General features: G+C 61.0%; 42 protein-coding genes, 1 tRNA gene and 1 riboswitch (1 of these 44 cut by a window edge). Of the genes, 30 read left to right on the top strand and 13 right to left on the bottom strand.

Annotated elements, in window-relative coordinates; genetic code table 11:
• Positions 1-89: 89 nt before the first annotated feature.
• From aroC to ACIOMR_RS06905, 4 genes are all read left to right on the top strand, one after another.
• On the top strand, positions 90-1,181 hold the full coding sequence (gene aroC / locus ACIOMR_RS06920; protein ID WP_401193058.1) for a chorismate synthase: 1,092 nt from the start codon (positions 90-92) through the stop codon (positions 1,179-1,181).
• Positions 1,182-1,329: 148 nt separating this feature from the next.
• Positions 1,330-2,481 carry an MFS transporter gene (locus tag ACIOMR_RS06915; RefSeq protein WP_401193100.1) on the top strand — a complete coding sequence of 384 codons (1,152 nt, stop codon included), beginning with the start codon at positions 1,330-1,332 and terminating at the stop codon, positions 2,479-2,481.
• Between the two features lie 28 nt (positions 2,482-2,509).
• Entirely contained in the window at positions 2,510-3,055 is a 546-nt protein-coding gene (locus ACIOMR_RS06910; protein WP_008433207.1) for an acireductone dioxygenase, read from the top strand.
• 235 nt (positions 3,056-3,290) lie between these two features.
• On the top strand, positions 3,291-3,575 hold the full coding sequence (locus ACIOMR_RS06905; RefSeq protein WP_003216779.1) for a response regulator transcription factor: 285 nt from the start codon (positions 3,291-3,293) through the stop codon (positions 3,573-3,575).
• Between the two features lie 54 nt (positions 3,576-3,629).
• On the opposite strand, the gene ACIOMR_RS06900 is transcribed toward ACIOMR_RS06905, so the two are convergent.
• Positions 3,630-3,908, bottom strand: a complete 279-nt coding sequence (locus tag ACIOMR_RS06900) for a DUF3509 domain-containing protein (RefSeq protein ID WP_003216777.1) — start codon at positions 3,906-3,908, stop codon at positions 3,630-3,632.
• Between the two features lie 398 nt (positions 3,909-4,306).
• Between ACIOMR_RS06900 and ACIOMR_RS06895 the strand changes: the two genes are divergently transcribed.
• The 5 genes from ACIOMR_RS06895 (at position 4,307) to ACIOMR_RS06875 (ending at position 10,061) form a co-directional block, all read left to right on the top strand.
• Entirely contained in the window at positions 4,307-6,133 is a 1,827-nt protein-coding gene (locus ACIOMR_RS06895) for a long-chain-acyl-CoA synthetase (protein WP_401193053.1), read from the top strand.
• 96 nt (positions 6,134-6,229) lie between these two features.
• The gene (locus ACIOMR_RS06890; protein WP_003216773.1) at positions 6,230-6,745 is read left to right on the top strand and encodes an ankyrin repeat domain-containing protein; all 516 of its coding nucleotides are present in this window, start codon (positions 6,230-6,232) and stop codon (positions 6,743-6,745) included.
• Positions 6,746-6,786: 41 nt separating this feature from the next.
• Positions 6,787-7,317: a hypothetical protein gene (locus tag ACIOMR_RS06885; protein ID WP_401193050.1), complete on the top strand. Its 531-nt coding sequence runs from the start codon at positions 6,787-6,789 to the stop codon at positions 7,315-7,317.
• A gap of 68 nt (positions 7,318-7,385) precedes the next feature.
• Positions 7,386-7,577, top strand: coding sequence for a PLDc N-terminal domain-containing protein (locus tag ACIOMR_RS06880; protein WP_003172956.1), 192 nt, complete (start codon positions 7,386-7,388; stop codon positions 7,575-7,577).
• Between the two features lie 396 nt (positions 7,578-7,973).
• Positions 7,974-10,061: an LTA synthase family protein gene (locus ACIOMR_RS06875; RefSeq protein WP_401193047.1), complete on the top strand. Its 2,088-nt coding sequence runs from the start codon at positions 7,974-7,976 to the stop codon at positions 10,059-10,061.
• Positions 10,062-10,121: 60 nt separating this feature from the next.
• Here the strand turns inward: ACIOMR_RS06875 and ACIOMR_RS06870 are convergent, their stop codons facing one another.
• Positions 10,122-10,274: a DUF3309 family protein gene (locus ACIOMR_RS06870; protein ID WP_003216767.1), complete on the bottom strand. Its 153-nt coding sequence runs from the start codon at positions 10,272-10,274 to the stop codon at positions 10,122-10,124.
• A 329-nt stretch (positions 10,275-10,603) separates the two neighbouring features.
• Between ACIOMR_RS06870 and ACIOMR_RS06865 the strand changes: the two genes are divergently transcribed.
• Together ACIOMR_RS06865 and csrA are read left to right on the top strand one after the other, a co-directional pair.
• Entirely contained in the window at positions 10,604-11,425 is an 822-nt protein-coding gene (locus tag ACIOMR_RS06865) for an SDR family oxidoreductase (RefSeq protein ID WP_177020683.1), read from the top strand.
• Positions 11,426-11,776: 351 nt separating this feature from the next.
• The gene (csrA, locus tag ACIOMR_RS06860) at positions 11,777-11,986 is read left to right on the top strand and encodes a carbon storage regulator CsrA (RefSeq protein ID WP_087692958.1); all 210 of its coding nucleotides are present in this window, start codon (positions 11,777-11,779) and stop codon (positions 11,984-11,986) included.
• Between the two features lie 3 nt (positions 11,987-11,989).
• On the opposite strand, the gene ACIOMR_RS06855 is transcribed toward csrA, so the two are convergent.
• The 5 genes from ACIOMR_RS06855 to mnmC form a co-directional block, all read right to left on the bottom strand.
• Complete coding sequence (locus ACIOMR_RS06855; protein ID WP_003192759.1) at positions 11,990-12,217, bottom strand: YheU family protein; 228 nt, start codon at positions 12,215-12,217, stop codon at positions 11,990-11,992.
• Between the two features lie 59 nt (positions 12,218-12,276).
• Positions 12,277-13,461 (bottom strand): osmoprotectant NAGGN system M42 family peptidase, encoded by a 1,185-nt coding sequence (locus ACIOMR_RS06850; protein WP_003216760.1) that lies wholly within the window; start codon positions 13,459-13,461, stop codon positions 12,277-12,279.
• A gap of 133 nt (positions 13,462-13,594) precedes the next feature.
• A complete protein-coding gene (gene ngg / locus ACIOMR_RS06845) occupies positions 13,595-15,340 on the bottom strand; it encodes an N-acetylglutaminylglutamine synthetase (RefSeq protein ID WP_102605277.1) in 1,746 nt (581 codons plus the stop codon).
• 3 nt (positions 15,341-15,343) lie between these two features.
• Positions 15,344-17,116, bottom strand: a complete 1,773-nt coding sequence (locus ACIOMR_RS06840) for an N-acetylglutaminylglutamine amidotransferase (protein WP_003216754.1) — start codon at positions 17,114-17,116, stop codon at positions 15,344-15,346.
• 154 nt (positions 17,117-17,270) lie between these two features.
• On the bottom strand, positions 17,271-19,259 hold the full coding sequence (gene mnmC, locus ACIOMR_RS06835; protein WP_401193040.1) for a bifunctional tRNA (5-methylaminomethyl-2-thiouridine)(34)-methyltransferase MnmD/FAD-dependent 5-carboxymethylaminomethyl-2-thiouridine(34) oxidoreductase MnmC: 1,989 nt from the start codon (positions 19,257-19,259) through the stop codon (positions 17,271-17,273).
• Between the two features lie 141 nt (positions 19,260-19,400).
• Between mnmC and pap the strand changes: the two genes are divergently transcribed.
• The 3 genes from pap to ACIOMR_RS06820 all read left to right on the top strand — a co-directional run bounded on the left by pap (position 19,401) and on the right by ACIOMR_RS06820 (position 23,334).
• A complete protein-coding gene (gene pap / locus ACIOMR_RS06830; protein WP_177009485.1) occupies positions 19,401-20,918 on the top strand; it encodes a polyphosphate:AMP phosphotransferase in 1,518 nt (505 codons plus the stop codon).
• 102 nt (positions 20,919-21,020) lie between these two features.
• Positions 21,021-22,205: a thiolase family protein gene (locus ACIOMR_RS06825; protein ID WP_003216747.1), complete on the top strand. Its 1,185-nt coding sequence runs from the start codon at positions 21,021-21,023 to the stop codon at positions 22,203-22,205.
• A 172-nt stretch (positions 22,206-22,377) separates the two neighbouring features.
• The gene (locus tag ACIOMR_RS06820) at positions 22,378-23,334 is read left to right on the top strand and encodes a DMT family transporter (protein ID WP_177047104.1); all 957 of its coding nucleotides are present in this window, start codon (positions 22,378-22,380) and stop codon (positions 23,332-23,334) included.
• On the opposite strand, the gene ACIOMR_RS06815 is transcribed toward ACIOMR_RS06820, so the two are convergent.
• Positions 23,331-24,719: a class II fumarate hydratase gene (locus ACIOMR_RS06815; protein ID WP_003216744.1), complete on the bottom strand. Its 1,389-nt coding sequence runs from the start codon at positions 24,717-24,719 to the stop codon at positions 23,331-23,333. The two genes, ACIOMR_RS06820 and ACIOMR_RS06815, sit on opposite strands and share 4 nt — an antisense overlap.
• 193 nt (positions 24,720-24,912) lie before the next feature.
• Here ACIOMR_RS06815 and ACIOMR_RS06810 point away from each other — a divergent pair, with 193 nt between their 5' ends.
• The 7 genes from ACIOMR_RS06810 (at position 24,913) to ACIOMR_RS06780 (ending at position 32,781) form a co-directional block, all read left to right on the top strand.
• Positions 24,913-25,431, top strand: coding sequence for a DUF2059 domain-containing protein (locus ACIOMR_RS06810; RefSeq protein ID WP_003216742.1), 519 nt, complete (start codon positions 24,913-24,915; stop codon positions 25,429-25,431).
• Positions 25,432-25,437: 6 nt separating this feature from the next.
• Positions 25,438-25,731: a BolA family transcriptional regulator gene (locus ACIOMR_RS06805; protein WP_003216739.1), complete on the top strand. Its 294-nt coding sequence runs from the start codon at positions 25,438-25,440 to the stop codon at positions 25,729-25,731.
• A gap of 274 nt (positions 25,732-26,005) precedes the next feature.
• Positions 26,006-26,950, top strand: a complete 945-nt coding sequence (locus ACIOMR_RS06800; RefSeq protein WP_003216738.1) for a rhodanese-related sulfurtransferase — start codon at positions 26,006-26,008, stop codon at positions 26,948-26,950.
• A gap of 3 nt (positions 26,951-26,953) precedes the next feature.
• Complete coding sequence (locus tag ACIOMR_RS06795; protein WP_008433236.1) at positions 26,954-27,589, top strand: DsbA family protein; 636 nt, start codon at positions 26,954-26,956, stop codon at positions 27,587-27,589.
• Positions 27,582-29,402 carry an ABC transporter ATP-binding protein gene (locus ACIOMR_RS06790; RefSeq protein WP_003216734.1) on the top strand — a complete coding sequence of 607 codons (1,821 nt, stop codon included), beginning with the start codon at positions 27,582-27,584 and terminating at the stop codon, positions 29,400-29,402. The genes ACIOMR_RS06795 and ACIOMR_RS06790 overlap by 8 nt, the downstream gene beginning before the upstream one ends.
• Positions 29,403-29,477: 75 nt before the next feature.
• Complete coding sequence (locus ACIOMR_RS06785) at positions 29,478-31,940, top strand: EAL domain-containing protein (protein ID WP_008433239.1); 2,463 nt, start codon at positions 29,478-29,480, stop codon at positions 31,938-31,940.
• A 79-nt stretch (positions 31,941-32,019) separates the two neighbouring features.
• Positions 32,020-32,781: a TenA family transcriptional regulator gene (locus ACIOMR_RS06780; protein WP_218166164.1), complete on the top strand. Its 762-nt coding sequence runs from the start codon at positions 32,020-32,022 to the stop codon at positions 32,779-32,781.
• 21 nt (positions 32,782-32,802) lie between these two features.
• Here ACIOMR_RS06780 and ACIOMR_RS06775 read toward each other — a convergent pair whose 3' ends face one another.
• From ACIOMR_RS06775 to ACIOMR_RS06760, 4 genes are all read right to left on the bottom strand, one after another.
• Positions 32,803-33,729, bottom strand: coding sequence for a GGDEF domain-containing protein (locus tag ACIOMR_RS06775; protein WP_003216729.1), 927 nt, complete (start codon positions 33,727-33,729; stop codon positions 32,803-32,805).
• 169 nt (positions 33,730-33,898) lie between these two features.
• Positions 33,899-35,173 carry an MFS transporter gene (locus ACIOMR_RS06770; protein WP_401193030.1) on the bottom strand — a complete coding sequence of 425 codons (1,275 nt, stop codon included), beginning with the start codon at positions 35,171-35,173 and terminating at the stop codon, positions 33,899-33,901.
• A 182-nt stretch (positions 35,174-35,355) separates the two neighbouring features.
• Positions 35,356-36,510 carry an acyl-CoA dehydrogenase family protein gene (locus tag ACIOMR_RS06765; protein ID WP_003216725.1) on the bottom strand — a complete coding sequence of 385 codons (1,155 nt, stop codon included), beginning with the start codon at positions 36,508-36,510 and terminating at the stop codon, positions 35,356-35,358.
• Between the two features lie 69 nt (positions 36,511-36,579).
• The gene (locus ACIOMR_RS06760; RefSeq protein ID WP_008433245.1) at positions 36,580-37,437 is read right to left on the bottom strand and encodes an IclR family transcriptional regulator; all 858 of its coding nucleotides are present in this window, start codon (positions 37,435-37,437) and stop codon (positions 36,580-36,582) included.
• A 263-nt stretch (positions 37,438-37,700) separates the two neighbouring features.
• On the opposite strand from ACIOMR_RS06760, the gene ACIOMR_RS06755 reads away from it, so the two are divergent.
• Genes ACIOMR_RS06755 through ACIOMR_RS06745 form a run of 3 tightly spaced genes read left to right on the top strand, consistent with a single transcriptional unit; the run spans position 37,701 to position 41,277 of the window.
• Entirely contained in the window at positions 37,701-38,486 is a 786-nt protein-coding gene (locus ACIOMR_RS06755; RefSeq protein ID WP_010175990.1) for an enoyl-CoA hydratase, read from the top strand.
• A gap of 2 nt (positions 38,487-38,488) precedes the next feature.
• Entirely contained in the window at positions 38,489-40,018 is a 1,530-nt protein-coding gene (locus ACIOMR_RS06750; RefSeq protein ID WP_401193025.1) for a 3-hydroxyacyl-CoA dehydrogenase, read from the top strand.
• A 26-nt stretch (positions 40,019-40,044) separates the two neighbouring features.
• Positions 40,045-41,277 carry a CaiB/BaiF CoA-transferase family protein gene (locus ACIOMR_RS06745; RefSeq protein WP_003216714.1) on the top strand — a complete coding sequence of 411 codons (1,233 nt, stop codon included), beginning with the start codon at positions 40,045-40,047 and terminating at the stop codon, positions 41,275-41,277.
• Positions 41,278-41,319: 42 nt separating this feature from the next.
• On the opposite strand, the gene ACIOMR_RS06740 is transcribed toward ACIOMR_RS06745, so the two are convergent.
• Positions 41,320-42,702, bottom strand: a complete 1,383-nt coding sequence (locus tag ACIOMR_RS06740) for a glycerophosphodiester phosphodiesterase family protein (RefSeq protein ID WP_401193022.1) — start codon at positions 42,700-42,702, stop codon at positions 41,320-41,322.
• A 176-nt stretch (positions 42,703-42,878) separates the two neighbouring features.
• Between ACIOMR_RS06740 and ACIOMR_RS06735 the strand changes: the two genes are divergently transcribed.
• The 6 genes from ACIOMR_RS06735 to ACIOMR_RS06710 all read left to right on the top strand — a co-directional run.
• Positions 42,879-42,954: transfer RNA gene (locus ACIOMR_RS06735), tRNA-Asn, on the top strand.
• Between the two features lie 162 nt (positions 42,955-43,116).
• Positions 43,117-44,439, top strand: coding sequence for a tyrosine-type recombinase/integrase (locus ACIOMR_RS06730; protein ID WP_401193019.1), 1,323 nt, complete (start codon positions 43,117-43,119; stop codon positions 44,437-44,439).
• A 673-nt stretch (positions 44,440-45,112) separates the two neighbouring features.
• Positions 45,113-46,093 (top strand): integrase domain-containing protein, encoded by a 981-nt coding sequence (locus tag ACIOMR_RS06725; protein WP_087692950.1) that lies wholly within the window; start codon positions 45,113-45,115, stop codon positions 46,091-46,093.
• Positions 46,090-46,365: a hypothetical protein gene (locus tag ACIOMR_RS06720; RefSeq protein WP_087692949.1), complete on the top strand. Its 276-nt coding sequence runs from the start codon at positions 46,090-46,092 to the stop codon at positions 46,363-46,365. The genes ACIOMR_RS06725 and ACIOMR_RS06720 overlap by 4 nt, the downstream gene beginning before the upstream one ends.
• A 156-nt stretch (positions 46,366-46,521) precedes the next feature.
• A riboswitch (adenosylcobalamin (AdoCbl) riboswitch) is annotated at positions 46,522-46,657 on the top strand.
• A gap of 1 nt (position 46,658) precedes the next feature.
• On the top strand, positions 46,659-46,871 hold the full coding sequence (locus ACIOMR_RS06715; protein WP_087692948.1) for a CbtB-domain containing protein: 213 nt from the start codon (positions 46,659-46,661) through the stop codon (positions 46,869-46,871).
• An 18-nt stretch (positions 46,872-46,889) separates the two neighbouring features.
• Positions 46,890-47,262: the 5' portion of a CbtA family protein gene (locus ACIOMR_RS06710; RefSeq protein ID WP_087692947.1), read on the top strand. Its footprint extends 359 nt past the window's final position; the window shows 373 of its 732 coding nt (coding positions 1-373); the start codon lies at positions 46,890-46,892; its stop codon lies off the right edge, out of view.

Raw genomic sequence — 47,262 nt, 5'->3', positions numbered from 1 at the left:
AGGATGAACAAGTCGGTTAGCCTGCGTATACTGGCCGCGTTAAGTTAGTACGGTTGACTTGATTCAACTGATTTCACGGAGCGCCCTGCATGTCCGGCAATACCTACGGCAAGCTGTTCACTGTTACCACCGCGGGCGAAAGCCATGGCCCGGCGTTGGTCGCCATTGTCGACGGCTGCCCGCCGGGCCTCGAGTTGTCCCTGGAAGACCTGCAGCGTGACCTCGACCGCCGCAAGCCCGGCACCAGCCGCCACACCACCCAGCGCCAGGAAGCCGACGAAGTCGAAATCCTCTCCGGCGTGTTCGAAGGCCGCACCACCGGCTGCGCCATCGGCCTGCTGATTCGCAACACCGACCAGAAGTCCAAGGACTACTCGGCGATCAAGGACCTGTTCCGCCCGGCCCACGCCGACTACACCTACCACCACAAATACGGCGAGCGCGACTACCGTGGCGGTGGCCGCAGCTCGGCGCGGGAAACCGCGATGCGCGTGGCGGCCGGTGCGATTGCCAAGAAGTTCCTGGCGACCCAGGGCATCGTGATCCGCGGCTACATGAGCCAGCTGGGCCCGATCGAAATCCCGTTCAAGACCTGGGACAGCGTCGAAGACAACGCTTTCTTCTGCCCAGACCCGGATAAAGTGCCGGAGCTGGAAGCCTATATGGACCAGTTGCGCCGCGACCAGGATTCCGTCGGCGCCAAGATCACCGTGGTTGCCGAAGGCGTGATGCCGGGCCTGGGCGAGCCGATCTTCGACCGCCTCGATGCCGAACTGGCCCACGCGCTGATGAGCATCAACGCGGTCAAGGGCGTGGAAATCGGCGTCGGGTTCGATTGTGTGGCCCAGCGTGGCACCGAGCACCGTGACGAGCTGACCCCGGAAGGTTTCCTCAGCAACAACGCCGGCGGCATTCTCGGCGGCATTTCCTCCGGCCAGCCGATCGTTGCGCACCTGGCCCTCAAGCCGACGTCCAGCATCACCACGCCAGGCCGTTCGATCGATGTGCACGGCAACCCGGTGGACGTGATCACCAAGGGCCGTCACGACCCTTGCGTCGGCATCCGCGCCACGCCGATTGCCGAAGCGATGATGGCCATCGTGTTGATGGACCACCTGCTGCGCCATCGTGGGCAAAACGCCGACGTAAAAGTCAGTACTCCGGTATTGGGCCAGCTGTGACCGTGTGTGGCGAGCGAGCTTGCTCGCGCTGGGCTGCGCAGCGGCCCCAAAGCCTGCAACCCGGTAGGACCTGGAGAACTGCGGCGCTTCTAGTGGGGGAGCTTCTCGCCCCAGCGCGAGCAGGCTCGCTCGCCACAAGTCACTTATGCTGACGCAAGCCCTTCCATACTGGCGACTCTCCAGCTTCTACCTGTTCTATTTCGCCCTGCTGGGGGCGACGGCGCCGTTCCTGGCGTTGTACTTCGATCACCTTGGGTTCTCCAGCGCGCGCATCGGCGAGCTGGTGGCCATCCCCATGCTGATGCGCTGCGTGGCACCCAACCTGTGGGGCTGGCTGGGGGATTACACCGGCCGGCGCCTGGCCATCGTGCGCTTTGGCGCGGTGTGCACCCTGGTGAGTTTCTCGTTGATCTTTGTCAGCAAGACTTACGCCTGGCTGGCGCTGGTGATGGCCTTGCACGCGTTCTTCTGGCACGCGGTCCTGCCGCAGTTTGAAGTCATCACCCTCGCGCACCTGCAAGGCCAGACCTCGCGCTACAGCCAGGTGCGGTTGTGGGGCTCCATCGGTTTTATCCTCACCGTGGTGATCATGGGCCGCTTGTTCGACTGGCTGAGCCTGGATATCTACCCGATGGTGGTCGTGGTGATCATGGCCGGCATCATCGGCGCCAGCCTCTGGGTGCCGAATGCGCAGCCCCTGAGCCAGGGGAATCGCCTGGCCGGTGACGGCTTTTTGCGGCAACTGCGCAGCCCCGGCGTGCTGGCGTTCTATGCGTGTGTGGCGCTGATGCAGATGAGCCATGGTCCGTACTACACCTTCCTCACCCTGCACCTTGAACACCTCGGTTACAGCCGTGGCGTGATCGGCATGTTGTGGGCGCTGGGCGTGGTGGCGGAAGTCTTGATGTTCCTGGCCATGAGCCGGATTCTCACGCGCTTTTCGGTACGCCGGGTATTGATGGCGAGTTTCCTGCTGGCCGCACTGCGCTGGTTGCTGCTGGGCTCGTTTGCCGAATTCTTCTGGGTGCTGTTGCTGGCGCAGGTGATGCACGCGGCGACCTTCGGCAGTTTTCACGCGGCGGCCATCCAGTTCGTGCAACGCAGCTTTGGCGCTCGCCAGCAAGGGCAGGGCCAGGCACTGTATGCGGCACTGGCCGGTACCGGCGGTGCGCTGGGCGCACTCTATTCAGGTTACAGCTGGAACCTGCTGGGGCCGACCCTGACCTTCAGCATTGCCAGCGTCGCGGCCCTGGCCGCCGCCCTAATCATTGGCATTCGATTGCAAGAGGAGCGGCCATGAGCGGCTCCCGTGACAGAGGAAGAGTTTGATGAGCTATCTCGCGGTTTACCACGTCTGCACCCCCGACACCCCGAACAAGGTCCTGACTCACCAGGACGATATCGCCTCGACCCTGGCCGAGCTGGGTGTGGGGTTCGATCGCTGGCAGGCGACTACCCGACTTGAGCCCGGGGCCAGCGAGGTTGAGATTATCGCCGCCTACCAGGCGCCCATCGACAAGCTGATGACCGAGCGCGGCTACACCACCGTTGATGTGCTCCGCGTCAGCAACGATCACCCGCAGAAAGCCCAATTGCGCGCCGAGCGACTCGACGAACACCGCATGGCCCAAGACCACGTGCGTTTTTTCGTAGCGGGTCGTGGGCTGTTTACCTTGCACATCGAAGATTATGTGTACGCGGTGTTCTGCGAGAAAAACGACCTGATCTTGGTGCCGAGCGGCATCCCGCACTGGTTTGATATGGGGGAGAACCCGCACTTTGTGGCGATCCGCCTGTTCAGTGACCCTGAAGGGCTGGCGGTCATGCTGACCGGCGACGCGATCGCCGAGGGTTTTCCTCGGCTTGATGACTAAGTTCGTCCGGCAATGCCTCCTGAACAGGGGGCATTTTTTTAACTTCAATTCCTTCAGGTTGGAAATCGCTGTAGGAATAAACTTGAAAGTTTGTGGGTAACAGCTGTTTATCGTTGACCTTACTTATTAGTTCCACTCTTTGTGTAACTCTCTCTGGTCTCAATATTTATTCGCCTGTCAATAGGAGTAATCCGACTTCGGGCGTTACAAGACCTATATGAAGAGAGAGGCCTGCATGAGCGGTTCGGAGCCACAGGAACAACCGTCCACGCAAACGGACAGCGCGCCGGTTGCCAACCGCAAGGCGCGTGCGATGTTGTCGGGTAAACCCCTGACCCCAAAGGAACGGGAAATCCTGCATTGGGCGGTCGAGGGCAAGACGGTGTGGGAAATCAGCAGGATTCGCTCCATCTCCCAGGCCACGGTGAAGTTTCACCTGCGCAACATCTACGGCAAGTTGCAGGTGACTAACCGGGTCCAGGCCGTGAACGAGGCGGTGAAACAGGGATTGTGCAAATAAAAAAAGGCCGTGGTGCGCAACGGCACCACGACCTGTTCGGGTCCTGCATGACGGTCAAGCCGAATGGTAGGTCGGCAGGGCAAAGCGGTTCTGGCTTTGCAGCATCGAAATCTGTGGCAGGTCGCTGGCTTGTTCAGCCAGGTCGCGGCGAATGGCGCTGATGACCCACGTCAGTTGGTCGGCCGTGTGCAGTTGCTGATAAGAGATCGAACGTTTGATCTGCTTGCCTTCGCTGTTACGCAAGGTCAGCAGGATGCCGCCATCAGGACGCGCCTGGGTGGTGACGTCGAAATTGGAGAACACAGAAGAAAATTTATCTTGGATCAGGCTCATGTCTATCAGCTCCGTTAGCTCATGTTTTGCAGCGTGGAGTGATAGGTGCAGTGATTGTGCCAGTACTGACTATCTTAAAAAATCGTTATAAATCAATCAGTTATAAAATTTTAAGATTTCCAGTTTCGTGCAATTTGCATGAATGGCCATCGTGCATCCTGCATTTTGCGGGGTTTTGCCAAGTGTTTCACAGCTGGCACGCAAGGCAGGTCTTCCATAGTGACCACCTGGCGGTGCGCTAAATTCCTTTTCCTTTCGAGATACAAAACTTTTCAAATCCTGCGTGTACAGCCGAAGAACGGCTGGCGTATTTTCCTGCAAGGCATTCGGCGCGGGTCTTACAGTGCGATGGGTGCTTTGAGGGTCATACGAACAATAAGAAAAAGGACGTTCCCGCCATGAACCACCCGCCAAGTGACATGATCACCTGGGGCATGATGCTGCGTAAGGTGCCCACCATTGTCCGTGCACTGCCGCGCCTGGTGCGCGGAATCCGCGTTGCCAACATCACCGATCCCGACCAGCCGTGCGGCCTGGGCTGGACCTTTGAACAAGCCACCCAACGCAACCCCGACGGCCCCGCGCTGCTGTATGGCGACACGGTGCTGAGCTACCGCCAGGCCAACCAGCAGGCCAACCGCATGGCTCACTACCTGCAGCAGCAGGGGATCGGCAAGGGCGACGTGGTGGCGTTGTTTATCGAGAACCGCCCCGAGTTGTTGCTCAGCGTACTGGCCGTGGCCAAGGTGGGCGGCATTTGCGCGATGCTCAATACCTCGCAAACCCAGGCGGCGCTGGTACATAGCCTCAACCTGGTGGCACCGGCGGCCATCGTGGTGGGAGCCGAGTTGTTAGGGGCCTACGAGGCCGTGCGCAGCCAGGTGGCCATCGAGGCGGATAAAACCTGGTTTATTGCCGATCAGCAGCACAGCCATGTGCCGCCGGATTACGTCGACCTGATGGCTGCCAGCGCCGACCGCCCGGTGGAAAACCCCGCCAGCACCCAGCAGATTTTTTTCAACGACCCTTGCTTCTATATCTACACCTCCGGCACCACCGGCTTGCCCAAGGCCGGCATTTTCAAGCATGGCCGCTGGATGAAGTCCTCGGCCAGTTTCGGCACCATCGCCCTGGATATGGGGCCCGAGGATGTCGTCTATTGCACCTTGCCGCTGTATCACGCCACTGGCCTGTGCGTGTGCTGGGGTTCGGCGATTGCCGGGGCGTCGGGGTTCGCGATTCGCCGCAAGTTCAGCGCCAGCCAGTTCTGGGACGATGTGCGCAAATTCAATGCGACCACCCTGGGTTATGTCGGCGAGCTGTGCCGCTACCTGATCGACCAGCCTGCCCATGGGCGCGACCTGGACAACCGGGTGACGAAGATGATCGGCAACGGCCTGCGCCCAGGGGTTTGGGCTGAGTTCAAGCAGCGCTTTGGCGTTGATCATATCTGCGAGCTGTACGCCGCCAGTGACGGCAACATCGGCTTCACCAATGTGCTGAACTTCGACAACACCATCGGCTTTTCCCTGATGCACTGGGCACTGGTGGACTACGCCCATGACAGCTGTGAGCCGATTCGCGGCGCCGACGGTTTCATGCGCGAAGTGCCCAAGGGGGGCCAGGGGCTGCTGCTGGCCAGGATCGATGACAAGGCACCGTTCGACGGCTACACCGACCCCGAGAAGAACCGCAAGGTGGTGCTCAGCGACGTGTTCGAGAAGGGCGACCGTTATTTCAACACCGGCGACCTGTTGCGCAATATCGGCTTCGGCCACGCCCAATTCGTTGACCGGCTGGGGGACACCTACCGCTGGAAAGGTGAGAACGTCTCCACCACCGAAGTCGAGAACATCTTCCTGCAGCACCCGCAGATTTCCGAAGTGGTGGCCTACGGCGTGGAGATTGAAAACACCAACGGCCGCGCGGGCATGGCGGCCATTACGCCTGCCGAATCCCTGGCTTCCTTGGACATGCGCGAGTTGCTGACCTTCGCCCACGGGCAATTGCCCGCGTATGCGGTGCCGTTGTTCCTGCGGATCAAGGTGAAGATGGAAACCACGGGCACCTTCAAATACCAGAAGGTGAAACTCAAGGAGGAAGCGTTCGACCCGGGCAAGGCCGGTGATGATCCGATCTTTGCCTGGCTGCCTGGGTCGGACAGTTATGTGCCGGTCACCGGGCAACTGTTGGCGGACATCCAGGCGGGCAAGTTCCGTTATTGATTCTGCCTATCGCCGCTTTTGGGAAAAAAGGCATGACAGTGGGGAACTCCATCGCGAGACTGGGCGCCTTATGAAACACCAGACAAGGAGCCCCACATGTCAGACCAAGCCAAACAAATGACCGAAGACGAAGCCGCCGAATTTGCCGAGCAGGTGTTCGACGTGGCGCGCAAGGGCGATGCCGCGATGCTGGCTGCGTTGCTGGCCAAGGGCTTGCCGCCGAACCTGCGCAACCACAATGGCGATACGCTGTTGATGCTGTCGGCCTACCATGGTCATGTGGACGCGGTGAAAGTGCTGCTGGAATTCAAGGCCGACCCCCAGATTGCCAACGACAAGAACCAGCTGCCGATTGCCGGCGCGGCGTTCAAGGGCAACCTGCCGGTGGTCAAGGCATTGATCGAAGGCGGAGCGTTGGTCGAAGGCGCATCCTCTGATGGTCGCACCGCCTTGATGATGGCGGCGATGTTCAACCGTACCGAAATGGTGGACTACCTGATCAGCCAGGGCGCCAATCCCAAGGCCACCGATGCCCAGGGCGTGACCGCGCTGGCAGCGGCCCAGACCATGGGGGCGGTGGATACGGCGGCGCAGTTGGAAAAACTGGTGTAGGCTTTGCGCCCTCAAAATCAGCCCCGCCACAGGACCACCCCATGAAAACCGCACTCGTCGAACTCATCAGCAAAATCAGCTCCGGCTGCATGAGCGAACCCGAGATCGCCAGGGTGGCGGACGAGGCGGCCCAGGCCTACGCCGATCCTGAAGCCTTCCTGGCCGCCAACCCCGACATCAACTACGACGGCACTTTCCCGATTCCCCTGGGCGAGTGGATCGTTGTCGGCAGCCTGCCCGACACCGTGCTGTTCCAGGCCGACACTTACCAGGACCTGTTCGCCCAGATCGTCGCCTCCTTTGGCCCCGGCGTGGCGTTCAACCTCAAGCCCAAGCAACTGGCCAAGACCGAACCCCTGACCGCGCTGAACCGCATCCAGATCCAGATGAGCGCCCTCAACCCGGAGAACGGCGGCTACGTGCTGATGAACTTCAGCCAGTTGCTGGACGACGAGATCCAGGCTGTGCTGGTCTACGGCAACGACGTGCCACGGGTGCTGGAGTTGTGTGCCGAAACCGGCATAAAGGGCGAACCATCGCTGGAAGCTCTGCGCGTTGCGGTACACGTCTGAAATAAAACGGAACCCCCGGCCACGGCTGACTATCCTAAGCAGGCAAGCCCTCACTTAGGAGCGACACCATGGGTTCCACTTTTAATGGTCTGATCGGGTTGATCATCCTCGCGCTGGATATCTGGGCGATCATCAACGTGTTCAAAAGCGGCGCGAGTACCGGCGCCAAAGTGTTGTGGATCCTGTTGATCCTGCTGCTGCCGGTACTGGGCTTGATCATCTGGGCGATCGCCGGGCCGCGCGGTAACGTGCGGATCTGATCCAAACAACGCTATCCAGAGCGGGCACAGTAAGTGTGGGAGCGGGCTTGCTCGCGAATACGGTGTAACAGTCACCTGATGTATCGACTGATTTACCGTATTCGCGAGCAAGCCCGCTCCCACATCTGTTTCCGTACGCCCGTTATTGTGTTTCGAGATATTCGCTGTACAAAATTTTCACATTCCATCCAAGACAATTCGCCGGCTATTTCCCCTGTCGAGTGCTCTAAAACGAGTGCCCACCTACTGCAGGAGTGAGTAATCAATGGCGTTGCCGGCGTTGATCGGGCACCATTTGCGCCATTGCGTTCACCGTCTACCCCAGCCTGCCTGGGCGAGGGCGGGGCGCCGCTGTATTCATTCGCAACTTAAACTTCCAATGGGTCCTAAAACGACATGGCAAACCCGGACGCCCTGAATCAGCAGCGAGCTTCTAATCGCTTGCTGCAACCGACCGTCAAATCCCATCTGGCGTACACGCTGCTTTGTGCCTTGATCATGATGGTGATGTTCTCCCTGCTGCGCCTGGCGCTGCTGGTCTACAACCGCGAGATGATCCTCGACACACCGGCCTCGACTTTCCTTGAAGCGTTCGCCAACGGCCTGCGCCTGGATATCCGCCTGGTGATGTACGTGCTGGTGCCGCTGCTGCTGGCGTTGTTCAGCGTACGGGCCATGGCGGCGCGCGGGTTCTTCCGCTTGTGGCTGACGGTCGCGTCCAGCATCGCGCTGTTCCTGGGCCTGATGGAAATGGACTTCTACCGCGAGTTCCACCAGCGCCTCAACGGGCTGGTCTTCCAGTACGTGAAGGAAGACCCGAAAACCGTGATGAGCATGCTCTGGTACGGTTTCCCGGTGGTGCGCTACCTGCTGGCCTGGGCCGTGGGTACGCTGATCCTGAGCATCGCCTTCAAAGGCGCCGACCGTGCAACGCGCCCACGCGGCCCGTTCAGTGGTGGCAGCATCGGCACTCGCCAGGTAGCGCCGTGGTACACGCGCATCGCGGTGTTCGTGGTCTGCCTGCTGGTCGCCGTGGTCGCCATCCGTGGCACCCTGCGCCAGGGCCCGCCACTGCGTTGGGGCGACGTGTACACCACCGACTCGAACTTCGCCAACCAGTTGGGCCTCAACGGTACCTTGTCGCTGATTGCGGCGGCGAAATCGCGCTTCTCCGAGGAGCGTTCGAACATCTGGAAAGCCACCCTGGAGCAGCCGCTGGCCACCCAGACCGTGCGCGACATGCTGGTATTGCCGAGCGAGAAACTGGTCGACACCGACACCGCCGCGGTACGCCGTGACTTCACGCCGCCGGCCGAGAAGACCCTGCCGATCAAGAACGTCGTGGTTATCCTGATGGAAAGCTTCGCCGGTCACTCGGTGGGCGCCCTGGGCCGCCCGGGCAACATCACGCCGTACTTCGACAAACTGTCCAAGGAAGGCCTGCTGTTCGACCACTTCTTCTCCAACGGCACCCACACCCACCAGGGTATGTTCGCCACCATGGCCTGCTTCCCGAACCTGCCGGGTTTCGAATACCTGATGCAGACTCCGGAAGGCAGCCACAAGCTGTCGGGCCTGCCGCAGTTGCTCAGCCATCGCGATTTCGATGACGTGTACGTCTACAACGGCGACTTCGCCTGGGATAACCAGTCGGGCTTCTTCAGCAACCAGGGCATGACCAACTTCATCGGGCGTAATGACTTCGTCAACCCGGTGTTCTCGGACCCGACCTGGGGCGTGTCCGACCAGGACATGTTCAACCGTGGCCTGGAAGAGTTGAAGGCCCGTGAAGGCGGCAAGCCGTTCTATGCGCTGCTGCAAACCCTGTCCAACCACACGCCGTACGCGTTGCCGACGCCATTGCCGGTCGAGAAGGTCACCGACCGTGGCAGCCTCAACGAGCATTTGACGGCCATGCGCTACTCCGACTGGGCCTTGGGCCAGTTCTTTGAAAAGGCCCGCAAGGAGCCGTACTTCAAGGAAACCCTGTTCGTGATCGTGGGCGACCACGGCTTCGGCAACGAGCAGCAGATCACCGAAATGGACCTGGGCCGCTTCAACGTGCCGATGCTGATGATCGCACCGGGCATGCAGGAGAAGTTCGGCGAGCGTGACCACACCGTGGGCACCCAGATCGACATCGTGCCGACCATCATGGGCCGCCTGGGCGGTGACACCCTGCACCAGTGCTGGGGCCGCGACCTGCTCAACCTGCCGGAAGGCGACAAGGGCTTTGGCGTGATCAAGCCGTCGGGCAGCGACCAGACCGTCGCCTTGCTTACCGGTGACCGCGTGCTGGTACTGCCCAAGGAAATGCCGCCGAAGTTGTGGGAATACGAACTGGGCGCCAACCCGACCGGGAAAGTGATTCCAGAGTCGCCGGACGAGGCTGCGTTGAAGCAGAAGCTCGAATCGTTCCTGCAGACCGCTACCAAGAGCCTGCTGGACAACACCGCCGGTGTAGTGGACGGCAAGCCGGACTAAATACCCGCGCATAAAAAAAGAGGCCTTTCAAGGCCTCTTTTTTTTGCACGCTGGAACGCGTTATATCTTGCCGAGCAACAACAGAATCAACAGCACTACCAACACAGTACCGAGAATACCCGATGGCCCGTAACCCCAATTGCGTGAGTGAGGGAACACTGGAAGACCGCCGACCAGCAGGAGGATCAGAATAATGATAAGAATGAGGCTCATGTTTTGTTTTCCTTATTGTCTTCTGAAAAGACCTGTTATTTAACGGATAGGCCCGACAACTGATACGGACGCCTTAATAACTCCGACCCCTGTGTTTGGCAGAAAATTCCGTGTTTTTTTAAAGCTTTTCGCTAACTTGCTTATTTCCTTTAACCCCGTTGCAAATAACCGTCCTTAGTTCAAATAAATGGAACTTGGCGGGTTTCCCGCTATCCGACCCGGCCCACGGTTTGCCTGGGGCATTCAGCAGTCTGATGGTGCGTGGGTGCGGGAAAAACCTTCGCTACACTGCGGCTCACTTCTTCCGTGAACCACAAGGCTACTTTCCTATGCAAAATCGCATGATGATCACCGGCGCCGGTTCTGGCCTGGGTCGCGAAATCGCTCTGCGCTGGGCCCGTGAGGGTTGGCAGCTGGCCTTGTCGGACGTCAGCGAAGCGGGCCTGCAAGAAACCCTCAAGCTTGTACGCCAGGCCGGTGGTGACGGTTTCACCCAGCGCTGCGACGTGCGCGACTACAGCCAGCTCACCGCGTTCGCACAGGCCTGTGAGGAAAAGCTCGGTGGCATCGACGTGATCGTCAACAACGCCGGTGTCGCATCGGGCGGGTTCTTCAGCGAACTGTCCCTGGAAGACTGGGACTGGCAGATCGCGATCAACCTGATGGGCGTGGTCAAGGGCTGCAAGGCCTTCCTGCCGCTGCTGGAAAAGAGCAAGGGCCGCATCATCAACATCGCGTCCATGGCCGCCCTGATGCAGGGCCCGGCCATGAGCAACTACAACGTGGCCAAGGCCGGCGTGGTGGCGCTCTCGGAGAGCCTGCTGGTGGAACTCAAGCAACAGGAAGTCGGCGTGCATGTGGTGTGCCCATCCTTCTTCCAGACCAACCTGCTGGACTCGTTCCGCGGGCCGACGCCCGCGATGAAGGCCCAGGTGGGCAAGCTGCTGGAAAGCTCGCCGATTACCGCCGCACAGATCGCCGACTACATCTACCAGCAGGTGGCTGAAGGGCAATTCATGATCCTGCCCCACGAGCAGGGGCGCATGGCCTGGGCACTGAAACAGAAGAACCCGCAACTGCTGTATGACGAGATGACCGTGATGGCGGACAAGATGCGGGCGAAAGCTCAGTCGCAGGCGGTAAAAGGTTGAATTTCAGGTGAGCACCTGATGTGGCGAGGGCTTGTTGTGGCGAGGGAGCTTGCTCCCGCTGGGGTGCGAAGCAGCCCCAAAACCAGCCGCCCAAGTCTTCCTGAAAGAATGCATTGACGTTATTGGGGGCTGCTTCGCACCCCAGCGGGAGCAAGCTCCCTCGCCACAGAGAGCGCCCGCAAATATGAACATATCGTTTGGTTCTTGGGTGTAATTCGAGATTATTCACTGCCTGTCTGTAGGGTAATTTACCCTGATGTGTAAGGCATGCCTGTTTAACCTGAAGGCCATTGATGGTGCCAGGCAGGGAGCGCATGGTCGGGGTTCGGTAACTTAAAAAGGACGAACCCCATGCTGGTATTAAGCCGCGCGGTAGGTGAAATAATTTCGGTGGGTGACCAGATCACCTTGCGCATTCTGGAAGTGAACGGCACCCAAGTGAAGCTGGGTGTGGAAGCGCCGGTGGGGGTCAATGTGCACCGGGCGGAGGTCTATCAGAAGATCCTCAGTCGCCACGGGCAGCAGACCAACACCCATCCAGTGTCTGTGCCCAATCCTTGAGTCTCAGTCGAACAGGTGCTTGGGCACATCGTGCTTGAGCATCAACTGGCACTGCTCGCTTTCGGGGTCGAAAACAATCAGCGCCTGGCCCTTGGTCAGCGCCTGTCGTACCCGCAGCACCCGTGTTTCCAGGGGTGTGTCGTCACCATTGTCGGTGCCGTCGCGGGTCACGAAGTCTTCGATGAGGCGGGTCAGGGTGTCGACTTCAAGTGCATCGTAGGGAATCAGCATACAAGCCTCGGCTAGGGAATCCCGGCGATGCTACTGCGCCGGGATCCGAGTTGCCAGTCTCAGGTTTTTTGGCCCACCAGGCTGTCCACCGACGGCACGCGGGTATCACTCTCCATTTGTGTGTCGTGTTCGATCTGGTGACTGAACCGGTCGAGGGAGCCCTTGGCCGGCTGTGCATCGCTGGCGAACACCGGCGGGCTGAGGATGTACGCGCCCAGCAGGCGACTCAGCGCGGCGAGGCTGTCGATGTGCGTGCGCTCATAACCATGGGTGGCATCGCAACCAAACGCCAGCAGTGCGGTACGAATGTCGTGGCCGGCGGTCACCGCCGAATGCGCGTCGCTGAAGTAGTAGCGAAACAGGTCGCGACGCACCGGTAGCTCATTTTCCGCCGCCAGGCGCAGCAGGTGGCGGGACAGGTGATAGTCATACGGCCCGCCGGAGTCCTGCATCGCCACACTCACCGCGTGTTCGCTGGAGTGCTGCTCGTGGGCTACCGGAGCGATATCGATGCCGACGAATTCACTCACATCCCACGGCAATGCCGCCGCCGCACCACTGCCGGTTTCTTCGGTGATGGTGAACAGCGGATGGCAGTCGATCAGCAGCGGCTGGCCGCTGTCGACAATCGCCTTGAGCGCTGCCAGCAGCGCGGCAACCCCGGCTTTATCGTCCAGGTGGCGGGCGCTGATATGCCCGCTCTCGGTGAACTCCGGCAGCGGGTCGAAGGCAACGAAATCGCCGACGCTGATACCCAGGGAGTCACAGTCGGCGCGGGTGGCGCAGTAGGCATCCAGGCGCAGTTCGATGTGGTCCCAACTGATGGGCATTTCATCCACGGCCGTATTGAACGCGTGACCGGAGGCCATCAACGGCAACACGCTGCCACGAATCACGCCGTTATCGGTAAACAGGCTGACACGGCTGCCCTCGGCAAAGCGGCTGGACCAGCAGCCCACTGGCGCGAGGGTCAGGCGGCCATTGTCCTTGATTGCCCGCACGGCGGCGCCGATGGTGTCCAAGTGCGCGGAAACGGCGCGGTCAGGGCTGTTTTTCTGGCCCTTGAGGGTGGCGCGGATGGTGCCGCGCCGGGTCATTTCAAAGGGAATGCCCAGTTCTTCAAGGCGCTCGGCAACGTAGCGCACGATGGTGTCGGTAAACCCGGTGGGGCTGGGAATGGCGAGCATTTCCAGCAGCACTTTTTGCAGGTAAGCGAGATCCGGTTCGGGGATGGTTCGGGTCATAAAGACTCCTGATGAGTTGAGGATGATCGTTCCCACGCTCTGCGTGGGAATGCCTCATGGGACGCTCTGCGTCCTCTCTTGTGACGCGGAGCGTCACGGGCTGCGTTCCCACGCAGAGCGTGGGAACGATCATTCACGCCGTCGGTTGGCTATGCGGGAACAACAGGTCCACGAACTTTTCAGCCGTCGGCTGCGGTTCATGGTTGGCCAGCCCGGCCCGTTCGTTGGCTTCGATAAACACGTAGTCCGGTTGGTCGGCGGCCGGCACCATCAGGTCAAGGCCCACCATGGGAATGTCGAGGGCACGGGCGGCGCGCACGGCGGCGTCCACCAGGGTCGGGTGGAGGATGGCGGTGACGTCTTCCAGGCAACCGCCGGTGTGCAGGTTGGCGGTACGCCGCACCGCCAGGCGTTCGCCACGGGGCAGGATGCTGTTGTAGTCGTAGCCGGCCGCCTTCAGGGTGCGCTGGGTTTCAGCGTCCTGGGGGATTTTGCTTTCGCCATCGGTGGCGGCCTGGCGCCGACGACTCTGAGCCTCGATCAACGCGCCAATAGAGTGCTGGCCATCGCCGGTGACTTCCGCCGGGCGGCGAATGGCGGCGGCGACCACTTCAAAGCCGATCACCAGAATGCGCAGGTCGAGGCCTTCGTGGAAGCTTTCCAGCAGTACACGGGTGTCGAATTGGCGGGCCGCCTCAATGGCTTTTTGCACGTCTTCAATGGTCTGCAAATCCACCGCCACACCCTGGCCTTGTTCGCCATCCAGCGGCTTGACCACAATACGCTGGTGCTCGTCGAGAAACTCCAGGTTGTCATCGGCACTGCCGGCCAATTGCTGGGCCGGAAGGTTCAGGCCTGCGGCCTTGAACACCTTGTGGGTCAGGCTCTTGTCCTGGCACAAAGTCATGCTGATGGCGCTGGTCAGGTCGCTGAGGGATTCGCGGCAGCGCACCCGGCGGCCACCGTGGCTCAGGGTGAACAAGCCGGCATCGGCATCGTCCACTTGCACGTCGATCCCGCGCCGATGGGCTTCCTCGACAATGATCCGCGCATAGGGATTGAACTCCGCCTGCGGGCCAGGGCCGAGGAACAGCGGCTGGTTGATCCCGTTCTTGCGCTTGATGGCGAAGGTGGTCAGCGCGCGAAAGCCAAGCTTGGCGTAGAGACTTTTCGCCTGGCGGTTGTCGTGCAGTACCGACAGGTCGAGGTAGCTCAGGCCACGGCTCATGAAGTGTTCGATCAAGTGGCGCACCAGCACTTCACCCACCCCGGGGCGGGTACATTGCGGGTCGACCGCCAGGCACCAGAGGCTGCAGCCGTTCTCCGGGTCGTGAAAGGCCTTCTGGTGGTTCAGGCCCATCACACTGCCGATCACCGCGCCGCTGTCTTCGTCCTCGGCCAGCCAATACACCGGGCCGCCTTGATGACGTGGCGTCAGCAGTGCCGGGTCCACCGGCAACATGCCGCGCCCCTGGTACAGCTGGTTCACCGCCTGCCAGTCCGCCTCGGTTTGTACCCGGCGAATCCGGAACCCGCGAAACACCCGGGTTGCCGGGCGATAGTCGGTGAACCACAGGCGCAGGGTATCGGACGGGTCGAGAAACAACTGCTGGGGATCAATCCCGAGGATCTGCTGCGGCGCCGCCACATACAGCGCGATATCCCGCTCGCCCGGCTGCTCGTTGAGCAACTCCAGGGCCAGGCTCGCCGGGTCCGGGAAGGTGTGGCCGATCAACAGCCGGCCCCAACCGCAATGCACGGCAATCGGCGTGGGGTCCAGTTCGCTGCCGTCTTCGGCGAAGCGGGCTTGCAGGCGCTCGTAGGAGGGCGCCTGGCCTCGCAGCAAGCGTTGGCTGTAAGCCGTGGCATGAGGTTTCATGAATCAGATTCCTTGTTCGCTGAGCCACAGGTTCAGCGCCGCCAGTTGCCACAGCTTGGAGCCGCGCAACGGGGTCAGTTGGCCTTGGGGATCGGTGAGCAGGCGGTCGAGCATGGCCGGGTTGAACAGGCCGCGGTCCTGGCTTGGGTCCAGCAGCAGCTCACGCACCCAGTTCAAGGTGTCACCCTGCAAATGCTTGAGGCCGGGCACCGGGAAGTAGCCTTTCTTGCGGTCGATGACCTCGCTCGGGATCACCCGGCGCGCCGCTTCCTTGAGCACTTGTTTGCCGCCGTCCGGCAGTTTGAATTTGCCCGGCACGCGGGCCGACAGTTCTACCAGGCGATAGTCGAGAAACGGCGTGCGCGCTTCCAGGCCCCAGGCCATGGTCATGTTGTCGACGCGCTTGACCGGGTCATCCACCAGCATCACGGTGCTGTCCAGGCGCAGGGCTTTGTCCACCGCCGCATCGGCGCCGGGCTGGGCGAAATGCTCGCGCACGAAGTCACCGGCGGCGTCATTCGCGGTCAACCATTTCGGCGCGACGGTAGCGGCATAGTCGTCGTAGCTGCGGTCGAAAAATGCGTCGCGGTAGGCTGCGTACGGGTCGCTTGCGCCATCCACCTGCGGGTACCAGTGATAACCGGCGAACAGTTCATCGGCGCCCTGGCCGCTTTGCACCACCTTGCAATGCTTGGCCACTTCCCGGGACAGCAGGTAGAAGGCAATGCAGTCATGGCTGACCATCGGCTCGCTCATGGCACGGAACGCCGCCGGCAACTGCTCGATGATTTCGCTTTCGGCGATACGCAGTTGGTGGTGACGGGTGCCGTAATGCTTGGCGATCAAGTCCGAATACTGGAACTCGTCGCCGCGCTCGCCACCCGCGTCTTCAAAACCGATGGAGAAGGTCGACAGGTCCTGCACGCCGACTTCCCGCAACAGGCCCACCAGCATGCTGGAATCGACACCGCCGGAAAGCAGCACGCCCACATCCACCGCCGCCCGCTGACGAATCGCCACGGCTTCGCGGGTGCTGTCGAGCACGCGGTCGGTCCAGTCTTCCAGGGTCAGGTTGGCTTCATCGGCGTGGGGGCCGTAGGGCAGGGTCCACCAGGTTTTCTGTTCAGTCTTGCCATCGGCGTCGATGCGCATCCAGGAGGCGGGCGGCAGCTTTTCAATGCCCGCCAGCAGGGTGCGCGGCGCCGGCACCACGGCGTGGAAGTTCAGGTAGTGATTGAGCGCCACCGGATCGAGGATCGGGTTGATATCGCCACCCTTGAGCAGCGCCGGCAGGGCCGAGGCAAAACGCAGGCGCTGGCCGGTGCGCGACAGGTACAGCGGCTTCACGCCGAGGCGGTCACGGGCGATGAACAGGCGCTGGGCATCGCGCTCCCAGATGGCGAAGGCGAACATCCCGTTGAGCTTGGGCAACAAGGCTTCGCCCCAGGCGTGGTAGCCCTTGAGCAGCACTTCGGTGTCACCACCGGAATAGAAGGCGTAGCCCAGGGCTTCCAGCTCTTCACGCAATTCCGGGAAGTTATAGATCGCGCCGTTGAACGCCAGGGACAGGCCCAGCTGGGCGTCGACCATCGGTTGGGCGGAGCCATCCGACAGGTCCATGATTTTCAGGCGTCGATGGCCCAGGGCAATCGGCCCCTGGGCATGAAAGCCCCACGCGTCAGGACCGCGTGGCGCCAAGTGATGGGTGATTCGTTCCACCGCTGCCAGGTCGGCAGGTTGGTGATCGAAACGTAACTCTCCAGCTAATCCGCACATAAATTCCTTACCGGTTTTTCCGTTGGGGAGGGATAGAAATGCAGCCCGCCAAAACAGCGGGTACCCAGAGACTGACCCGGGTAAATTGTGGGAGTTTTAGAACAATACGTTATAAGGCAAAGAGCCTTGACGGGTTGCGAGCCCGTCATGGCCCTCAGGATTTGCCTGGGTTACCGCGGATCAGGGCACGCAGCGCGAACCGATTGGGGTGACAGGCTTCGCTGACACTGCGCGGCAGCGGCAGGGGCTCATTGTCGAGCCCGGCGGCCAGCAGCTCTGCGCAGAGTGGCGCGGTGACCAGCCCCCGTGAGCCATGGCCACTGTTGATATACACGCCGTGCAACCACGGGCACGGCGCATCAGGGACCTGCCGGGCGTCTTTGCCGAGGGCGGCGTAGGTGTGATCAAACGCCTCGCGCTGCGCCAGCGGCCCGACGATCGGCAGGTAGTCCGGGCTGGTGCAACGGAAGGCGGCGCGGCCTTCAAGCTGTTCGGGTGCCAGGCTGTCGGCGCCCAGGCGTTGCAGCAAATCGAGGGAGATTTCCCGCAGCATCTGCAGATTGCCCACGTGCTCGGCCACCGTGGGCGTAAGGTCATCGCTCTTGAAGTCGAAGCTGGCACCGAGGGTGTGCTCGCCCAGGCGTGGCGGGGCGACGTAGCCCTCGGCACACACCACTGTGGCCAACGCCTGGCTTTGCGCCGTTTGCGGCAGGCGGGTGATTTGCCCGCGGATGCGCTTGAGGGGCAAGTCAGCGCTGAAGGAAAACCGCTTGATCTCGGCGGCGCCGGCCAGCACGACCACACTGGCTTGAGCCAGAACCGTATCGCCCTGCAACGCCTGCCACTGACCGTCGACCTGCTTGAGCTCAAGGGCGTCGTGGTGCTGGAGCACTTCGATCAGCGGGTGCCTGGCTTGCCATTCGCACAGCGCCGGCGGGTGAACCCAGCCGCCCTCGGGGAAGAACAAGCCGCCGTGCTCCAGCGTTATCCCGGCGCGCACCTGTGCCTGCTCTTTATCCAGCAGGTGCAACAGGTCCGGGGTAAAAGCGCCGGCCAGTTGTGCCTGGCGCTCGGCTTCCTTGGCGTTGAAGGCCAGTTGCAGCACGCCGCAGCCATCCCAGTCCACGCCACGTTGCAGGTGTTCCAGCAGGCGCCGCGTGTGGCCGAAACCGCTGAGAATCAACTGCGAAAGTGCCGTGCCATGGGCGGAAAGCTTGAGGTACAACACCCCTTGCGGGTTGCCGGAGGCTTCCTGCGCGAGCGCCGCGTGGCGTTCCAGCAAACTGACGCGCCAGCCGCGTGCCGCCAGGCTGGCCGCCGTGGCGCAACCGGCCAGGCCACCGCCGATGACGAGTGCATGGCGTTCACCGGAAACGGCAGGCGGGCGCGCAAACCAGGGTTTTGCCGCGGCAGGCGCAGGCGTTTCAGCGGGCCAGCCGAGAAACTCACCCCGCAGGATTTCCCACTTGTGGCCGATGCCGGGGGTGCGCTTCATCTTGAACCCGGCGGCGTTGATCAACCGCCGTACCCAGCCGGTGCTGGTAAAGGTGCTGATGGTCGAGCCCGGCGCCGCCAGCCGCGCCAGTTCGGCGAACAGCTCGGCAGTCCACATGTCGGGGTTCTTGGCCGGGGCGAAACCGTCGAGGAACCAGGCGTCGACCTGCGCGTCCAGCTGCGGCAATTGCTCCAGGGCGTCGCCGATCAGCAACGTCAGGGTGACTCGACCGTTATCCAGTACCAGCCGCTGGAAGCCTTGGTGAATCGCGATGTATTGCGCCAACAGTTGCTCGGCGAACGGTGCCAGTTCCGGCCAGAGGGCGAGGGCGCGCTGCAGGTCGGCGTGGCTCAGCGGGTACTTTTCCACGCTGACAAAATGCAGGCGCGCACCCGCCTCCGCGTGTTGATCAAACAACTGCCAGGCGCACAAAAAATTCAGGCCGGTGCCGAAGCCCGTCTCACCAATCACCAAGCGCCCGCCCACCGGCAGCGCCGCAAAACGTTCCTGCAGACGGTTCTGTTCGAGGAACACGTAGCGGGTTTCTTCAAGGCCCGACTTGTCGGAGAAGTACACGTCATCGAAGACCCGCGAGTGCGGGCGACCTTGGTCATCCCAGTCAAGCTGGGCGTGGGATACGGGGTTCATGAGCGGCTCGGCAAAGGCAAGGCGGCCATTCTAGCTGATCAACAGGGTTGTCATTGATCCATGGCAAGCCGCTGCGGAATTTCCTGCCACGTGTTGTTGCCCAATCCGCTAGTCTTGATCACTTCTGGAACGGAGCCGCCCATGTTCGAATCTGCCGAAATCGGTCACGCCATCGACAAAGACACCTACGACGCCGAAGTGCCGGCCCTGCGTGAAGCCTTGCTGGAAGTGCAGTACGAACTGCAACAGCAGAAGCGCTTCCCGGTGATCATCCTGATCAATGGCATCGAAGGCGCGGGCAAGGGTGAAACCGTCAAATTGCTGAATGAATGGATGGACCCGCGCCTGATCGAGGTGCGCACCTTCGACCAGCAGACCGACGAAGAACTGGCCCGCCCACCGGCCTGGCGCTACTGGCGCCAGCTTCCGGCGAAAGGCCGCATGGGGATCTTTTTTGGTAACTGGTACAGCCAGATGCTGCAGAGTCGCGTCCATGGCGAGATCAAGGACGCGCGGCTGGACCAGGCCATCGCCGGGGCCGAGCGCCTGGAAAAGATGCTGTGTGATGAAGGTGCGCTGATCTTCAAGTTCTGGTTCCACCTCTCCAAGAAGCAAATGAAATCCCGGCTCAAAGCCTTGCAGGACGACCCGCTGCACAGCTGGCGCATCAGCCCGCTGGACTGGCAGCAGTCAAAGACCTACGACAAGTTTGTGCATTTTGGTGAGCGGATCCTGCGCCGCACCAGCCGTGACTATGCGCCTTGGTATGTGATCGAGGGTGTCGATGCGCACTACCGCGGGCTGACCGTCGGCAAGATCCTGCTCGAAGGCCTGCAAAACGCCTTGAAAGTGCCCAAGGGTAAAGCCAGCGGCATGAACCCGGCGCCGCTGCCATCGGCGGTTGACCAGATGAGCCTGCTGAACAGCCTGGACATGAGCCTGAGCCTTGAAAAGGACGATTACGAAGAACAACTGATTACCGAGCAGGCGCGGTTCTCCGGGCTGATGCGCGACAAACGCATGCGCAAGCACGCGTTGGTGACAGTGTTTGAAGGCAACGACGCGGCGGGCAAGGGTGGGGCCATCCGGCGTGTGGCGGCAGCCCTCGACCCCCGGCAGTACCACATCGTGCCGATTGCCGCGCCCAGTGAAGACGAGCGCGCCCAGCCTTACCTGTGGCGTTTCTGGCAGAAGATTCCGGCGCGGGGCATGTTCACCGTGTTCGACCGCTCCTGGTATGGCCGGGTGCTGGTGGAACGCATCGAAGGCTTCTGCACGCCGACGGACTGGATGCGCGCCTACGGCGAGATCAACGACTTCGAAGAGCAACTGCGCGACGCCGGGGTGATCGTGGTCAAGTTCTGGCTGGCGATCGACAAGCAGACGCAGCTGGAGCGGTTCCAGGCCCGCGAGGAAATCCCGTTCAAACGCTTCAAGATCACCGAGGACGACTGGCGTAACCGCGAGAAGTGGGACGACTACCGGGCGGCGGTGGGTGACATGGTGGACCGCACCAGCACCGAGATTGCGCCGTGGACGCTGGTTGAAGCCAACGACAAGCGCTGGGCGCGGGTGAAGGTGTTGCGCACCATCAACCGGGCGCTGGAGGAAGCGTTCGACAAGACCGACAAGCATGACAAGAAGGACAAGAAGAAGTAACGCCATGCTTTTGCATACGCGGGGTGAATGATTGTCGCGGTTGAAGAGGGCGGGATCTATGCTCGATCCATCTCTCAACAACCACAACAATTGAGGTAGCCCATGCGTGAAGTAGTGATCGTCGACAGCGTGCGAACCGGCCTGGCCAAGTCCTTTCGCGGCAAGTTCAACCAGACCCGTCCCGATGACATGGCTGCCCATTGCGTGAACGCGTTGCTGACCCGCAATGGCATCGACCCGGCCACGGTCGAGGACTGCATCGTCGGCGCCGGATCCAACGAAGGTGCCCAGGGCTACAACATCGGCCGCAATGTGGCGGTGTTGTCGCAACTGGGTACCGGTACGGCGGGCATGACCCTCAACCGTTTCTGTTCCTCGGGGTTGCAAGCGATTGCGATCGCCGCCAACCAGATTGCTTCCGGTTGCAGCGAGATCATCGTGGCCGGTGGAGTCGAGTCCATCAGCCTGACCATGAAGAGCGTCAACACCGATAACCTGATCAATCCGTTGCTCAAGGAGCAGGTGCCGGGCATTTACTTTCCCATGGGGCAGACGGCGGAAATCGTTGCGCGGCGGTATCACGTCAGTCGTGAAGAGCAGGATCTGTATGCGCTGCAAAGCCAGCAGCGTACGGCTCAGGCCCAGGCTGACGGGTTGTTCGATGATGAAATCGTGCCGATGGCGGTGAAGTACAAGGTTGAGGACAAGAACACTGGCGCGGTGCAGGTGTTGGAGGGGGTGGTGGATCGGGATGATTGCAATCGTCCGGATACGACGTTGGCCAGTCTTGCGGGATTGAAGCCGGTGTTTGCGGAGGATGGGTCGGTGACGGCGGGGAATTCGTCGCAGTTGTCTGATGGGGCTTCCATGACACTGGTGATGAGCCTGGAAAAAGCGCTGGAACTGGGGCTTAAGCCCAAGGCGTTTTTTCGCGGGTTTACGGTGGCGGGGTGTGAGCCGGATGAGATGGGGATCGGGCCGGTGTTTTCGGTGCCCAAGTTGCTCAAGGCTCGTGGGCTGGCGGTGGCGGATATTGATTTGTGGGAGTTGAATGAGGCGTTTGCCTCGCAGTGCCTTTATGCGCGTAATCGGCTGGAAATTGATAACGCCAAGTACAACGTCAACGGTGGGTCGATTTCCATCGGGCATCCGTTTGGGATGACGGGGTCGCGGCAGGTGGGGCATCTGGTGCGTGAGTTGCAGCGGCGCAAGTTGCGTTACGGCATTGTCACTATGTGTGTGGGCGGCGGCATGGGGGCCACCGGCTTGTTCGAAGCCGTACGCTGACTCAGTGTGGGAGCGGGCTTGCTCGCGAATGCGGCGGGGCAGTCGATGAAAATGTTGGCTGATAGACCGCCTTCGCGAGCAAGCCCGCTCCCACATTTGATCAGCACCGTATCCCAATCCGTTCACATCCCCCTAGAATGCACCTCCTCCACCTCAGGCATTCGGGGCACTCATGCACATCTCATCGGGCCGTTGGGTCTACGGTTTATCCCTGGCCCTGCTGACCGCGCTGCTCTGGGGCATTCTGCCGATCAAACTCAAACAGGTCTTGCAGGTGATGGACCCCGTCACCGTCACCTGGTTTCGCCTGGTCGTCTCCGGCAGTTGTCTGTTTATCTATCTCGCCGCCGTAAGGCGCCTGCCCAGCTGGCGTTCCCTCGGACCAAAAGGTGGCTGGCTGGTAGCAATCGCCGTGTGCGGCCTGATGGGCAACTACGTGCTCTACCTGGTCGGCCTCAAACTGCTGAGCCCCGGCACCGCGCAACTGGTGGTACAGGTGGGCCCGATCTTCCTGATGATCGCCAGCGTCTTCGTGTTCAAGGAACGCTTCAGCCTCGGGCAGGGCATGGGCCTGCTGGTGCTGATCATCGGCTTCGGCCTGTTCTTCAACCAGCGCCTGACCGAGTTGTTGACCTCCCTGGGCACCTACACCGCCGGGGTGCTGACGATTCTCCTGGCCACCACCATCTGGACCTTCTACGCCCTGGGCCAGAAGCAGTTGCTGACGGTATGGAATTCGTTGCAGGTGATGATGGTGATCTACCTGTCCTGCGCGCTCTTGCTGACGCCATGGGCGCACCCGATGGAAGCGCTGCAACTGAGCCCGCTGCAAGGCTGGCTGCTGCTGGCCTGCTGCTTCAATACGCTGATTGCCTACGGCGCATTCGCCGAAGCCCTGGCCCACTGGGAAGCCTCGCGCGTCAGCGCCACCCTGGCGCTGACGCCATTGGTGACCTTCGTCGCGGTGGCGCTGGCCGCCTGGATGTGGCCCGAGTATGTGCACGCCGAAGACATCAATGCCCTCGGCTACGGCGGTGCCGTGTTGGTGGTGCTGGGGTCCGCGACCGTGGCGTTGGCGCCGTCGCTGTTCGCCGGGCTCAGGGCCCGGCGTGCACGATTGGCGTCTTAATGACCGGCTTCCAGCATGTTTTCCGGACGCACCCACTGGTCGAACTCTTCGTCCGTGAGATAGCCCAGCTTCAGCGCCGCTTCCCGTAGGGTCAGCCCTTCGGCATAGGCCTTCTTGGCAATCTCGGCGGACTTGTCGTAGCCGATGTGCGGGTTCAGCGCCGTCACCAGCATCAGGCCACGCTCAAGGTGCGCGGCCATTTGCTCGGCGTCGGGTTCCAGGCCGGCGATGCAGTGCTCCTGGAAGTTGCTGCAACCGTCGGCCAGCAGGCGGATCGATTCCAGCAGGTTGTGGATGATCACCGGCTTGTACACGTTCAACTGCAAGTGGCCCTGGCTGGCGGCGAAGCCAATGGTCACGTCATTGCCCAGCACCTGGCAAGCCAGCATCGACAGCGCTTCGCACTGGGTCGGGTTGACCTTGCCGGGCATGATCGAGCTGCCCGGTTCATTCGCCGGCAACTTGACTTCCGCCAGCCCGGCACGCGGGCCGGAGCCCAGCAGGCGCAGGTCGTTGGCGATTTTCATCAGGGCCACGGCCAGGGTCTTCAACGCGCCGTGCAGGGTGGTCAACGGCTCATGGCCCGACAGCGCGGCGAATTTGTTCGGGGCGGTGACAAACGGCAGGCCCGACAGCGCGGCCAATTCCGAGGCAATCGCCTCGCCAAAACCGTGGGGTGAATTGAGCCCGGTGCCGACGGCAGTACCACCCTGGGCCAGTTCACACACGGCGGGCAGGGCGCTGCGGATCGCGCGTTCGGCGTAGTCGAGTTGCGCTATAAAGGCCGAGACTTCCTGGCCGAAGGTGATGGGCGTCGCATCCATCATGTGGGTGCGGCCGGTTTTCACCAGCTTCATGTGGCGCGCCGACAACTCTGCCAAACCACCAGACAGTTCACGGATCGCCGGCAACAGCTTCTCGGTGACGGCCTGCACGGCGGCGATGCTCATGGCGGTGGGGAAGCAGTCGTTGGAGCTCTGGGAACGGTTGACGTGGTCGTTGGGATGCACCGGGCTCTTGCCGCCACGGGGCTTGCCCGCCAGCTCGTTGGCACGGCCGGCGATCACTTCGTTGGCGTTCATGTTGCTCTGGGTGCCGCTGCCGGTCTGCCACACCACCAGGGGAAACTGGTCGTCGTGTTCGCCGGCGAGCACTTCGTCAGCGGCCTGTTCGATCAGCCGGGCGATGTCGGCGGGCAGGTCGCCATTGCGGTCGTTGACCCGGGCCGCAGCCTTCTTGATCAGGGCCAGGGCGTGCAACACAGCCAGGGGCATGCGCTGGTCGCCGATGGCGAAGTTCACCAGCGAGCGTTGGGTCTGCGCGCCCCAGTAAGCGTCATCCGGGACTTGCACTTCTCCCAGGCTGTCGGTTTCGATACGGCTCATCGGGCACACTCCTTCAGGTTCGTTTGCGCAGTTTAGGCCCTGATCGCCCGGTGGGGTTCCCTTAAAAGACTTTTCATCGGATTAAGCCCCGCAAAACCAGGCCCCACAAGGCGTGGGGTTGAGCCGCGGCGTTTTTTAGGCGCAGAATGGGCGCCCTTGGGGTCTTACCTCGCCTGCTAGAAAAGGAAACTCGATGACTCGTCTTCGTGCCATCTGTACCGCGGTTGCTCTGGTATGTGCCAGCGGCCAGGTTTTTGCCGATACCGCCAGCCACAACGCCAGTGCCGAAGCCTTCCTTACCCTGGCCCATGCCGACAAGCTGGGTACCCCGGTGTACATGCAAGTGCAACAAATGTTCGCCCAGCGTTTCGAGCAGACCAAGGCGCCTGCTTCCAAGCAAACCGTCCTGGACACCTACCAGGCCAAGGCCAACACCGCCCTGGACCAGGCCATCGGCTGGAACAAGCTCAAGCCGGACATGATCAAGCTCTACACCGACAACTTCAGCGAATCCGAGCTCAAGGACCTGGTTGCGTTCTACCAGTCGCCACTGGGCAAGAAAGTCCTGGAGAAAATGCCCCAGCTGACCCAGCAATCGGCCCAGATGACCCAGGCCAAGCTGGAAAGCGCGGTACCTGTGGTGAACAAGCTGCTGGAAGACATGACCAACGAGCTGACGCCAAAAGCCCCGGCCCCGGCCAAGAAGAAGTAAACAGGAATGACCATGCAACAGCGTATCGAATCGGCACTCGTCGCCCTGAGCCCGGAACACTTGAGCGTGCTGGATGAAAGCCATATGCACAGCCGTGGGTTGCAGACCCACTTCAAGGCCGTGCTGGTCAGCCAGCAGTTCGAGGGCCTCAACCGCGTCAAGCGCCACCAGAAGGTCTATGCCACGTTGGGTGACCTGATGAGCGAATTCCATGCGTTGGCGCTGCATACCTACACGCCTGAAGAATGGGCGAAAATCGACGCAGCCCCGGCCTCGCCGACCTGCGCCGGCGGTCACTGACACTGTGGCACATCAGCGTGATGTGGCGAGGGAGCTTGCTCCCGCTGGGCTGCGCAGCAGCCCTTCTGCCAATCACCGCGAGCTTTCTGAAAGGTTGCAACTGCCTGGTTGGGGCCGCTCCGCAGCCCAGCGGGAGCAAGCTCCCTCGCCACAGTAAGAGGCGGTCCATAATCGTCGCCATTTTTGTTAGAATCCGCAACGCGCCGCTCAGTCGGCGCGTTTTTTTTGCATCCGGTTCACCCTTTACGAGGGTAGCCACCTGGAGAGAACACCCATGACTCAACCGATTGTCGTGGCGGCACTGTATAAGTTCGTCACCCTCGAAGATTACGTCGCCCTGCGCGAGCCACTGCTGCAGGCGATGGTCGACAACGGCATCAAAGGCACCTTGCTGATTGCCGAAGAAGGCATCAACGGCACCGTTTCCGGCAGCCGCGAAGGCATTGATGGCTTGATGGCCTGGCTCAAGAACGACCCGCGCATGGACGACATCGACCATAAAGAGTCGTACTGCGACGAGCAGCCGTTCTACCGCACCAAGGTCAAGCTCAAGAAAGAAATCGTGACCCTGGGCGTCGAAGGCGTCGACCCGAACAAGAAAGTCGGCACCTACGTCGAGCCGCAGGACTGGAATGCGCTGATCAGCGACCCTGAAGTGCTGCTGATCGATACCCGCAACGACTACGAAGTGTCCATCGGCACCTTTGAAGGCGCGATCGACCCGAAGACCACCAGCTTCCGCGAATTTCCCGACTACATCAAAGCCAACTTCGACCCGGCCAAACACAAGAAAGTCGCCATGTTCTGCACCGGCGGCATTCGTTGCGAAAAGGCCTCGAGCTATATGCTCAGCGAGGGTTTCGACGAGGTGTATCACCTCAAGGGCGGCATCCTGAAGTACCTCGAAGAGGTGCCGCAGGAAGAAACCAAGTGGCAGGGCGACTGCTTTGTGTTCGACAATCGCGTGACCGTGCGCCACGACTTGAGCGAAGGCGACTACGATCAATGTCATGCCTGCCGCACACCGGTCAGCGTCGAGGACCGTGCATCCGAACACTATGTAGCTGGCATCAGTTGCCCGCATTGCTGGGATAAGCTTTCAGAGAAGACCCGTCGCAGCGCGATCGACCGGCAAAAGCAGATTGAACTGGCCAAGGCCCGCAATATGCCGCACCCGATTGGCTACAACTACAAGCAATCCCCATCCTCCGAGGCCTGAGCCATGTCCGCACGCCTGCTCTATGTAATGGATCCGATGTGCTCCTGGTGCTGGGGTTTCGCCCCGGTGGCCAAGGCGCTGGTTGAGCAGGCCCAGGCCGCAGGCGTGGAGCTGCACCTGGTGGTGGGCGGCTTGCGCACCGGCAGTGGCGCGGCGCTGGAGCCGACGACCCGGCGCTATATTCTTGAGCATTGGCAGGCCGTGACCGACGCCACCGGCCAGCCGTTCAAGCGTGAAGGTGCACTGCCTGATGGTTTTGTCTACGACACCGAGCCTGCTTGCCGCGCCGTGGTCACTGCCCGCAGCCTGGCGCCGGATTGCGCGTGGAAACTGCTGGGGCTGATCCAGCAGGCGTTCTACGTCGAAGGGCGCGATGTGACTCGCGCCGACGTATTGGTGGAACTGGCCGAGACCGCTGGTGTGCCGCGTATCGAGTTCGCCGAAGCTTTTGACCGCGCCGACCAGCACGCGGCCACCGCGGCGGATTTCACCTGGGTCCAGGACCTGGGCATCGCCGGTTTCCCGACCTTGCTGGCGGAGCGTAATGGGCAACTGGCGCTGCTGACCAACGGCTATCAGCCGCTGTCCGAATTGGCGCCGCTGCTGAGCCGCTGGCTGGAGCGAGCTGCCTGTGCATGATCAGCCCGATCCCGTTGAGCAACCCAAGCGTGTCGACCGGCTGACCTGGGCGGAAGTCCGCCGCCTGGCGCTGCATCACAAGAAATCCCTGTGGATCGCCAATGGCGTCGCCGTGCTGGCAACCTTGTGCAGCGTGCCGATTCCATTGCTGCTGCCGTTGCTGGTGGACGAAGTGCTGTTGGGCCATGGCGATGCGGCACTGAAGGTGATGAACCACGCATTGCCCCTGGGTTGGCAGAAGGCCGCCGGCTATATCGGCCTGATGTTGCTGGTGACGTTGCTGTTGCGCTGCGGCGCCCTGGTGTTCAACGTGCTGCAGGCGCGGTTGTTTGCGCGGCTGGCCAAGGACATCGTCTATCGCATTCGCGTGCGGCTGATCGAGCGCCTCAAGCGCATTTCCCTCAGCGAATACGAAAGCCTGGGCAGCGGCACGGTGACTACGCACTTGGTCACCGACCTGGACACGGTGGACAAATTCGTCGGTGAAACCCTCAGCCGGTTCCTGGTGGCGATGCTCACCCTGGTAGGCACCTCCGGGATCCTGATGTGGATGCACTGGAAGCTGGCACTGTTGATCCTGCTGTTCAACCCGCTGGTGATCTACGCCACGGTGCAGTTGGGCAAGCGGGTCAAGCACCTGAAGAAGCTGGAAAACGACAGCACATCGCGGTTCACCCAGGCGCTGACCGAAACCCTCGATGCGATCCAGGAAGTGCGTGCCGGCAATCGCCAGGGCTTTTTCCTCGGGCGCCTGGGCCAGCGGGCCCAGGAAGTGCGGGATTTTGCGGTCAATTCCCAGTGGAAAAGCGACGCCTCCAGCCGCGCCAGTGGCTTGCTGTTCCAGTTTGGTATCGACATTTTCCGTGCGGCGGCGATGCTGACGGTGCTGTTTTCCGACCTGTCCATCGGCCAGATGCTCGCGGTGTTCAGTTACCTGTGGTTCATGATCAGCCCGGTGGAACAGTTGCTGAACCTGCAATACGCCTACTACGCGGCGGGCGGGGCGCTGACGCGGATCAACGAATTGCTGGCCCGCGCCGATGAACCGCAATACGCGGGCGGTGCCGATCCGTTTACCGGACGCGAGACAGTCGGCATCGAAGTGCGCGGCCTGAATTTCGGCTACGGCGAGGAACTGGTGCTGGACCAGTTGAACCTGAACATCGCCCCGGGTGAAAAAGTCGCGATTGTCGGCGCCAGCGGCGGCGGCAAAAGTACCCTGGTGCAGCTGTTGCTGGGGCTGTATACGCCGCAGGCCGGCAGCATTCGCTTCGGTGGTTCGACCCAGCAGGAAATCGGCCTGGAGACGATTCGCGAGAATGTCTCCGTGGTGCTGCAGCACCCGGCACTGTTCAATGATACGGTGCGCGCCAACCTGACCATGGGCCGCGAGCGCAGCGACCAGGCCTGTTGGCAGGCGCTGGAAATTGCCCAGCTGGATGCGACCGTCAAGGCGCTGCCGCTGGGCCTGGACAGCGTGGTCGGACGCTCCGGCGTGCGCTTTTCCGGTGGGCAGCGTCAACGCCTGGCCATTGCACGGATGGTGCTGGCGGAGCCGAAAGTGGTAATACTCGACGAGGCCACCTCGGCCCTGGATGCGGCAACCGAATACAACCTGCACCAGGCGCTGGCGCGGTTTCTCAGTGGCCGTACCACGTTGATCATCGCCCACAGGCTGTCGGCGGTGAAACAGGCGGATCGGGTATTGGTGTTCGATGGCGGCCATATTGCCGAAGATGGCGACCATCAGCAGTTGATTGCTGATGGTGGCTTGTACGCCAAACTTTACGGACACTTGCAACAAGTGCGGTGATTTAGCCTACGCTGAGCTATCAGGAGCGGTTTTCACTCGCGTGCGTATTTTAGTTGTGCATGTGCAAGGGACCTCATGAAGCAAAAGCAGACTCTCGGAACCCCTCGGTTATTGGGCATTGTGTGGCCTTTTATCGCCGTCGTGCTGTTCCAGGCATTGTTAGGCTGCGTCAGTCTCTACGTACTCTCGGCGGTGCGCGGTTATGTGGCGGGCGAAAGCCTGTGGTCCAAGGGCCAGAAAGACGCGATCTTTTACCTGACGCTCTACGCCGACAGCCGCGACGAAGCCACCTACCTCAAATACCAGAACGCGATTGCCGTACCCCAGGGCGGGCATGAGCTGCGGCTGGCCCTGGACCGCCCGACGCCGGACCTGCCTGCCGCGCGCCAGGGCATCCTCAAGGGCGGTAACCACCCTGACGACGTTTCCAGCCTGATCTGGCTGTACCTCAACTTCCGCCATTTCAGTTACCTGGAAAAAGCCATTGAACTGTGGACGGTGGGCGATGGCTACCTGGTGCAACTGGACGACCTGGCCCAGGAGATGCACCGAGCGATCATGGCCAATCAGGTCAGCGGCAGCGACGTACACCGCTGGAAGCAGCGGATCTTCGCGATCAACGACGGGGTGACGCCGGCCGCGAAAGCCTTCAGCGATGCCCTGGGTGAAGGCTCGCGGATGATTCTGCGCCTGCTGCTGGTGACCAACCTGGCCACGGCACTGGGCTTGATCGTGCTGGCGCTGTTGCGCACCCACAAGCTGCTGGCCCAGCGGCATGCGTTTGCCGACGCGCTCCAGTTGGAGAAGGAGCGGGCGCAGATCACCCTGGAGTCGATTGGCGACGGAGTGATCACCACCGATGTCGACGGCGCCATTGCGTATATGAACCCGGCCGCCGAAGCCCTGACCCATTGGAAAGCCGCCCAGGCCCAGGGGCTGCCGCTGGCGGCGCTGTTCAACCTGCTGGACGAAAATGCCCAGGCCGACGGCTTTACCCTGATCGAACACATATTGGGCGGCCAGCTCGGTGGGGGCAGCGAGCACTCCAAGCTGATCCAGCGCCTGGACGGCACCACCGTGTCCGTCACCCTGGTGGGCGCGCCGATCCGCAGTGCCGGCAAAGTCGTCGGCGCGGTGCTGGTGTTGCACGACATGACACAGGAGCGCCAGTACATCGCCAACCTGTCCTGGCAGGCCACCCACGACGCCTTGACCGGCCTGGCCAACCGCCGCGAGTTCGAGTTCCGCCTGGAGCAGGTGCTGCACAACGTCGGGCGCCAGCAAACCGGGCGCCATGCCTTGATGTTCCTCGACCTGGACCAGTTCAAGCTGGTCAACGACACCTGTGGGCATGCCGCGGGGGATGAACTGTTGCGGCATATCTGCGCGCTCTTGCAGTCCGACCTGCGTGAAGGTGACACCCTGGCCCGGCTGGGGGGCGACGAGTTCGGCATCCTGCTGGAGAACTGCCCGGCGCCGGTGGCGGAAAAAATCGCCGAAAGCCTGCGCCACACCGTGCAGAGCCTGCACTTTGTGTGGAAGGGCAGGCCGTTTGTCACCACCGTGAGTATTGGCCTGGTGCACATCACGCACGCCCCGACCACCCTGGAGACTTCCCTGCGAGCCGCCGACATGGCGTGCTACATGGCCAAGGAAAAGGGCCGCAACCGTGTGCAGGTGTATCACGCCGATGACTCGGAATTGTCCCTGCGCTTTGGCGAGATGGCCTGGGTGCAGCGCCTGCACATGGCGCTGGAAGAGAACCGTTTTTGCCTGTACGCCCAGGAAATCGCGCCGCTTGGGCACACCGAACAGGGGGATGGGCATATCGAAATCCTGCTGCGCCTGCATGACGAGGCGGGGCGGATCATCCTGCCGGACAGTTTTATCCCGGCCGCCGAGCGTTACGGCTTGATGACCTCCCTGGACCGTTGGGTGGTGGAGAACGTGTTCAAGATCATCGCGGGCTGTATGCGTGAGCGCCCGGGCCGGCCCATGGCCATGTGCGCGATCAATCTGTCAGGCACTACCATCGGCGATGAGGACTTTCTTGGGTTCCTGCGTGAGCAATTCATTGCCTATGGCATTCCACCGGAAATGATTTGTTTTGAAATTACAGAAACCAGCGCTATAGCGAATTTGGGTAGTGCGATTCGTTTTATCAACGAGCTCAAAGAGTTAGGGTGCCATTTCTCCCTGGATGACTTCTGCGCCGGGATGTCCTCGTTCGCATATCTTAAACATTTACCTGTAGACTTCTTGAAGATCGATGGAAGTTTCGTAAAGGATATGCTGGACGACCCGATTAACCGCGCTATGGTCGAAGTGATCAATCACATCGGTCATGTCATGGGTAAGCGCACAATTGCCGAATTTGTCGAGACACCCCAGATCGAACAAGCCTTGCTTGAGATCGGGGTCGACTACGCTCAGGGATACCTGATCGAGCGACCGCAGTTGTTTACCTTTGATAGTTTGCAGTGTCGACCTGTGCGACCGCAGCCTCTGTTATTCAAGGCGCCTGGCACGTTCCGATGAAACATTTGCTGGTCTGTACATATCACAAATCAAAAGGAGCCCGACAGTGATCGACACATTCAACAGAACCGGCCCGCTTATGGAAGCCTCAAGTTACCCCGCCTGGGCGCAACAGCTGATCCAGGACTGTAGCGAGAGCAAGCGTCGCGTTGTCGAACACGAACTGTACCAGCGCATGCGCGATAACAAGCTCAGCGCCAAGACCATGCGCCACTACCTGATTGGTGGCTGGCCGGTGGTTGAACAGTTTGCGTTGTACATGGCACAGAACCTCACCAAGACCAAATTTGCCCGCCATCCTGGGGAGGACATGGCGCGCCGCTGGCTGATGCGCAATATTCGCGTGGAACTCAACCACGCCGATTATTGGGTGCATTGGGCCCGCGCCCATGGTGTCAGCCTGGAAGAATTGCAGGCACAGGAAGTGCCGCCGGAGCTGCATGCACTGAGCCACTGGTGCTGGCACACCAGCTCGGCCGATTCGCTGATTGTCGCGATTGCCGCCACCAACTACGCCATCGAGGGGGCCACTGGGGAGTGGTCCGCCGTGGTGTGTTCCACCGGCGTCTATGCCGCGGCTTTCCCTGAGGAAGACCGCAAGCGCGCGATGAAGTGGCTGAAGATGCATGCCCAGTACGATGACGCACATCCCTGGGAAGCCCTGGAAATCATCTGCACCCTGGCCGGCATGAACCCGACCAAGGAACTGCAGGTAGAGCTGCGCCAGGCGGTCTGCAAGAGCTACGACTACATGTACCTGTTCCTGGAACGTTGCATGCAGCTGGAAAAGTCGGTGGCCGCCCCCCGCAAACAACCCGCCCTGGTTGCCAGCGAGGCGTAAACGGGGTGATGGCGGGGTAAATTACCCCGCCATTGCCAGCCGATTGCGGCCTTCACGCTTGGCCACATACAAGGCACTGTCCGCCCGGCGCAACAGGCTCTCGGCGGACTCTCCCGCCAGCAAGGTCGAGCAGCCCAGGCTCACCGTCAATTCGATCCGCTCATCATCCGCCCAATAATCCTGGGCCTGTGCCGCCTGGCGCAGGCGCTCGCCGACCATTGACGCCGCGTCACGGCCGGTGTTGGACAGCAGGATCAGAAACTCTTCCCCGCCAAACCGGAACACCATGTCCACATTGCGCAGCTGGCTCTTGATCGAGGCGGCGACGGCCTTGAGCACCTTGTCGCCCGTGGCATGGCCGTGGCTGTCGTTGATGTGCTTGAAGTGGTCGATGTCCAGCATCAGCAAGGACAGGGGTTGCAGGTGCCGGCGAGCCATGTCGATTTCCCGTTGCAGGGTCTGGTCCATGGCGATGCGGTTACCGGTTTCGGTCAGTGGGTCGCGCAGGGCACTGCGAGTCGCCGCACGGTAGAGTAGGGCATTGCGCATCGGGTAGAGCAAGGTGGCCAGCAGCGATTCCAGGTTGGCCAGTTCGTCTTCGAGAAAGCGTTGGTTGCGCCGAAACACCAGTTCGCCAAGGTGCTCGCCTTCATGGCTGAGGGCATAGCTCACCGAATGATGGCCGCGGTGACCGTACTCCAGGCGCAGGTCGCTGGCTTCGTGGCGGTATTGCAGGGCGTCCAGCGGCACCAGGCGTTGGATCTCGCGGAAGAACAACGCAAGGATATGCTCCGGCTCCAGGCTGGTTTGCAATTGCATGCCCAGTTGCTGGCGAAGTTGCTCAACCGTCGCGGGGCGTCGTGTAAGAAGGGAAGGCTGACCAAAGCCCAGGCGTTGCAATTTGGCGCTGTCGAAGTCAATTGCGTTGGTCTGGGTCGGTGTTTTCATAAGCGAATGAGCCTCTAAGCACAAAACTGTCTTACAGGCTGGGTGAGAGCGTCGTACTGTTCCTTCAGTTCCGTAGGACTGACGTACAGTCTAGCCCGGTTTGCCTAAGGGTATAACTGCCGCACGTCTTATAGCCGGGGCCGCGTCGTCGCGGGCCCCGGGTTAGGGCTTATTGTTTTTGCGGGTCGAACTGCTTGTCGCGGATAAACAGCGCTGGGATCACGCCGCAGATAAAGTACGCGCCGCCCATGACCAGGAATCCCACGCCAATCGAGCCATGGGACGCCAGGAAACCAATGGCTGCCGGTGCCACCGCCGCGCCGATTCGGCCAATGTTGTAGGCGCCGCCCACTGCCGAGCCGCGAAATTTCGCTTCGAAGCTTTCGGTCATGTAGGTCGCATTCACGCCGTAGGGGATGCCGTACAGGAAGCCGAACACAATCAGCATCCACAGGATGTTGTCCGGGCTCTGGAACAGCACGATCACCGGCAGGAAAATCGCCGTGCCCAGCGCGCCGACGGCGAACACCAGGCGCCGGCCCAGGCGGTCTGCCGCGAGCCCGGCGAGGATCTTGCCGAAAATCATCGCCGCGTAGGTGCCGACCATGTAGCTGGTCATCGACTTGAAGTTCATCCCCAGCTCGCCTTCCAGGTACGACGGCATCCAGTTGTTCACGCCGTAGTAGCCGAACTGCAGGAAGCCTGCGGTCAGTACCCAGAGGATAAACATGCGGCTGGCTTTCGGGTCGCTGAAGATCAGCTTGAACATGCCGTCGGGTTTCTTCGCCGACACGCGCTTGATGCCTTCGGCCTTTTCCCGGGCACGTTCGGCCTGGGCCTTGATCCAGGCTTGCGGCTCCGGCACCAGGCGTTGCATCAGTACGGCGAGGATCACCGGGATGATCGCCACGTAGAACAACCAGCGCCAGCCGTGGTTCGGCAGGATCCAGCCGGCGAGCAGGGTGGCGACGATATAGCCCACCGACCAACCGGCCTGCAAGGTGCCCAGCACGGTGGTGCGATAGCGGGTCGGCACGTATTCGGCCATCAGGGTGTTGCACGCGACATACAGCGCGCCGAGTCCCAGGGATGCGAAGAAACGGGTGCTCGCGAACTGCCAATAGCTGTGGGTCATGCCCAGGATCGCCGTGCCGGCGGAGAACAGCACGATGCTCCAGACCACGGTTTTCACCCGGCCAAAACGGTCACAGGCCCAACCGCCGTAAATCCCGCCGATGGCCATCCCGGCCAGGGTGAAGCTGCCCAGGCTGCCGGCTTCGACGCTGGTCAGGCCGAACTCGGCCTTGAGGCTGCTGAGGCTGTAGGACAGCAGCATCAAGTCGGCACCGTCGATCAGCAGGCCGAGGAAGCAGAAGATGAATACGATGATCCACAGTTTGTTTTGCGCGGGCGACAACGCACCCGCCGAAGCGGCGACTTCCATAGCGATACCTTGTTGTAGTTGTTAGGGCACAAGTTATGGGTGTTGCGGTAATGCGGTTGGAACACGGTCACTGTAGGAGCTGGCTTGCCTGCGATGGCATCGCCGCGGTGTTACTGCCAGACCGAGTTGTCTGCATCGCAGGCAAGCCAGCTCCCACACGGGTTTGGTGTTGTTCCCGGGGTTCAGTGCTTGGCCTCGCGAATCATGTTGCGGGCGATCACCAATTGCTGGATCTGCGTAGTGCCTTCATACAGGCGGAACAAGCGCACATCGCGATAGAACCGCTCGATGGCGTACTCGCTCACATATCCGGCACCGCCGTGAATCTGCACACAACGGTCGGCCACGCGGCCGCACATTTCCGTGGCGAACATTTTCGAGCAGGACGCTTCGGTGCCGATGTTCAGGCCTTCGTCACGCTTGCGCGCAGCGTCCACCACCATGCAGCGGGCGGCGTAGATCTCGGCCTTGCTGTCGGCGAGCATCGCCTGGATCAACTGGAACTCGGCGATCGGCTGGCCGAACTGCTTGCGCTCCAGGGCGTAGTTCAGGGCATCGTTGAGCATGCGCTCGGCGGCCCCGACGCTGACGGCGGCAATGTGCAGGCGGCCCTTGTCGAGCACCTTCATTGCGGTCTTGAACCCCACGCCTTCGACGCCACCGATCAGTTGGTCGGCCGGTACGCGCACGTTGTCGAATATCACGTCGCAAGTGTGGGCGCCTTTCTGGCCCATCTTGTGGTCGCGCTTGCCCAGGGACAGGCCGGGGGTGTTGCGCTCGACAATGAATGCACTGATGCCGCCCGCGCCCTTGATGTCCGGGTTGGTACGGGCCATCACCGTGTAGATCCCGGCGTGGGGGGCGTTGGTGATAAAGCGCTTGGTGCCGTTGATGACATAGTGGTCACCGTCGCGCACCGCCGTGGTTTTCAGCGAGGCGGCGTCGGAGCCGGAGTCCGGCTCGGTCAGGCAGAACGAACTGAGCAGTTCACCGCTGGCGAGTTTTGGCAGGTAGTGCTGCTTCTGCGCCTCGGTGCCGTCCAGCAGGATGCCGATGGAGCCGATGCCGTTGTTGGTGCCGAAGTAGGAGCGAAATGCCGGCGAAGTGCGGCCCAGTTCAAAGGCCACGTTGACCTCTTCTTCCATGGTCAGCCCGAGGCCGCCGTAGGCTTCGGGCAGGGTCAGGCCAAACAGGCCCAGCTCGCGGAACTGGCTGACGATATCCGCCGGGACGTCATCGGTCTCGGCCAGTTCGTTTTCCCGGGGGATCAGCGCCTCGTTGACGAACTGCTGCAGGGTTTCCAGCAACAGATGAAGCGTTTCGGGGTCTCGGATCATGTGCATTCCTCAGCGGCCCGTTCGGCGGGCCTGTTGTCGTCAATCTGCCGAGGCCTTGCACCGATCTGTCTAGCGGGCGGCGGCCTCGATGTTGTTCACCATGTGCTTGAGACGGGGCCCGATGTCGTCCTCGAGTTTCTCCCGGGAAAGGTGAAAACTCGGTCCGCCACAGTTGAACGTCAGCAGCCCATGTTGTGCATGCAGCAGCGGTACGGCGATGGCGTTTACATCGCGGTGCCACTCACCGATCGACATGCAGTAGCCGAAGTCGGTGTAATCCCGGAAGGCACGTTCCAGACCCTTCCTGATGCCCGGCCAATCCTCCAGATGACGCTGGCGGATATGGTCGAGGATAAATTCCCGCTCGTTTTCCGGCATCGCTGCCAGGCAGGCGCGGCCTGCGGAACTCAAGTGCAACGGCAACCGTGTGCCGACCTGGCGGCGCATGGTCATGTTGGCTTCACCCTGGACCACGTCCAGGTAAACCATGTCCAGGCGGTCCCGCGTGGCCATCGCCACCGCGGCCTGGGCGTACTTGGCCATCGTCTCCATCAGCGGATGGGCCACGGCCCGCACCGACAGGTTCGACAGCATCGCGTAACCGAATGCCATCACGCCCACATCCAGCTGATACCGGCCTGACTGCGGCAGGTGCTTGAGATAGCCCAAGCGGGTCAGCGTATGGGTCATCCGCGTAATCGTCGGCTTTGGCAGCCCGGTCTTGCGCGCCAGCTCCTGGTTACCCAGCACGCTTTCGCTGGGGGTGAAGCAGCGCAGCAATTCCAGGCCACGGGCCAGGGCGGTGACGAACTGGCGGTCCTTGTCTTCTTCCTCGTCGGCATTCATCGGATCGATCAGCAAGTGCTCGAAGGCGTGGTTGCCGGCAGGTGTTTCGGGTGTGTTCGGGTCCAGGTTTCGACGGCGCATGTTAGTCCCCCTTTTTTTAGAAAATCAACAAAACAAAATTGTATTCCGCACAGCGAAACTAATCAACTTTGCGTGGCGTTGTCTTTTTGTTTAATAAAACTCGTCTAAACAACGAGTTATAGCCCGATTTATCGAAGGGTCAGGTTTTTACGTTTACATCACGGCAACTCGGTCCTTATGATTATCGCTAAATACGGAATGTTGTTTCGCATAGCGAAACTGGTGATATCCGAACTAACAAGAACATTGCAGCAGGAGAATTTGTGGCCAGCCTCGACCAACCCGTAGTGCACCTCGACGTCCAGGACAATGGCGTCGCCGTGGTACGCATCCACCGTCCCGAAGTGAAAAACGCCTTGAACGCCCAGGTTCGCGAAGAGCTGGCCGAGCACTTTCGTGCCCTGGCCAAGCGCCGTGATGTGCGCGCCATCGTGCTCACCGGCGGCGACCAGTTCTTCGTGGCCGGTGCCGACATCAAGGAATTCGCCAGCGCCAGCCCGATCGAGATGTATCGCCGCCACACTGAATACCTGTGGGAAGCCATCAGCCGCTGCCCCAAGCCGGTGATCGCCGCGGTGAACGGGTTTGCCCTGGGCGGCGGTTGTGAGCTGGCCATGCATTGCGACCTGATCGTCGCCGGGGAATCGGCGCGCTTCGCCCAGCCCGAGGTCAAGCTGGGCCTGATGCCGGGCGCCGGTGGCACCCAGCGCCTGGTGCGCGCCGTGGGTAAGTTCCAGGCCATGCGCATCGCGTTGACCGGCTGCATGGTCAAGGCCCCGGAAGCCCTGGCCATGGGCATGCTCAGCGAAGTGGTGGCCGATGACCAGACCATCCCCCGCGCCCTGGAACTGGCCGCGCAGATCGCCGCCTTGCCGCCACTGGCGGTGGAACAGATCAAGGAAGTGATGCTGGCCGGCGCCGACCTGCCGCTGGAAAGCGCGCTGGTGTTGGAGCGCAAGGCCTTTCAACTGCTGTTCGATTCGGCAGACCAGAAGGAGGGCGCCGCGGCGTTCTTCGAAAAACGCACCGCGAACTACCTGGGGGAATGACAATGGCTGATTCAATCAAGATCATGGGCCTGGTAGGCACCGGCGTGATGGGCGCCGGGATTGCACAGATTGCCGCTCAGGCGGGCGTGTTGGTGCGCTTGTTCGATGCCCGCGATGGTGCGGCGCAAACCGCTCGGGATAACCTCGGCGCCACGCTCTCGAAGCTGGCCGCCAAGGGCAAGATCACCCAGGCAGCGGTGGACGCTGCGCTTGCGAACCTGCAAGTCGCCGCCACCATTGAGGCGCTGCACGACTGCGACCTGGTGGTGGAAGCCATTGTCGAAAACCTCGACGCCAAGCGCGGCCTGTTGCAGCAGCTGGAAGGTGTGGTCAGCGCGGCGTGCATCCTCGCCACCAACACCTCGTCGCTGTCGGTCACGGCCATCGCCACCGGCTGCCGACACCCTGAGCGGGTCGCCGGGCTGCACTTTTTCAACCCGGTACCGTTGATGCGCGTCGTCGAAGTGATCGACGGCCTGGCCACCGCACCGAAGGTCGGCGATGACCTGTTGGCCTTCGTCGCCCGTACCGGCCATCGCGGCGTGCGCGCCAAGGACACTCCGGGTTTCATCGTCAACCACGCCGGCCGTGCGTACGGCACCGAAGCCTTGAAGATGCTCGATGAAGGCATTGCCGAGCGCGGCGACATCGACCGTATCCTGCGTGAAGGCGCAGGCTTTCGCATGGGGCCGCTGGAACTGCTGGACCTCACCGGGCTCGACGTTTCCCACCCGGTGATGGAGTCGATCTACAACCAGTTCTATCAGGACCCGCGCTACAAACCATCGCCCCTGACCCGCCAGATGCTGGTGGGCGGACGCTTCGGGCGCAAGAGCGGGCAGGGCTTCTACCGCTATGAAAATGGCCAGGTGGTCGACGGCCCGCAGCCGCAGCCGGTGCCTTCCATCAAGCAATTCCCGCCGGTATGGATCGCCACCGAAAACGCCGAAGACTACGAGCGCCTCAGCGCCCTGGTGATCGAGTTGGGCGCACACCTTGAAAGCGCGGCGCAGCCTTCGCCTGAAGCGTTGTGCCTGCTGGCGCCCTACGGCCTCGACGCCACCTCGGCCAGCGAGCGCTTCCACACTGACCCGGCACGCACCCTGTGCATCGACCTGCTGACCGACCTGTCGCGCCACCGCACCCTGATGCAAAACCCGCTGACGTCCACCGCCACCCGCGATGCCGCCCACGCGTTGCTCGCCAGTGACGGTGTAGGTGTGACAGTGATCAGCGACAGCGTCGGCTTCGTTGCCCAGCGCACCCTGGCGATGGTGGTCAACCTGGCCTGCGATATCGCCCAGCAACGCATCGCTAGCGTCGACGACATTGACCAGGCCGTACAACTCGGCCTGGGTTATCCACAAGGCCCGCTCGCCTGGGGCGATGCCCTCGGGCCACGGCGCATCCTCACGATTTTGCAACGCATGAGCGAACTCACCCACGACCCACGTTATCGCCCCAGCCCCTGGCTGCGGCGGCGTGCCGTGCTGGGGATTTCCCTGCGTCATGAAGAGCCGGCAGTCGGCTGATTTCGATTCATCACAGGACAAGAATAATGGGTGCATTGACAGGTTTGCGGGTGCTGGACTTAAGCCGGGTATTGGCCGGGCCCTGGTGTGGCCAGGTGTTGGCCGACCTGGGCGCGGAAGTGATCAAGATCGAACGGCCACAGAGTGGCGACGATACCCGCGGCTGGGGCCCGCCGTGGATGAAGACCGACACCGGCGAGTCGTCCGGGCAGGCGTCTTATTACCAGTCCACCAACCGCGGCAAACTATCCGTGGCCATTGACCTGGCCACCAGCGAAGGCCAGGAACTGGTGCGGGCCCTGGCGGCCAGCTCCGACGTACTGATCGAAAACTACAAGGCCGGTTCCCTGGCGCGTTATGGCCTGGATTACGCGACCCTGGCCGAGATCAATCCACGGTTGGTGTACTGCTCCATCACCGGCTTCGGCCAGACCGGCCCGCGCGCCGAAGAACCCGGCTACGACTTCATCATCCAGGGCATCGGCGGCCTGATGAGCATCACCGGCGAACGCGACGACCTGCCCGGCGGCGGCCCGCAAAAAGTCGGCGTGGCGTTCTCCGACCTGATGACCGGCCTGTATTCCACCGTCGCGATCCAGGCCGCACTGCTCAGCCGCGAACGCACCGGCGTTGGCCAACACATCGACATGGCGCTGCTGGACGTACAAGTGGCAACCCTGGCCAACCAGAGCATGAACTACCTGGCCTCGGGCAAGGTGCCGCAGCGTTTCGGCAACGCCCACGCCAACATCGTGCCGTACCAGGTGTTCCGCGCCGCCGACCGCGACTTCATTATTGCCTGCGGCAACGACAGCCAGTTTGTAGCGCTGTGCCACAGCATCGGTTTGCCGCACCTGCCGGAAGACCCGCGCTTTCGGCGCAATGCCGATCGGGTTGCGCATCGGGCGGAGATTGTCGAACTGTTGTCGGCGCACTTCCTGGGGCGCACGGCGGACGAGTGGGTGGCGAGTATTCACGCCTCGAAAGTACCGGTGGGGGCGATCAACAACATCGCGCAATCCCTGGAAGAGCCGCAGGTGATTGCCCGTGGGTTGATGGTGAAGATCCCGCATCCCAGGAATCCGCAGTTCGAGATGGTCGGCAGCCCGATCAAGATGTCGGGCACGCCGGTAGAGTATGTAAGGCCGGCGCCGATGTTGGGGCAGCATACCGATGAGGTACTGGGCGAGCGCCTCGGGTTGTCGGCAGAGCAGTTGGGGCAGCTCAAGGCAGGAGGGGTGATTGAGCAACTCGACTGAAGGATGGCGGCCCATAAGGCCGCCATCTTTGCGCACGACTTTTTAGCGCGCGACTTCTTTAAGGTAGGCAGTTCGGGCCGCAACGGCAGTCGGCGTGAAATCCGTAAACACACCGTCAACACCGGCGCGGAAAAAGGCCATGTATTCCGCCGCCGGGTTGCCCTTGTAGGCACCTGCCAGGTATTTGGCTTCGTTGCGGAAGGTGAAAATATGCACGAACAGGCCGGCCTTGTGCGCATCGCTGATCAGGCTGGTGGGCTTGAAGGTATCGACCTCGGGCAAGCCGGGGTTATGCGCTGAAGCGGCAGTCAGCGACATCGCTTGCGGCTTCCATGGCCCGATGCCGTCGGCGTAGGTCTTGACCTCGGCCAGCCCGGCCGGGGTCAGCATCGCACCAAAGGCGCGTGGGTCGCCGGCGACGGTCCAGCTGTAGGGGCGGCCGCTGACGAAGGTGTTGGGTTTGTCGGTGATGAAAATGGTCTCGCCGGTCTTGAAGTTCACCCCGTTCCCATCCACCAGTTGAACCGCCCTGGTTTGCAGGCCGATGGAGCGCAGGTATTTCAGGCTGTTCGGGTCGAAGCTCTGCACGAACACCGGCGCATCTTTGCGATTGAGGTTGTTGTCTTCAAGGGTCTTGAGAAACGCCGCTTCGAACGGATGACTGCCCGGCGCGCCGCAGCCGTTGGCGATGGCCTGGGCATTGTTCCAGATCGGGTTCTTGCTTTCCGGGTAGGTGGTAATCACGCGGCCAGTGGCGGCGCTTTTGGCTTTCGCGATGTCGATCACTTCCTGGAAACTCAGGATCGGCAGCTTGCCGTTGAGTTCGGTCGGGCGCTCGTCGCGGGCATCATACGTCGTGCCGCCGATCCATTGCTTGAGTTCGGCCAGGGTGAAATCGCTGATTGACCAGTCGTTGGTATGGTCTTCGCCATCCACGATCAAGGACTTCAACACGGATTTTGGATCGTTGGGGTCAGTCAGATCACTCAGGTACTGGGCCGGGCCATTTTCTGCAGTGGCCGGATACCTGACGTTAACCAGTACACCCGGCACCGTGCGCTTGCGGCGTGCAACTTCGGGATTGGTCTTCGCGACGTCGCTGATGTTGGTGTTGTCGCTCAACCAGGGATTGTGCCGGGCCACCAATACACAGTCCTTGGTCATGTGCAGGTCCAGCTCCAGCGAATCCGCACCAGCGTCGGCTGCATGCTCGTAGGAGGCCCGGGTTTCTTCCGGGTACAGTCCTGGCAGGCCGCGATGGCCGATAACCAGCGGCGGTGCACCGTCCAGGGTTTTGAACGAAGCAGGCGCGACAGGCGTGCTCCTGGTCACACTGTCACACGCGCTCACCGTCAGGCTGCATCCGATAACGATAAAACGGGCAAGCAGGGTTTTTACCGCTGGCGGGCCTGAGCGAGTGTGCATGTGTCGTCCTTCAAGAAGAGGGTAGGGGCGGGGTATCTGCGGATGTTGGCGTTGACGTATGACAGCGTCGTGACAGGAAGTGGCGTGGTGATTTTCCAGCGCGGCGCACCTGGGGTGGAGCAAAAATCTCACTGAATGCTTGACTTCTCCTTTTCAATCAGTAACATACGGCGCATTCCGCGATAGCTCAGTTGGTAGAGCAAATGACTGTTAATCATTGGGTCCCTGGTTCGAGTCCAGGTCGTGGAGCCATACAAGGTTCCAGAGAAGGCTTTCAAAATCTCTGAAACCCCCGAAAAACCCGCCTTCTGGCGGGTTTTTTCATTTTGGCGTTCTGTCGGATTCCGGTGGGTACCAGCCATTTTAAGGGTAGAGTTTGGGATAAAGGTCAGTTCGATAATAGGGAGTACCCTTATGTCGCGCACTACTGCTCCACTCTCCGACGCCGCTTGCCGTTCGGCCAAGCCCACAGACCGCGCCTACAAGCTTTTCGACGGCGACGGCCTTTACCTTCTAGTCCAACCCAATGGCCGCAAAGGCTGGCGTCTCAGATACGTCAAACCTGATGGCCGGGAAGGACTGACCTCATTCGGCAACTACCCCATCGTTGGCCTCGCGGATGCGCGCCGTAAGCGCTTGGAGGTCAAGCGAATGCTGGCGGATGGCATTGACCCCATAGGAGCCAAGAACCTAGCCAAGACGGACGCTCTGATCAAAGGCCGCACCTTTGAAAGCGTTGCCCTCGGCTGGCACACGGAAATGTCAGCCAAGTGGGCACCAGACTATTCCAAGACAGTGATGAATCGCCTCAAAACTCACCTCTTCCCGCTGATCGGCGCCCGCGCCATTGTTGACCTTGATACCCACGACCTGATGCGGCCCCTGGACGCGATTAAGAGGCGCGGAACGATAGACATTGCTTTAAGGGTACAAAACTACCTGCAGAGCATCATGCGCGAGGCAAAGCGCCTCCGGCTTATCACCGTAAACCCTGCTTACGACCTCGTAGGCTCGATCAAAGCCTCGCGAGTCATCCACCGCCCCGCCTTATCCTTATCGCGTTTGCCTGAATTGGAGGAACGGATCGACACTTATAAAGGCCGCGCACTTACCCGGCTGACGGTCTTGCTGTCGCTGCACGTGTTTGTACGCTCCAGCGAGCTGCGCTTCGCCCGCTGGAGCGAGTTCGACCTCAAACGTGGCGTCTGGGAAATACCCGACACGCGACCAGCGTTGGAAGGCGTACCCTTTTCCACAAGGGGTACGAAGATGGCAGGCGATATCCATCTTGTACCCTTATCGCCGCAAGCGATCGCCCTGCTCGAACAGATCTACGCAATCACAGGCAAATTTGACTTGGTGTTCGCAGGCGATACCAAATCTTGGAAACCAATGTCCGAAAACACGGTGAACAGCGCGCTTCGGAAGATGGGGTACGACACCAAATCCGAGATCTGTGGGCATGGGTTTCGTTCGATGGCCTGCAGCGCACTGATCGAGTCAGGTTTGTGGACAGACACAGCCATTGAGCGGCAGATGAGCCACAAGGAACGCAACAACGTCCGCGCCGCGTACATCCACAAGGCCGAGTTCATCGAAGAGCGCAGGCTGATCATGAACTGGTGGAGTCGCTACCTTGAGGCTAATCAGCAGAAGCATGTCAGCCCACGCGAATTCGCCAATCAGACGGGTGGGAATGTCACTCGCCTAAAAGCAAAACGTGGCGCAACTGAGTAAGCGCTCGGTCCTCATATCTCAGTGATCCGCTTTGTCCACGCGGGTCCATCCAGATAGGGCTGCAAAGCCGCCCTGTTTGGATGGACCTCCCTTAAAAAATCTAAAGCCCATATAGCTATCTGTGGAAAACCACCGATTTCCGCCGGTGAATAATTTCATCCACCACCGCAGAGCTCCGGAAAATTCGAGCCTTGACCCAAATTATCCACTTTGCCCGTCTCTTTCTCCCGGAAAGAGACGGGCACTCCTACCACTGCTGCAGCCCACCTCGTACAAGGCTTTGCGGCATTCCCCCTCGTGACAATCGGCGCGACAAACACCGAAGTCACCAGCAACAGCGATGCAGATGATGGTGCCGCAGCCCACGGAATGGACTGCACCTGACTGACAGTCAGGCATGCCCCAGTCATCGCATCACTGCCTTCACCCGACTCAGGATCTCGCGCATTGGTCTCGTCAGCCAGCGCAGCTTCCGCCCGCCCACTTCTTCGGAAGTGCTCAGGAGGCTAGATCATGAGATGCCCAAGCTCACGGTCGTAAAGAGCCGCCAGTCCCGCGTTAGTGGACAACCCTCACAGGTCGCAGGGGCCTTGATCCCTGATAACACTCAACATTCTTGGCGGGATGACGTGGGGACAGTTTTAAAAGTTTTGGCTTCGAGAGGACTTCTATCATGGCACTGGTGGGCAGGCGAGATGGACGCAATTTTGGCTATGGTCGGCAGTTGAGCTATGCCGGGCCGCAAGCGCTCAAAGACCTATTTGGCGGCGGACATTACGGCACTGTCAAGGCACACAGTGATCGGTGGCAGGCGTTTGTGCGCTGGTGTCGGTCGGAGGATGGGCTAGGGTTTAACGATGCGCGGCAGATAGATCGCCAAACCTTGCTGGACTACACCGGACATCTGCGCCAACAAGTTGGACAAGGTGAGCTGGCTATCGCCACTGCGCAAAACCGGTTGTCCAGTGTGAATCGAACCATGGCCGCGCTTCGCGGTGATCAGTATGTGAAAGTGCCGAGCCCGAGTGAGGCGCTGGGAATGCGACGCACCACTGTTCGTCGTTCAGTGCCGCAAGGCCAAGACCGCGAACAGGTGAAGCGGATCGTCGACGTGCTCTGCGAACACCAAATGCCGCGCGCGGCGGCGATCGCTCAGTTGGCACGAGCCACCGGCATGCGCTTACGCGAGGTCATATTGGCGGACCTACCGCGTTTAAAACGTGAGGCCGAACACTACGGCAAGATGAACATCCAGGATGTCACCAAAGGTGGCCGCTCAGGTGCGTCGGCCCCTCGCTGGATCACGGTGAACGATCAAATCCGCGGCGCTCTGGCATTCGCCCATCATGTCTCGCCTGACGGTAGCCACAACCTGTTAGCACCGCACGAAAGTTATCTGGACTTCACACAGAGCTCCGTCCGCCCCGTTCGAGACCTCCTCCATACGCACGAACTCAAAGGCTTTCACGACTTGCGGGCGGCCTATGCGTGTGAACGCTATGAACAGATCACCCATCATCTCGCGCCCATCAACGGTGGCCGCTGCTATCAGCTCGACCGACGGTTAGATCAGGAGGCCCGAGTACAAATCAGCGATGAACTCGGGCACGGCCGTATCGACGTGGTGTCGGCTTACATTGGCGGTCGAACATGAGCAAGGCATTCGATATGGAGCTGTTCCTGGCCGGCGTTCTGACCGGATCGCATTCCACACGCCAACGCCACCTTCGTCAGGCGGAGGCTATCCAAACAGCAATCGCTGAGCGATGGCAGCGCGACAACCCATGGACTTGGCAGAGAAAACACCTTGCGTGGTTTTTAAAGCACCACCTAAACCAGCGCACTGACTCGACGCGTTATTACTATTTGCTGACCATGCAATTACTCACTTATCGACTAGGAAAATCCTGGCAGTTCAACCGCTAAGCGAAGGTCAGAAAACAGCCAATAACCGTCACTCCGCTGCAAAATCTCCCTTCTCCATTCTTTGGAAAAAACTCAGCCTAAGCGGATATCGTGGTTCGTGCTGCACGGTAAAAATTCATGTGAGCTTAAGCAGGGAAGGACTACACTAGCGGAGTTGTATCAATTTATTACGAAGCAAGAAGTCGGTCTAACTCTGACGCGGTCGCGCCACTGTGGTCGGCTCATTGCCGAAAGCCAGACCTTTCTTCGATCCTTACCACCGTCAACGGGACGCGAAATCCCAGGAGGTTTTCGTGGCTTATACCGCTGCAACTGATACCGACATCTCCATCCCTACCATTCCTCTGGGTGAAGTGCTGCCTTGGGCAATCTTCGGTGGCCTGCTGCTAATGCTCGCGATCTACTTCGTCGGCGCCGAACAAGGCGCCACGGCGGTATTCAAAGGCATGTACGTGCACGAGTTCGTACACGATAGTCGTCATCTTCTGGGTTTCCCCTGCCACTGATTTCTTGAGGTATTTCACATGACTGGTCGTTTACTCGTCAGGGGCATGCTTGTCGGTCTAATTGCAGGCCTTCTGGCATTTGGATTCGCCAAAGTGTTTGGTGAGCCACAGGTGGACAAGGCGATTGCTTTCGAAGAAAGCATGGCGCATATGCACGGTGACGCCGAGGAAGAGGAGGAACTGGTTAGCCGCGACGTGCAGGGCAGCGCTGGCCTGCTAACTGGCGTTGTCGTGTACAGCGTATCGCTGGGCGGCATCTTCTCGCTGGTTTTCGCCTACGCGTTGGGTCGCATTGGCCGTGTCGGGCCTTGCGGTCTGGCAGCACTGCTGGCACTGACCGCGTTCGTGGCGGTGTTTCTTATTCCTGGCCTGAAGTATCCGCCGAATCCGC

It is taken from the genome of Pseudomonas sp. NPDC087814 (assembly GCF_044742865.1).
In the GTDB taxonomy this organism is placed as follows: Bacteria; Pseudomonadota; Gammaproteobacteria; order Pseudomonadales; family Pseudomonadaceae; genus Aquipseudomonas.
Note: the sequence above shows the minus strand (reverse complement) of the source record. Positions and strands in the feature narration are given on the sequence as shown.

Excerpts from the sequence above, each read along its gene's own strand:
- aroC (WP_401193058.1), top strand. The coding sequence starts at position 90 with ATGTCCGGCAATACCTACGGCAAGCTGTTCACTGTTACCACCGCGGGC.
- ACIOMR_RS06910 (WP_008433207.1), top strand. The coding sequence starts at position 2,510 with ATGAGCTATCTCGCGGTTTACCACGTCTGCACCCCCGACACCCCGAAC.
- ACIOMR_RS06905 (WP_003216779.1), top strand. The coding sequence starts at position 3,291 with ATGAGCGGTTCGGAGCCACAGGAACAACCGTCCACGCAAACGGACAGC.
- ACIOMR_RS06900 (WP_003216777.1), bottom strand. The coding sequence starts at position 3,908 with ATGAGCCTGATCCAAGATAAATTTTCTTCTGTGTTCTCCAATTTCGAC.
- ACIOMR_RS06895 (WP_401193053.1), top strand. The coding sequence starts at position 4,307 with ATGAACCACCCGCCAAGTGACATGATCACCTGGGGCATGATGCTGCGT.
- ACIOMR_RS06890 (WP_003216773.1), top strand. The coding sequence starts at position 6,230 with ATGTCAGACCAAGCCAAACAAATGACCGAAGACGAAGCCGCCGAATTT.
- ACIOMR_RS06885 (WP_401193050.1), top strand. The coding sequence starts at position 6,787 with ATGAAAACCGCACTCGTCGAACTCATCAGCAAAATCAGCTCCGGCTGC.
- ACIOMR_RS06880 (WP_003172956.1), top strand. The coding sequence starts at position 7,386 with ATGGGTTCCACTTTTAATGGTCTGATCGGGTTGATCATCCTCGCGCTG.
- ACIOMR_RS06875 (WP_401193047.1), top strand. The coding sequence starts at position 7,974 with ATGGCAAACCCGGACGCCCTGAATCAGCAGCGAGCTTCTAATCGCTTG.
- ACIOMR_RS06870 (WP_003216767.1), bottom strand. The coding sequence starts at position 10,274 with ATGAGCCTCATTCTTATCATTATTCTGATCCTCCTGCTGGTCGGCGGT.
- ACIOMR_RS06865 (WP_177020683.1), top strand. The coding sequence starts at position 10,604 with ATGCAAAATCGCATGATGATCACCGGCGCCGGTTCTGGCCTGGGTCGC.
- csrA (WP_087692958.1), top strand. The coding sequence starts at position 11,777 with ATGCTGGTATTAAGCCGCGCGGTAGGTGAAATAATTTCGGTGGGTGAC.
- ACIOMR_RS06855 (WP_003192759.1), bottom strand. The coding sequence starts at position 12,217 with ATGCTGATTCCCTACGATGCACTTGAAGTCGACACCCTGACCCGCCTC.
- ACIOMR_RS06850 (WP_003216760.1), bottom strand. The coding sequence starts at position 13,461 with ATGACCCGAACCATCCCCGAACCGGATCTCGCTTACCTGCAAAAAGTG.
- ngg (WP_102605277.1), bottom strand. The coding sequence starts at position 15,340 with ATGAAACCTCATGCCACGGCTTACAGCCAACGCTTGCTGCGAGGCCAG.
- ACIOMR_RS06840 (WP_003216754.1), bottom strand. The coding sequence starts at position 17,116 with ATGTGCGGATTAGCTGGAGAGTTACGTTTCGATCACCAACCTGCCGAC.
- mnmC (WP_401193040.1), bottom strand. The coding sequence starts at position 19,259 with ATGAACCCCGTATCCCACGCCCAGCTTGACTGGGATGACCAAGGTCGC.
- pap (WP_177009485.1), top strand. The coding sequence starts at position 19,401 with ATGTTCGAATCTGCCGAAATCGGTCACGCCATCGACAAAGACACCTAC.
- ACIOMR_RS06825 (WP_003216747.1), top strand. The coding sequence starts at position 21,021 with ATGCGTGAAGTAGTGATCGTCGACAGCGTGCGAACCGGCCTGGCCAAG.
- ACIOMR_RS06820 (WP_177047104.1), top strand. The coding sequence starts at position 22,378 with ATGCACATCTCATCGGGCCGTTGGGTCTACGGTTTATCCCTGGCCCTG.
- ACIOMR_RS06815 (WP_003216744.1), bottom strand. The coding sequence starts at position 24,719 with ATGAGCCGTATCGAAACCGACAGCCTGGGAGAAGTGCAAGTCCCGGAT.
- ACIOMR_RS06810 (WP_003216742.1), top strand. The coding sequence starts at position 24,913 with ATGACTCGTCTTCGTGCCATCTGTACCGCGGTTGCTCTGGTATGTGCC.
- ACIOMR_RS06805 (WP_003216739.1), top strand. The coding sequence starts at position 25,438 with ATGACCATGCAACAGCGTATCGAATCGGCACTCGTCGCCCTGAGCCCG.
- ACIOMR_RS06800 (WP_003216738.1), top strand. The coding sequence starts at position 26,006 with ATGACTCAACCGATTGTCGTGGCGGCACTGTATAAGTTCGTCACCCTC.
- ACIOMR_RS06795 (WP_008433236.1), top strand. The coding sequence starts at position 26,954 with ATGTCCGCACGCCTGCTCTATGTAATGGATCCGATGTGCTCCTGGTGC.
- ACIOMR_RS06785 (WP_008433239.1), top strand. The coding sequence starts at position 29,478 with ATGAAGCAAAAGCAGACTCTCGGAACCCCTCGGTTATTGGGCATTGTG.
- ACIOMR_RS06780 (WP_218166164.1), top strand. The coding sequence starts at position 32,020 with ATGGAAGCCTCAAGTTACCCCGCCTGGGCGCAACAGCTGATCCAGGAC.
- ACIOMR_RS06775 (WP_003216729.1), bottom strand. The coding sequence starts at position 33,729 with ATGAAAACACCGACCCAGACCAACGCAATTGACTTCGACAGCGCCAAA.
- ACIOMR_RS06770 (WP_401193030.1), bottom strand. The coding sequence starts at position 35,173 with ATGGAAGTCGCCGCTTCGGCGGGTGCGTTGTCGCCCGCGCAAAACAAA.
- ACIOMR_RS06765 (WP_003216725.1), bottom strand. The coding sequence starts at position 36,510 with ATGATCCGAGACCCCGAAACGCTTCATCTGTTGCTGGAAACCCTGCAG.
- ACIOMR_RS06760 (WP_008433245.1), bottom strand. The coding sequence starts at position 37,437 with ATGCGCCGTCGAAACCTGGACCCGAACACACCCGAAACACCTGCCGGC.
- ACIOMR_RS06750 (WP_401193025.1), top strand. The coding sequence starts at position 38,489 with ATGGCTGATTCAATCAAGATCATGGGCCTGGTAGGCACCGGCGTGATG.
- ACIOMR_RS06745 (WP_003216714.1), top strand. The coding sequence starts at position 40,045 with ATGGGTGCATTGACAGGTTTGCGGGTGCTGGACTTAAGCCGGGTATTG.
- ACIOMR_RS06740 (WP_401193022.1), bottom strand. The coding sequence starts at position 42,702 with ATGCACACTCGCTCAGGCCCGCCAGCGGTAAAAACCCTGCTTGCCCGT.
- ACIOMR_RS06730 (WP_401193019.1), top strand. The coding sequence starts at position 43,117 with ATGTCGCGCACTACTGCTCCACTCTCCGACGCCGCTTGCCGTTCGGCC.
- ACIOMR_RS06725 (WP_087692950.1), top strand. The coding sequence starts at position 45,113 with ATGGCACTGGTGGGCAGGCGAGATGGACGCAATTTTGGCTATGGTCGG.
- ACIOMR_RS06720 (WP_087692949.1), top strand. The coding sequence starts at position 46,090 with ATGAGCAAGGCATTCGATATGGAGCTGTTCCTGGCCGGCGTTCTGACC.